Below are 54,750 nucleotides of genomic sequence, written 5' to 3'. Positions count from 1 at the left end.
CGATCGGCCAGTCGTTTCGCCCGGGATTGAAGCCATGAACGTCCCGTCGCTGCCCGCGTCCCCCTCCGAGCCGGTGCCCACCGAGGGCGTCGTCGCCGCCGGCGCCTATGTCGACGGCCGGCGCGTCGCCAATATCGCCATCAGCGAGGCCTCGAGCTGGCGGGCCAAGCCCGGCCACGTGGTCTGGATCGGTCTGCACGAGCCGGACATGACGCTGCTCGGCGCGGTCCAGAAGCAGTTCGACCTGCACGAGCTCGCGATCGAGGACGCCAACCACGCCCATCAGCGGCCCAAGATCGAGCAATATGGCGAGGCCCTGTTCATCGTGGCGCGCACCGCGCAATTGATCGAGGGCCGGATCGCCTTCGGCGAGACGCACATCTTCGTGGGCGAAGGCTATCTGGTCTCGGTGCGCCACGGCGCCTCGACGTCCTACACGCCGGTGCGCGAACGCTGCGAGAGCTGCCCGCGGGCGCTCGCCCGCGGCGAGGACTACATCCTCTACGCCATCCTCGATTTCATCGTCGACAATTACTCGCCCGTGCTCGAGAGCATTCACGAGGAGGTCGAGGGCATCGAGGACGACGTGCTCTCCAAGCCCCTCAGCAAGGCGCAGATCGAGCGGCTCTACATGCTGCGCCGCGACCTCTTGCGGCTCAGGACCGCGATCGGCCCGCTGGTGGAGGTCTGCCGCCGGCTCGAGCATGATGAGCTGTCGATGGTGCGGCAGGCCATGCAGCCGCTGTTTCGCGACGTCACCGACCACGTCCGCAACATCCAGGAGCGCATCGATTCCATGCGCGAGGTGCTGGCCTTCGCCTTCGAGGCCAGCCTGCTGGTCGGCCAGGCCCAGGAGACGGCGGTGTCCAAGAAGCTCGCCTCGTGGCTCGCGATCATCGCGATCCCGACCGCGCTCGCCGGCATCTACGGCATGAACTTCAAGCACATGCCGGAGCTGGAATGGGAGTACGGCTACTACATGCTGCTCGGGGTGATGCTGACGGCATGCGGCTCGCTGTACTGGCGTTTTCGCAGCGTCGGTTGGCTGTGAGCCATCCTGCTCACCCGAGCAGCTCGACCCGATAATTCTCGATCACGGTATTCGCCAGCAGCTTGTCGGCGGCCTCCTTCAGCGCGGCTTCCGCCTTGGCCTTGTCGGCGCCGGCGAGCTCGATGTCGAACACCTTGCCCTGGCGAACGCTGGCGACGCCGTCGACGCCAAGCGACTTCAGCGCGCCTTCGATGGCCTTGCCTTGCGGATCGAGGATGCCCGTCTTCAAGGTAACGGTGACACGTGCCTTCACGTCAAACCTCTCTCAGCTCTTCACCAGCACCGGGCCGGAGCCCTGCGGACGCTCGTTCTCCATGAGGATGCCGAGACGCTTTGCGACCTCGGTATAGGCCTCGAGCAGGCCGCCGAGATCCCTGCGGAAACGATCCTTGTCGAGCTTCTCGTTCGACTTGATGTCCCACAGACGGCAGCTATCCGGCGAGATCTCGTCGGCGACGATGATGCGCATCATCTCGTTCTCGAACAGGCGCCCGCACTCCATCTTGAAGTCGACGAGGCGGATGCCGATGCCGAGGAAGAGGCCGGTGAGGAAATCATTGACGCGGATGGCGAGCGCCATGATGTCGTCGATCTCCTGCGGCGTCGCCCAGCCGAAGGCGGTGATGTGCTCTTCCGACACCATGGGGTCGTTGAGCTGGTCGTTCTTGTAGTAGAACTCGATGATCGAGCGGGGCAGCTGCGTACCCTCCTCGATGCCGAGGCGCTGCGACAGCGAGCCGGCGGCGACGTTCCGCACCACCACCTCGAGCGGCACGATCTCGACCTCGCGAATCAGCTGCTCGCGCATGTTGAGCCGGCGGATGAAATGGGTCGGCACCCCGATGTCGTTGAGGTGCTGAAACAGGTACTCCGAGATCCGGTTGTTGAGGACACCCTTGCCCTCGATCACCTGATGCTTTTTCGCATTGAACGCAGTGGCGTCGTCCTTGAAGTGCTGGATCAGGGTACCGGGCTCGGGGCCTTCGTAAAGAACCTTTGCCTTGCCTTCATAAATGCGACGCCGACGGCTCATGGGGATGTACCGTGTTTTGTTGAAATCCATGAATTTGGTGTGCTCCGGTTGACTAGGATTACGACCCACAGCGGAGCTGCCGTGAACGGCTGGGAACCCATCCATAAACCCTTGGAAACAGAACGGGAACCAAGCCTTCAGGCAACCTATCCGATTGGCTGTCCGAGCACAATCGATCCGGCCGTCCGGCGCCAACTTATACCATCTTGCCTGCGGCTTAACGGCCCGTTGTTTTGCCGATTCGTGCTATCTATGTAGGCATGCAGCCGGGTCGCCGCAACGGAAGGCTCCCGCGCCATTCAGCAGGAGATTTGGAACAGGCATGAGCGAGTTCGACAAGCGCCAGGAAGGCTTCGAGAAGAAGTATGCCCTCGACGAGGAGCAGAAGTTCAAGGCGGAGGCCCGCCGCAACCGGCTGCTCGGCCTGTGGGCGGCCGAAAAGCTCGGCATTACCGGTGACGCCGCCACTGCTTATGCCAAGGAGGTGGTCGCGTCGGATTTCGAGGAGGCCGGCGATGCCGACGTCCTGCGCAAGCTGACGGCCGATTTCGCCGCCAAGAACGTCGCGGTCACCGAGCAGGCGATTCGCGCCAAGATGAGCGAACTGCTCGCGGTGGCGGCTGCCGAGGTGAAGGCGGGGAAATAAGCGCCCGCGCGTCTCCCCCACACACCGTCATTCCGGGGCGCGCGCCAGCGCGAACTCTGGTGCGCAATTGCGCACCTGAGAATCTCGAGATTCCGGATCGCCGCTGACGCGGCGTCCGGAATGACCCCAAACCTCACTCTTCCTTGAAGCCGTATTCCGGCACGTTGCCGCTGGCGCCGTAATATTTGTACGGCAGGAACTTGCCGCTCATGGTGATCTTGACGCGGTCGCCCTTCGGGTTCGGCAGGCGCTCCATCACCATGTCGAAATCGATCGCCGACATGATGCCGTCGCCGTACTCCTCCTCGATCAGCGCCTTCCATGCGGGGCCGTTGACCATCACCAGCTCGTAGAAGCGGTAGATCAAAGGGTCGGTCGGCGGCATCGGCATGCCGCGCATCGGCGTCTCGTTCAGCATCGCAACTTCCGCCTTGGACAGCCCGAACAGCTCGCCGGCATTGGCGGCCTGCGGCTTCGTCAGCTTCATCTGGCCGAGGATCGCGCCGACGATCAGCACTTCGGAATAGCCGCCGATCTGCTCGCAGATGTGCTTCCAGCTCCAGCCCTTCTCGCGCTTGATGTCGAGCAGTTTTTCGGTGAGGTCTTCGCGTTTCATCAGGGGTCTCCGTGTCAGGCAGTCAGTCCGGGACTGGTCCCGGAGGTCCAGGTCTGTCGTTGCTCTTCGCCGTTCGAGGCGATCGTCAATCCAGGCTTGCCGATCTGCACCATCGGAACGTTGCGAGGATCGTGATCGGGTGTCTCGGCGGCAAAGGTCTTGCTGCGCGTCACCAGGAAATCGATGATGTGGTTGCGCAAGGCGTAGTAGAGCGGATGGCGGTGCAGATCGGTGCGGCCGCGATCCCGCGGCAGCGGGTTCTCGACGACCTCGGCCAGCACCGCGCCGGGACCGTTGGTCATCAGGAAAATCTTGTCGGCGAGATAGATCGCCTCATCGACGTCATGGGTGATCATGAACGCAGTCTGCCCGGTCTCCAGGCAGATGCGCCGCACCTCGTCCTGAAGCGTGCCGCGCGTCAGCGCGTCCAGCGCCGAGAACGGCTCGTCCATCAGCATCATCTTCGGCGTGATCGACAGCGCCCGCGCGATGCCGACGCGCTGCTTCATGCCGCCCGACAGCTCCGACGGCCGCTTGTGCTCGGAGCCGGTGAGACCGACGAGATCGATGAAGGTCTGCGCATGCGCCCTCACCTTGGCGCGATCCCACCTCCGCCATTTCGAGCTGACGGCATAGGCGACGTTGCCGAGCACGGTGCGCCAGGGCAGAAGCGCGTGGCTCTGGAAGATCACGGCGCGGTCGAGGCTGGTGCCCGAGATCGCCTGGCCGTCGACGATGACGGCGCCCTCGCTCGGCGCATCGAGGCCGGCGAGGATGTTGAGCACGGTGGTCTTGCCGCAGCCGGAATGGCCGATCACGCAACAGAACTCGCCGCGCGCCATCGAGAGCCAGAGGTTCTCGAAGATGGTGGTGGTCGCGCCGCCCGCTCCGGGATAACGCTTGGCGATGCCTTCGATCGAGATGAACTTGTCGGTCACTTGCCCTACTCCGGAAACGTGACCATGCGCGTGAAGCGCGCGAGAATCTGGTCGAGCAGCATGCCGACGACCCCGATCAACAGGATCGCGATGATGACGTTGGTGATCGAGAGGTTATTCCACTCGTTCCAGACGAAGTAGCCGATGCCGGTGCCGCCGACGAGCATCTCGGCGGCAACGATCACGAGCCAGGCGATGCCGATCGAGATGCGCATGCCGGTCAGGATCGTCGGTGCCGCCGCGGGCAGGATCACCGTGAAGGCGCGCCTGACGGTCCCGACCTCCAGCGTCCGCGCGACGTTGATCCATTCCTTGCGCACGCTGGCAACGCCGAAGACGGTGTTGAGCAGCATCGGCCAGATCGAGCAGATGAAGATGACGAAGATCGCCGAGACCGAGGAATCCTTGATGGTGTAGAGCGCGAGCGGCATCCAGGCCAGCGGCGAGATCGGCTTCAGCACCTGGATGAAGGGATCGAGCGCCTTGCTGAGCAGCGGCGACATGCCGATCAGGAAGCCGAGCGGAATTGCGACCAGCACGGCCAGCAGATAGCCGGCGCCGACCCGCGCGATGGAATAGCCGAGCTGGATGCCGAGCCCCTTGTCGTTCGGCCCGTTGTCGTAGAACGGCCGCTTCATATGCTCCCAGAGCTTGGCACCGACGTCGAGCGGTCCGGGCATCGCCGATTTGCCCTGCGTCGCGGTCAGGCCCATCAGCTTGGCGTATTCGGGGCTCATCGTCGCCGTCGTGCCGGTCGAGCGCGTGGCGAGATGCCAGACGCCGAGAAAGGCGGCGAGCAGCACGATGGAGACGAGGCCGGCGCGGAGACGGAGGGAGGATGTTGTCATCTCCCTCTCCCCGCTTGCGGGGAGAGGGTCGGGGTGAGGGGGAGCCTCCGCAGGGACGGTGAGAGCGGTACTCGCGGAGAGCCCCCCTCACCCGATCGCTTCGCGATCGACCTCTCCCCGCAAGCGGGGCGAGGTGAAGAGAGAACGACGATCATCACGACTGCTTCCTGATCTTGAAGCTCGCCACATAATCCTCCGGCTTGGCCGGATCGAAGGTCTTGCCCATCACCGCGAAGGACTTGTACGCGCTTGCAGGCGGCGACAGCCCCATCTCGGTCATCAGCTTCTTGGTGTCGGTGGCGAGGTACACCTGCTCGGCGATCGCCTTGTAGTCGACGTCGCCCTTGATCTGGCCCCAGCGCTTCATCTGCGTCAGCATCCACACCGCGAAGGACTGCCAGGGAAACGGATCGAAATCGACCCGCTTGGGATCGGTCTTCACCCCGCCGAGGCCGTCGGCATAGGTGCCGGTCAAGACCTGCTCCAGCACCGTGACCGGCGCGTTGATGTAGTTCGCAGGCGCGATCGCCTCCGCGATCTGCTTGCGGTTCTCCGCCTTCGACGCATAGGCGGTGGCATCGACGATGGCCCGCGTCAGCGCCGCAAAGCTGTTCGGCGCCGTCGTGATGAATTCGCGGCTGGCGGCGAAGCTGCAGCAGGGATGACCGTCCCAGATCTCCTTGGACAGGATATGCATGAAGCCGACGCCGTCATAAATCGCGCGCTGGCAGATGTTGTCGGGCGCGAGGAAGCCGTCGATGTTGTCGGCGCGCAGGTTCGCCACCATTTCCGGCGGCGGCACCGAGCGCAACTGCACGTCGGTATCAGGGTCGAGCCCGTGCTCGGCGAGATAATAGCGCAGCAGATAATTGTGCATGGAATAGTCGAAGGGAATGGCGAACTTCATGCCCTTCCAGTCTTTCGGGTCGCGCTTGTCCTTGTGCTTCATCGCAAGCGTGATGCCCTGCCCGTTGATGTTCTCGATCGCAGGCACCGCGAACGGAATGGCATTGGCACCCAGGCCGAGCGAGATCGCGATCGGCATCGGAGCCAGCATATGCGCGGCGTCGTATTCCTTGTTGATGGTCTTGTCGCGAACCACGGCCCAGCCTGCCGTCTTCACCACTTCGACATTGAGGCCGTGCTTGGAATAGAAGCCGAGCGGAGCCGCCATGATGATCGGCGTTGCGCAGGTGATGGGAATGAAGCCGACCTTGAGGTCCTTCTTCTCGGGCGCGCCGGTTGCGGCGAAGGCCTCCGTCGCCGTCCTGAGCGGGAAGAATTGCGACAGCGCCGCGAGCGCGGTCGACGCACCGACAGATTTCAGGAAGGCGCGGCGCGCCACGTCCTGCGGAAACATCGCGCGCATCACGGCGGAGGCGACGACGCCCTCGTAGCGCTTCTCCTCGCTTTCGATGGGTTCGCAACGCAGCGCCGTGGCTGCCTGGTCATGCTCTGCCGCGGATCGGTGCTGGCCACAGGCACAGCCGGCCCGAAGGTTGCGGTCGGGATCAAACGGATTGTCGAACGTGGACATCAGCCCTCCTGCGCGTCGTTGCGAAGAAGTATTACGCAAGGAGCATGCCACGGCCTCCAGATCGGCCAGCGCCTTGACGACGCAGCACTTTCGATCGAGCTTGGTCACTACGAAAATTCGTGGTAAACGAGATTTCGTAGTTCAATTACGAGATTTCGCAATGGCAACGACGCCAATGCCCGCCCACGACGACGTGGCTCCCCCGATCGATCCGCGCGTCGCAGCGTTCGAATCCTCGGTCGAGGCGACACTGCTGGTCGATCCCTTCAGCGACCAGATCGTCGATGCCAATCCCGCCGCCTGCTCCCTGCTCGGCTATGACCGCGCGCTGCTGCGGCAGACCAGGCCCAGCACGCTCCACGCCGGCGAGCTTCCGGCCCTCACCGTCTTCACCCAGGCCGTGCTGCACAAGGGCGCCTACTGGACCACGGCGCTCACTCCCCGCCACGCGACGGGGCAAGATCTCCAGCTCGAATATGCAGGCTGCGTGCTGCCGCATGACGGCCGCACGCTGCTGCTGCTCACGCTGACCGATCTCGACGCGCGCCGTCGGCGCAATGTCGATGCCGCCGCCGAGGATCACATGCGCAGCGGCATATCGACCTGGCAGCGGGTCGAGCGCGTCTTTCAGGACATCGAGCGCGAGAACCAGTTGATCCTGCGCGCCGCCGGCGAAGGCATCTATGGCGTCAACGCGGAAGGAAAGACCACCTTCGTGAACCCCGCGGCGGAGCGGATGCTGGGCTGGACCGCCGAAGAGCTGGTCGGCAAGGAGATTCACCCGATCGTGCACCACACCCACCACGACGGCCGCCATTATCCCGATCACGACTGCCCGATCTATGCGGCGTTCCGTGACGGCGCCGTGCATCAGGTCGATGGCGAGGTGTTCTGGCGCAAGGACGGCTCGCCGGCCTGGGTCGAATACACCTCCACGCCCATCCGCGACCGCGGCGTCGTGGTCGGCGCGGTCGTCGTGTTTCGCGACGTCAGCCAGCGGCGCGAGGCCGACGAGAAGCTGCATGCGGCGCTCGCCGAAGTCGATCGCCTGCGCGAGCGGCTCGAATTGGAAAACGCCTATCTGCAGGAGGAGATCCGCATCGAGACCAATCCGCGCGGCATCATCGGTGGAAGCGAGGCGATCCAGAAGACGCTGCGCCAGGTCAAGCTGGTGGCGCCGACCACGGCTGCGGTGATGATCACCGGCGAATCCGGCACCGGCAAGGAGCTGATCGCGCGTGCCATCCACGAGGACTCGACCCGCAGCGACCGGCCGCTGATCCGGGTCAACTGCGCCGCGATCCCGCGCGAATTGTTCGAGAGCGAGTTCTTCGGCCATGTCCGCGGCGCCTTCACTGGTGCAATGCGCGATCGCATCGGCCGCTTCGAGCTCGCCGACGGCGGCACGCTGTTTCTCGACGAGGTCGGCGAAATCCCGCTGGAATTGCAGGGCAAGCTGCTGCGCGTGTTGCAGGAAGGCCATTTCGAGCGCGTGGGACAAGAACGCACGCGCGCGGTCGACGTCCGCGTCATCGCCGCGACCAATCGCGACCTCAAGCAGGAGGTCCAGCGCGGCCGTTTCCGCGAGGACCTGTATTTCCGCCTCAACGTGTTCCCGATCGAAACCGTCCCCTTGCGCGAGCGGCGCGAGGATATTCCGTTGCTCGCCCACCACTTCCTGACGCGCGAGGGCAAGGCGCTGAAGTCGAACCTGCGTCTGTCCGAGGGCGATGCGCGGCGACTGACCCGCTACGACTGGCCCGGCAATGTCCGCGAATTGCAGAATGTGATCGAGCGCGCCGCGATCCTATCCCAGAACGGCCGTCTGCGCATCGATCTGCCCGACGGCTCCGGCGCGCAGGTTCTGACCGGCGCCGCACGCCCAAAGGCCGATGCGCGCCCGGCGGTCATGACCTCATCCGAGATGCGCGAGCACGAGCGCGCCAATATCCTGGCTGCACTCGAGGCCTGCTCGGGAAAAGTCTTTGGCCCCGGCGGCGCGGCCGAAATGCTCGATATCAAGCCGACCACCTTGGCCTCGCGGATCAAGGCGCTGGGAATTGCGCCTCGTCCGCCGCATGCGGCCCATCCTTCGAGACGCCCGCCATAGGCGGGCTCTTCAGGATGAGGGCGGAGTGCGCGGCAACGGAAGCAACAGACACCGATGCCGCTTAGCCTCATCCTGGAGAGACCGCGAAGCGGTCGTCTCGAAGGACGAGGCGCGCGCTCAGGCCGCCTTGGTCGTCACGTCAGCTGCAATCGGCAATCCCTGCTCGATCGGCAGCGACGGATCGCGCGACCATTCGTTCCAGGAGCCGAAATACATCCGCACGTCCTTCACGCCGGCATTCTTCAGCGCCAGGAACGTGTTCGAGGCGCGCGCCCCCTTGAAGCAGTAGAGGTAGACCGGCGTGGTCTGCGAGATGCCGACGGTGGCGCATTCCGCCAGGATCTCGTCCTTGGACTTGAAGCGCGGCCCTTCGCCGGTTGGCTTCATCATGCGGTACCATTCCAGCCACACCGCGCCGGGAATGCGGCCCTTGCGCGGGCAGAAGTCCTTCCCATAAGGAGACGAGCTGTCGCCGATCCACTCGTCGACGTCGCGCACGTCGAGGATGGCGATGCCCGGCTTGCCGACGGCGGCGAGCATGGTCTTGGCGTCGATCAGGATCTCGCCGGCTTCAGGCACGATCGCGAACGAAGCCGCGGCCGGGGTCGGGACATCCTTGGTCACCGGGAAGCCCGCGGCCGACCAGGCATCGAAGCCGCCATGCAGCACCTTCACCTTGGGATAGCCGAGCATGGTGAGCAAGTAATAGCCGCGGCAGGACTGACCGAAGCCGGAATTCATCGACTGCTCGTAGATGACAGCCGTCTCCTTGCCGGAAAGTCCGGCGCCGCCGAACGCATCCGCGAACTTGGTCTTCAGCTCGGCCATGCCCTCGGGCGTGGAGGTTGCCAGGAACGTGAAAATCTCGTGCACGTTGACGGCGCCCGGCAGATGGCCGGCGGCGTAGGCGTCGGGATTGCGGGTGTCGATGACGACACACGGCTCAGTCTTCAAGAGATCGGCGAGTTCGACGGCAGTGATCAGGACGTCAGTCATGGCAGCCTCTCCGTTGAGGTTGGGGGTCTTCGGGTGGACTCGTAGAACTCAGGACTCAGCGAGCATCTTGCGCAGCTGCTTGGTGGCCGGCGTGACGATCGCGACGAAATAGGCCTCGCGCATGCGCCGCTGCGCGCGGTGGCTTTTGAGGTAGCCGCGCGCGCCACAATGCAGCATCGCCGCATGCGCCGCCGCGACGCTGGCCTCGCCGGCGCGAAGCCGCAGCGCGATCACCTTGCGCCAGTAGGTCTCCTCCTCGTTGTAGGGATCGCGCGCCAGCGCCATGGTCTCGGCCTCGAGTTCGGCGGCGAGATCGCGGAAATGCACCGGCTGCTGCGGCAGATAACGGTTGATATGGCCGAGGGGACTGTCGACCTCGTCCATGATGTTGATGCAATCCTTGATGAGGCCGAGCGCCATGCCGGCCTGGAGCAGGATGAAGCCGGCACGGATCTTCTTGACGAAGGGCCCGGCCGGATCGGCCAGGATCAGCTCGTCCGGCACGAACACGTCGCGGAACTGCACGCCATAAGTGCCGGTGCCGTCCATGGCAAGGAACGGCTTGCACGGCGTCAGCGTGATCGCGGGGTCCGAGCAGTCGGCCAGGAACATCACGGTGCCCGGCTCGCCACTTGCGGTGCCCTGGTCGTCCTCACGCTCGAAGATGGTGCCGAAATAATGGTCGGGACCGAGATTGGAGACCCAGGGCAGCGCGCCGCGCACGATATAGCCGCCCTCGACCTTGCGCCCCTTCAGCTTCAATTTCTCGATGCCGAAGAAGCTCTTCATGGGGTTGGAGAGCCCGGTGCCGCCGAGCACGCGCCCGGTCGAGAAGGCATCGCCGAAGCGTTTGGCGAGCTTGATGTTCGTCGAGTTCGCCGCGTACCAGACCAGGGTGTCCTGGCACCAGGCCATGAAGGCCGTGGCGCCGCAGACTTCCCCGATCGCGGCCATCGCCTGGATGGCGCAGCGTAGATCGGCGGGGCCTTCGTGCGGCACGTGACTGCCCCACGCTCCGACCGCGCCGAACTTGCGCAGCACCTCGGCCGGATAGACCGTACCGTCGTCGATACCAGCGACGAGCGGCGCGAGCTGCTCGCGCGCGATCCGCGCCACCTCGCCCGCAATGGACGGTGCGGGCTGATCCAGAACTGCGGCCCGCGATAAAGCCAGTGAACCCATGATCGTCTCCCGCACCTTGTCCTGATTGCCGCCTGCTAGATGCCGACCTCGAGATTGACCGGCCGGGTGAAGGTGTTGGCGACCGGCGACCATTTCTTCACATGGGCAACCAGCGCATTGATCTCGTCCTGCGAGACGCCCTCGCATTCCATGTCGACCTTGACGCGGACATCGGTGAATCCGACCGGCTTGTCGGAGGTGTCGCCGGTGCCCCAGACCGCGGTGATGTTGAGATCGCCTTCGAGCTCCAGCTCGAGCTTGTTGACGATCCAGCCGCGATGCACGGCATTGGCGTGCAGGCCGACCGCGAGGCAGGAGCCGAGCGCGGCGAGCGAGGCTTCGGACGGATTGGGCGCGGTGTCGTCGCCCAGCAGCCCCGGCGGCTCGTCGACGATGTAGGGCGGCAGGTTGCGGATGTAGTTGGCGTGGCGGAACTTGCCTTCCGCGACCGTCTTGCACTTCAAGGTCTTGATGACCTTCGGATTCGCCTTGCCGCTCGCGATCAGCTGCTCGAGCCCATTCTTGTCGATGGGCGCGAGGCACCCCGTCAGCACTGTCTTTTGAACGACGGCAGTCATCAGTCTTCTCCCTGGCAGAAGTGGAAATCGGTAGGATACCGAACGGTCTGTTTCCTTGCATGGAGCGTGCCAGAAGCAGCCAAAAGCGAAATGCGAAGCATTGGAGCCGCTTAAGCGTCGCTGCCTGCCGATTGGTCAGCCCCCTCCTGCTCAAAGCCGGAGCAGATGACTGAGCGGATGCGAATCTTTTCAGCGCCAACCAGATGCGGCTTGCTGATGTGATGCAGCTGCGATTAAGTTGCAGCCCATGGCAAAGACGTCATCGAAGAAGAATTCGAACTCGCCCCACGCCGGCGCAGGCGACGACGAATCCGCGCGCGGGCGCCTGCTCAGTGCCGCGACGCATCTGTTCTGCAAGAACGGCATCAACGCCACCGGCATCGATGCGATCATCGAGGAAGCCGGCACCGCGAAGACCACGCTCTACAAATTGTTCGGCTCCAAGACCAATCTCGTCAACGCCGTGCTGGAAAGCGAAGGCAAGCAGTGGCGCGAATGGTTCATCGGCGCCATGGAGCAAGGCGGCGGCGATGCACAGGCGAAGCTCACGCGCATCTTTCCCGCGCTGAAGAGCTGGTTCGCGGAGGAGCGCTTCTACGGTTGCCCCTTCATCAACGCGGTCGGCGAGCACGACAAGGACGCCAAGCAGTTTCGCAACATCGCGCTGAAGCACAAGAAGATCGTGCTCGGCCATATCGAGAAGCTCGCCGGCGAGCTCGGCTCGAACGAGCCTGCGGTGCTCGCGCATCAGCTTGGCCTGATCATCGATGGCGCGATCGTCGCAGCGATGATCTCGCGCGACCCGGGCGTGGCCGATACGGCGGCACTCACGGCAGGTCCCCTGCTCGGCCAATCCAAGCCGAAGAAGAAGCGGGCGGCGGAGCAACTCGAGGCGGTCTGAGTCCGTAAGGACGGCTAGGAAACGCAACCGATCCCGTCTCTTCAGCGTCACGCGGGTATTCGAATGATGGTGTCCGCGTCCAGTGGGTCAGCCAGGCTTACCGACTCCTCGACCTGCGCACTCGTCGTCGCCACGGAGGCGGGTGTCCGCAACCAGCAAGCTGCTCCGCGCGCATAGTGCGTGTGTTCCGGCGCGTTGCCACTCAGAAGACGACTTGCCGTGTCGGTTCCTTTGGGCGACACTGGCCATATTTCAGAGAACGTATTTTTCGAGAGGGCGTGATGCCCGAGATACTGGAAGTCATGCTGTGGTGTGCCGCGCTCGCGACGTGGCTGATGCTTCTCTTCGCGTTCCTGGGCGATGCCTTGAAGCCGCTCGCAAGGAGCATCCGTCGAGCGATCGAGGACGCATTCAAGCCCCACGTGAAGTGATGCCGTCTACGTTGCCCGGTCCAGGCTGAATCGGCCTGGCCCGGTGACGAAGATCAACATCGCGCCTCCCATGATCGAGATGTTCTTCAGGAAATTGTTGTATTGACCAATCTGCTGCGCCCCGGCGGGATATTCCCAGTAGCGGTGCGCGATCACTGTCGCCATCAGCACGAACACGAACATCAGAACTGCGCAGTAGCGCGTGCCGAGACCGAATATCAGACCAAGGGATATGAGGACCTCGACCGCTATGTTGATGATGGTGAACAGCTCAGGTGCTGGAAGGTTCAACGATCTGAAATAGCCCACCGAGCCGCCGAAATTGGATAGCGCTCCGTACGCGCTTCCGACGAATACCCACGCAAGCAGAATGCGGCCGATCAAGATCAGCACGCCCGCTCTCCTTGTGGCGAACTCGTCGAGCGCCCGCGACTCCAATTGGGATTTCACTGAAAGAATCCCCCTGCTGTCCACGACCGGCTGAACACGTCCACGGCGAGAGCCAGCCTAGCATGATTGGCGGATCGCACGAAGCGCTCAGACCGCGCGCAGGCCGAGCCGCCGCTCACGAGTGTCAGCGGAGTTGACGCATATTCGTGGGACGTAGCGGAGCGCCTGGAGCCTGCTGCTACGGAGCGCTCGATCCGTCGGCCATCATCGCCGCAAGCCGCACCAGCTCCGCCTCGATATCGCGCTCCACATCGGCTGCGCGGACGTCGAGCACCCGATAGTCCCGCGCCTCCAGCCAGGTCCGCCGGCCCGCGCGGTCGACCGCAATTGCCTCGCCCTCGCCCGGGTTGACCAGCTCGATCGCGATCCGATGCGGGAACGAGACGAAGTCCGGGATGTGGCGGCCGACCGGGGTCTGGCGCTTGAACTGGCCGGCGAAGCGACGGTCGCGCGTCAGCGCCTGCCACAGCAGGCGCTCGGCGTCGGTCGGGTTGCGGCGGAGCAGGCGAGCAAGGCCGCGCACGGTCGAGCCACTGTCGGGCACGCCGCCGCCCTGCCCGTGCTCGGCCAAGAGCGCGCGCAGGCGCGTGGCCTGCTCGCCGTCGAGCACGCCGCCCTTGGCCGGGCCCTTGCGTCCCTCCGCGATCGCCATCACCACCCCGTGCAGGGTGTGCATGTCCTGCTTGGTCGGCTCCATGCGGGTGAAGATGTTGCGCAGGTTCACCAGCATGGTGTCGCGCTTCTCGGCCGGGCGCAGGAATTCGACCTTGTCGAGCTCGCGCACGAGATTGTCGAAGAAGGCCTGCATCTGGTGCTGCGAGGCGCGCTCGGACCGTTCCGGCATGGCGTGCGGAAGCTCGCCCGACGTGGCCCGCTTGAACCATTCATAGCCGACCAGCAGCACGGCCTGGGCGAGATTGAGCGAGGCGAAGCCCGGATTGACCGGGAAGGTGATGATGCGGTTGGAGAGGCCGACCTCCTCGTTGGTCAGGCCCCAGCGCTCGCGGCCGAACAGGATGCCGCACCTGCCGCCGGTCGCGACGTGCCCGGCGATCTCGCTGGCTGCGGCTTCCGGCCCGACCACCGGCTTGGCCTGGTCGTGGGGGCGTGCCGTGGTGGCGAACAGGAGGTCGAGGTCGGCGACCGCCTGCTCCACCGTGTCGAACAATTCGACCTTCTCCAGAATATGGTCGGCGCCGGCCGCAGCGCGCTGGGCGGCGATGTTGGGCCAGCCGTCCCTGGGGTTGACGATGCGAAGCCGGCCGAGAGCAAAGTTGCCCATGGCGCGCGCGGCCATGCCGATGTTCTCGCCGAGCTGCGGCTCGACCAGGATGACGATGGGACCGTCGAGGGATAGACCCGCCTTGCTCTTGTCAGTCCCCGACATCTCGCTTCGCTTTCACACTGTCTCTCAAGGCCTTGGCCAGGCGCTCTCAGGAATTGATTCAAGCCGCGCCTTCCGGCCGGCCCTGCCCGCCTGTCGTTTGCCTGTCCTGACGAAATTCTCAAGGGAAATAACGGGTTGGATTCGACTTTTGAATCTCGCTGGGAACGCGAGCCCGGGCCCGACTGCGGCCCGGCCGGCCGCTCCCCATCTGCGGAAGCTTGATGAGCTAAAAGTGCATAATCCCTTGGCTTTCGCCCGCCGCGCGGCGATGCTAAGAGGCGGCGGATATTCCCGTGGCGCGCCAAAAGCGCCGTTCCCAAGAGGCTTCCCCGATCATGGCAAAAATCAAGGTATCCAATCCCGTCGTCGAACTCGATGGCGACGAGATGACCCGGATCATCTGGCAGTACATCAAGGACAAGCTGATCAACCCGTTCCTGGATGTCGAGCTGCTCTATTTCGACCTGGGGATGGAATACCGCGACCACACCAACGATCAGGTCACCATCGACGCCGCCGAGGCGATCAAGAAGGTCGGCGTCGGCGTCAAGTGCGCCACCATCACCCCGGACGAGGCCCGGGTGAAGGAGTTCAACCTCAAGCAGATGTGGAAGTCGCCGAACGGCACCATCCGCAACATCCTCGGCGGCGTGATCTTCCGCGAGCCGATCATCTGCAAGAACGTGCCGCGCCTGGTTCCCGGCTGGACCAAGCCGATCATCATCGGCCGCCACGCCTATGGTGACCAGTACCGCGCCACCGACATCAAGTTCCCGGGCAAGGGTACCCTCTCGCTGAAGTTCGTCGGCGAGGACGGCACCGTGATCGAGAAGGAAGTGTTCAAGGCCCCCGGCGCCGGCGTCGCCATGGAGATGTACAATCTCGACGACTCCATTATCGATTTCGCGCGCGCCTCCTTCAACTACGGCCTGCTCCGTAATTACCCGGTGTACCTGTCGACCAAGAACACGATCCTCAAGGTCTATGACGGCCGCTTCAAGGACATCTTCCAGGAGATCTTCGACAAGGAGTTCAAGAAGGACTTCGACGCCAAGGGCCTGACCTACGAGCACCGCCTGATCGACGACATGGTGGCCTCGGCGCTGAAATGGTCCGGCGGCTATGTCTGGGCCTGCAAGAACTACGACGGCGACGTGCAGTCCGACACCGTCGCGCAGGGCTACGGCTCGCTCGGCCTGATGACCTCGGTGCTGCTCACGCCCGACGGCAAGACCGTCGAAGCCGAAGCCGCCCACGGCACGGTGACCCGGCACTACCGCGAGCACCAGAAGGGCAAGGAGACCTCGACCAACTCGATCGCGTCGATCTTCGCCTGGACCCGTGGCCTCGCCCACCGCGCCAAGCTCGACAACAATGCCGAGCTGGCGAAGTTCGCGAGCACGCTGGAGAAGGTCTGCGTCGACACCGTCGAGGCCGGCTACATGACCAAGGACCTCGCGCTCCTGGTCGGCGCCGACCAGCGCTGGCTCTCGACCACGGGCTTCCTCGACAAGGTCGCGGAGAACCTGACGAAAGAGCTGGCGTAAGCTCAACTGTCATGCCCCGGCTCGACCGGGGCATCCAGTACGCCGCAGCCCATCGGCTGACTCACCGCCGCCTCTGGAATACTGGGTCGTCCGGTCAAGCCGGACGACGACAGCGGAGGCGGCGTTGGCCGCTCCCCATATCTTCGAAGGTACGAGCGTTGGCCTCAGCCCGCTCCGCCTTCCTCCCCCGCCTGCGCCAGCTCCGCCAGCGCGAGATCGCCGGTGTCGGCGAGCCGTGCCTTGGCGGTGGTGTGGACATGGTCGGCCAGCGTCGGCATGCGCTCGATCAGCGCGTGAAAATCCTGGGCGTCGAGCACGAGCAGCCGGGTCTTGCGGGTCGCCGTCACCGTGCCGCTGCGTTTTGTTTTGTGCAGCAGCGCGATCTCGCCGAAGAAGGTGCCGTCGCTAAGGCGCACATGCTGGCTCGGCAGCGCGATCTCGACCTCGCCGGCGGTGATGAAATACATCGACGAGGCGACATCGCCCCGCCGCACCAGGATCTCGCCCTGCTCGATGGTGCGCGCCCGCAATAGGCGCATGATGTCGGCGATCTCCGCCGCCGACAGATGCGAGAACAGCGGCACCCGCGCCAGCATGCCCCAGGTGACGACGAAATCGCGCCGCTTCACCTCTTCCGCGAATGCGGTCGAGATGATCGCGACCGGCAGCGCGATCATGGCGAAGCCGGCGACGATGGCGAAGGTGGAGACGAACTTGCCGAGCGGCGTCACCGGCACGACGTCGCCATAGCCGACGGTGCCGAGCGTGACGATCGCCCACCACATCGCCTGCGGAATGGTGCCGAGCTTGTCCGGCTGCACGTCGCGCTCGATGGCGTAGAGCAGCGAGGCGAAGGTCAGCACCGCGCCGATCAGGATGACGATGCAGCCGATCAGCGCGCGCCGCTCGGCATGCACGGCCGCAAGCAGCGAGCGCATCGCCGGCGAATAGCGGATCAGCTTGAAGAACGGCAGCACGCCGAGCGCGGCCAGCGTCGCATGCCCGCCGGTGGCGAGCACGATTGCGGCGGGCAGGAACGCCATGAGATCGATGATGCCGAGCGCGGAGAAGGCGTAGCCGAGCCGGTCGGCCAGCGCGGAGCCCTTGCGCTGGGTGTGCCCCGCCACCGTCCACAGCCGCGCCGCATATTCCAGCGCGAACACGATCACGGACAGGACGGTGATGGCTGCGAACAGCGTGCCGAACTGCGCATCGAGCTCCGGCACCGAGGCGAGGATCATCGCGGCCACATTGAGCACGATGATCCCGATGATCAGCTGGATGAAGCGCGACCCGACCGAATAGGCCAAGGGATCGTGCTCCAGCAGATCGTAGAGGCGATCCCGAAATTCGGGATCGCGAAGCCCACGTCCGCGCGGAACGGGGGCCATGGCGACTTAAGCGCCCGCCATCGCTTTTTCGATCGCGGTGAGCGCGGCGGCCGCCTTGGCGCCATCGGGGCCGCCGGCCTGGGCCATGTCGGGCCGGCCGCCGCCGCCCTTGCCGCCAAGCGCCTCGGAGGCGATGCGCACGAGGTTCACGGCGTTGAAGCGCGCGGTCAGGTCCTGCGTCACGCCGACCACCACACCGGCCTTGCCGTCCTCGGTGACGCCGACGATGGCGACGACGCCCGAGCCGATCTGCTTCTTGCCGTCGTCGGCGAGGCTCTTGAGATCCTTCATCTCGATGCCTTCCACGGCACGCGCCATCAGCTTGACGTCGCCGACCTCGCGCACGCCCGAGGCTGCGCCGTTGCCGGCAGATGCGCCGCCGCCCATTGCGAGCTTCTTGCGGGCGTCGGACAGCTCGCGCTCGAGCTTCTTGCGATCCTCCATCAGCGCGGCGATGCGCGCCGGCACGTCGTCGAGAGAGGTGCGCAGCTCGTTCGCCGCGGTCTTCGCCAGCGCCATGGTCTCGTTGGCGTGCCTGCGCGCGTAATTCCCGGTCAGCGCCTCGATGCGGCGCACGCCCGAGGCGACCGCGCTTTCGCCCGTCAGCGTGATCAGGCCGATATCGCCGGTGCGCTTCACGTGGGTGCCGCCGCAGAGCTCGACCGACCAGCCGAGCGCGTTGGCGCCGCGCTCGCGCGCAGTCCTGCCCATCGAGACGACGCGGACCTCGTCGCCGTATTTCTCGCCAAACAGCGCACGTGCACCGGCCTCGCGGGCCTCGTCCACGCCCATGATGCGGGTCGTGACCTCGTCGTTCTCCAGCACAACGTCGTTGGCGATGTCCTCGACGCGGGCGAGCTCCTCCGGCGTGATCGGCTTCGGATGCACGAAGTCGAAACGCAAGCGGTCGGGCGCGACCATCGAGCCGCGCTGGGCGATGTGATCGCCGAGCACCTGGCGCAGCGCCTCGTGAATGAGGTGGGTCGCCGAGTGATGCGCGCGGATCGAGGAGCGCCGCGAATGATCGACCTCGAGCTGCAGCGCGCTGCCGAGCCTGATTTCGCCGCTCTCGACCGTGCCGATGTGAACGAAGAAATCGCCGAGCTTCTTCTGCGTGTCGGTGACGCGGAACTTGACGCCGCCCTCACCCGTCAGCACGCCGGTGTCGCCGACCTGGCCGCCGGACTCCGCATAGAACGGCGTCTGGTTGAGCACGATCGCGCCCGTCTCGCCGGCCTTGAGGCTGGCGACTTCGTGGCCGTCCTTGACCAGCGCGGACACCACGCCTTCGGCGCTCTCGGTCTCGTAGCCCAGGAACTCGGTCGCACCCAGCTTCTCGCGCAGCGGGAACCAGACCGCCTCGGAAGCCGCCTCACCCGAGCCCTTCCAGGACTCGCGCGCCTTCACCTTCTGGCGCTCCATCGCATCCGTGAACGCCGCCTGGTCGACGCCGATGCCGCGCGACTTCAGCGCGTCCTGCGTCAGGTCCAGCGGGAAGCCGTAGGTGTCGTAGAGCGTGAAGGCGACGTCGCCGTCGAACATGTCGCCCTTCTTCAGGCCCGCGCTCTTCTCATCCAGAATGGCCAAGCCGCGCGAAAGAGTCTTGCGGAAGCGGGTTTCTTCCAGCCGCAGCGTTTCCTCGATCAGATTCTCCGCGCGCATCAGGTCGGGATAGGCCTGGCCCATCTCGCGCACCAGCGCCCAGACCAGCCGATGCATCAGCGGCTCTTTCGCACCCAGCAGCTGCGCATGGCGCATCGCGCGGCGCATGATCCGGCGCAGCACGTAGCCGCGGCCCTCGTTCGAAGGCAGCACGCCGTCGGCGACGAGGAACGCGGAGGAGCGCAGATGGTCGGCGATGACACGGAACGAGGCCACGGTCTGCTCGTTCGGCCCGGTGCCGAGCGCGGACGCCGTCGCATCGATCAGGTTCTTGAACAGGTCGGTCTCGAACACGCTCTCGACGCCCTGGAGGATGCAGGCCATGCGCTCCAGGCCCATGCCGGTGTCGATCGAGGGACGCGGCAGCGGCTGGCGCTCCTCCTTCGTCACCTGCTCGAACTGCATGAACACGAGATTCCAGAATTCGAGGAAGCGGTCGCCGTCCTCCTCCGGCGAGCCCGGGGGCCCGCCCCAGATGTGCTCGCCGCGGTCGATGAAGATCTCCGAGCACGGGCCGCACGGTCCGGTGTCGCCCATCGCCCAGAAATTGTCCGAGGTCGGGATGCGGATGATGCGGTCTTCGGAGAAGCCGGCGATCTTCTTCCACAGCCCCGCCGCCTCGTCGTCGGTGTGGTAGACCGTGACGAGCAGCTTGTCCTTCTTCAGCCCGAACTCGGTGGTGATCAGCTTCCAGGCGAGCTCGATCGCGCGCTCCTTGAAATAGTCGCCGAACGAGAAATTGCCGAGCATCTCGAAGAAGGTGAGATGGCGCGCGGTGTAGCCGACATTGTCGAGGTCGTTGTGCTTGCCGCCGGCGCGCACGCATTTTTGCGAGGTGGTGGCGCGCTGATAGGGCCGCTTCTCCACGCCCGTGAAGACGTTCTTGAACTGCACCATGCCGGCATTGGTGAACATCAACGTGGGGTCGTTGCGCGGCACCAATGGCGAGGACGGCACGATCTCGTGGCCGTTCTCGGCAAAGAAGTTCAGAAAGGTCGACCTGATCTCGTTGACGCCGCTCATGTTCATCCAATCGGGTGTGCTTGGACCCGCTTCCTGCCATCCAAACCAGAGGTTAGGGCTGATATCTGCGGGCCAGAGCGCTTTTAGACAAGGCCTGCTTCAGTGTCCAGAAACTGTGCAAGGAGATCAGAGGGTTGCCGCAGGCGCGCAATCCCGGTTGAAAAGGCGAAACCGCCGCGTTGACAGGCTTGGCCGGCCTGTGGTCTGTAACCATCTATATCGTACGGCCACGTCGGGAGAGACCGGCTTCACTGCCGGCGCCGAAGGAGCAACCGCCCCGGAAACTCTCAGGCAAAAGGACCGCGTGGCTTTGACAGCATCTGGAAAGAGGCGCCGACGGGCCTAACAACCCGGGTGGCACCCGCCGACGGGATAATACTCTCAGGCACAGCGACAGATGGGGCTTCGACAGGTTGGCCCGGGGAATCGTCCCCGGGGAACCGCCGAGGACCCCTGTGATGCCAGTACCCGACGACCAGAAATCGCTCCGACAGACGCCCCTCCACGCCCTGCATGTGTCCCTCGGCGGCAAGATGGTGCCGTTCGCCGGCTACGACATGCCCGTGCAGTATCCTGCCGGCGTGCTGAAGGAGCACCTCCATACGCGCGCCGCGGCCGGCCTGTTCGACGTCTCCCATATGGGCCAGCTCGCGCTCCGGCCGAAGTCCGGCAAGGTCGAGGACGCCGCCCGCGCGCTGGAACGGCTGGTGCCGCAGGACATCGTGGCGATTGCGCCGGGACGGCAGCGCTACGCTCAGTTCACCAATGCGGACGGCGGGATCCTCGACGATCTCATGGTCGCCAATTTCGGCGATCGCCTGTTCCTGGTCGTCAACGCCGCCTGCAAGGAGGCTGACGAGGCGCATCTGCGCGCGCACCTCGCGGACGACTGCGTCATCGATTCTCTTGCCGACCGCGCGCTGATCGCGCTGCAGGGCCCGAAGGCGGAAGCGGCGCTGGCGAAATTGTGTGCAGAGGCGCCGTCGATGACATTCATGGATGCCGGCCCGCATGAGGTCGCCGGCGTCAAATGCTTCGTCTCGCGCTCCGGCTATACCGGCGAGGACGGCTTCGAAATCTCCGTTCCCGCCGCGGACGCCGAGCGCCTGACCAGGACGCTGCTCGAAAATCCGGACGTGCTGCCGATCGGCCTCGGCGCCCGCGACAGCCTGCGGCTTGAAGCCGGGCTTTGCCTCTACGGTCACGACATCGACACGGCGACGACGCCGGTCGAGGCCGCGCTGGAATGGTCGGTGCAGAAGAGCCGCCGCAGCGGCGGGTTGCGCGCCGGCGGTTTTCCCGGCGCCGAGAAGATCCTTGCGCATTTCGATAGCGGCGCATCCCGCCGCCGTGTCGGCCTGCGCGCCGAAGGCCGCGCGCCGGTGCGCGAGGGCGCGCCGCTGTTTGCGGACGCGGCCGGCGGCGAGCCGATCGGCAAGGTCACCTCGGGCGGTTTCGGCCCGAGCCTGAATGCGCCGGTCGCGATGGGCTATGTGCCCACGAATCTGAGCGCGCTCGGCACAAAACTCTTCGCCGAGGTGCGCGGCCAGCGCCTGCCGCTCGCAGTCGCCGCCATGCCCTTCGTGAAAAACACTTACAAACGCTGAGGACAAGACAATGACCACGACGCTGTACACCTCCGACCACGAATGGCTCGCGATCGACGGCGATACCGCCACGGTCGGCATCACCGACTACGCCCAGCAGCAGCTCGGCGACGTCGTATTCGTCGAATTGCCCAAGGTCGGCCGGAGCTTGAAGAAGGCCGAAGCCGCCGCGGTCGTGGAATCGGTGAAAGCCGCCTCCGACGTCTACGCGCCTGTTACGGGCGAAGTGCTCGAGGCCAACGAGGCGCTCGCCGCCGAACCGGCGCTGGTGAACTCGGATGCGCAGGGCGCGGCCTGGTTCTTCAAGATCAAGATGGCAGACAAGAGCGAACTAGGCAGCCTCATGGATGAGGCTGCCTACAAGGCGCACACGGCGTGAGATGACGAGGACAGGCGCCTCATACTCAGTGTCATCACCCGCGAAGGCGGGTGATCCAGTACGCCGCGGCCTCTCGGTTCAATCCGCGCTGCTGGTGAGTGCTGGATGCCCCGCCTTCGCGGGGCATGACACCGACAGCCAAATCTAAAGCGAGGACCCATGATGACCGCGCACCGCAAATCCAACGGCGACACCGCCGCCTCTTTCGTCCGCCGCCACATCGGCCCCTCGGCGCGCGATGTCACCGCGATGCTTGAAACGGTCGGCGCCAAGAGCGTCGACGCGCTCATGGACGAGACGCTGCCGGCGTCGATCCGGCAGGCCGCTCCGCTCGATCTCGGCAAGCCCTTGAGCGAGACCGAGGCGATCGCGCATATGGGCGAGCTCGCAGCCCAGAACCAGGTCTTCACCTCGCTGATCGGTCAAGGCTATTCCGGCACGATCCTGCCCGCGGTGATCCAGCGCAACATCCTGGAGAATCCGGCCTGGTACACGGCCTATACGCCCTACCAGCCCGAGATCAGCCAGGGCCGGCTGGAAGCGCTGCTCAACTTCCAGACCATGATCTGCGACCTCACCGGGCTCGACGTCGCCAACGCCTCGCTGCTCGACGAGGCCACCGCCGCCGCCGAAGCCATGGCGCTCGCCGAGCGGCACTCGCAGGTCAAGGCGAAAGCGTTCTTCGTCGACAAGGACATCCATCCGCAGACGCTCGCGGTGATGCGCACCCGCGCCGAGCCGCTGGGCTGGACCCTGATTGTCGGCGATCCCCTCACCGATCTCGCCGAGAGCGACGTGCTCGGCGCGCTGCTGCAATATCCGGGAACGTCGGGCGCTTTGCGCGACCTCAGGCCCGCGATCGCGGCGCTGAAGGCCAAGGGCGCGCTTGCGATCATTGCCGCTGACCTGCTGGCATTGACGCTGCTGGCCTCGCCCGGCGAGCTGGGTGCCGACATCGCGATCGGCTCGGCGCAGCGCTTCGGCGTACCGATGGGCTATGGCGGGCCGCATGCGGCCTATATGGCGGTGCGCGATGCGCTGAAGCGCTCGCTGCCCGGCCGCATCGTCGGCCTCTCCGTCGACTCCCGCGGGATGCCGGCCTACCGCCTCGCGCTGCAGACGCGCGAGCAGCACATCCGCCGCGAGAAGGCAACCTCCAACATCTGCACCGCGCAGGTGCTGCTCGCCGTGATCGCCTCGATGTACGCGGTCTATCACGGCCCCGAGGGGCTCTCGCAGATCGCGCGCAACGTCCACCGCCGCACCGCCGTGCTCGCGAGCGGCCTGCGCAAGCTCGGCTTTGCGCCGCAGTCCGAAAACTTCTTCGACACGCTCAGCGTCGATGCCGGCGCCAGGCGCGCCGAGATCGTCGCGCGCGCCGTGGCCGAACAGATCAATCTCGGCATCGGTGATGCGGCTCTGCGCATCGCGCTCGACGAGACCACGACGCCTGCGACGGTGGAAGCGGTCTGGCGCGCCTTCGGCGGCACCTTCGCTTATGCCGAGATCGACGCCGGCACGCGCGAGGCGCTGCCGGAGACGCTGAAGCGCACCACCCCGTTCCTCACCCATCCGGTCTTCCACGCGCATCGCTCGGAGACCGAGATGCTGCGCTACATGCGCAAGCTCAGCGATCGCGATCTCGCGCTCGACCGCGCCATGATCCCGCTCGGCTCCTGCACCATGAAGCTGAACGCGACCACCGAGATGATGCCGCTGACCTGGCCGGAATTTGGCTCGCTGCATCCGTTCGTCCCGCGCGAGCAGGCGAGCGGCTATCACGCGCTGTTCGCGCGGCTGGAAAGATGGCTGTGCGACATCACCGGCTATGACGCGATCTCGCTGCAGCCGAATTCGGGCGCGCAGGGCGAGTATGCCGGGCTGCTCGCGATCCGCGGCTATCACGCCGCGCGCGGGGAGAGCCACCGCAAGATCTGCCTGATCCCCTCCTCTGCCCATGGCACCAACCCGGCCTCGGCCGCGATGGCCGGCATGGACGTGGTCGTGGTCGCCTGCGAGAAGAACGGCGACGTCGACGTTGGTGATCTCCGCGCCAAGGCGGAGAAGCATTCGAACGACCTCGCCGCGGTCATGATCACCTATCCCTCGACGCACGGCGTGTTCGAGGAGCATATCCGCGAGATCTGCGACATCGTCCACGCCCATGGCGGCCAGGTGTATCTCGACGGCGCCAACCTGAACGCGCAGGTCGGCTTGTCCCGGCCGGGCGACTACGGCGCCGACGTCAGCCATCTCAACCTGCACAAGACCTTCTGCATCCCGCATGGCGGCGGCGGCCCCGGCATGGGCCCGATCGGCGTCAAGGCGCATCTCGCGCCGTTCCTGCCCGGACATCCCGCAACAGACGACGAAGCACCGGTCGGCCCGGTCTCGGCCGCGCCGTTCGGCTCGGCGTCGATCCTGACCATCTCCTACATCTACATCCTGATGATGGGCGGCGAAGGACTGAAACGCGCGACCGAGATCGCGATCCTCAACGCCAACTACATCGCAGCGCGGCTCGATGCGCACTTCCCGGTGCTCTACAAGAACGAGAAGGGCCGCGTCGCGCATGAGTGCATCGTCGACCCGCGGCCGCTGAAGACGACCTCAGGCGTCACCGTCGACGACATCGCCAAGCGGCTGATCGACTACGGCTTCCACGCGCCCACCATGAGCTTCCCGGTGCCGGGCACGCTGATGATCGAGCCGACCGAGTCGGAATCGAAGGCGGAGCTGGATCGTTTTTGCGACGCCATGATTGCGATCCGGAAGGAGATCGCCGAGGTCGAGGCCGGCCGCTTCAAGATCGAAGCCTCCCCCTTGCGTCACGCCCCGCACACCGTGCACGACATCGCCGATGACGATTGGAATCGCGCCTACACCCGCAGCGAAGGCTGCTTCCCCAACGGCGTCTCGCGCACCGACAAGTATTGGTGCCCCGTGGGCCGCGTCGACAACGTCTACGGCGACCGCAACCTCGTCTGCTCCTGCCCGCCGGTGAGCGATTACGCGCAAGCCGCGGAGTAGGATTTGTAGGGTGGTTAGCGGGCGGTCGCGCGAAGCGCAGGCCGCCGACGTAACCCACCACTTCAGCTTCGCGGAGATAAACAGTGGTGGATTACGCCTTCGGCTAATCCACCCTACAACACCGAAATGCGCCGCTAAAGCATGATCCGGAAAAGTGCGCAGCGGTTTTCCGAAAAGATCATGCTTAAACAACAACCTAAAGCGCGATGACGATTCATCCTAATCGCATCGCGCTTTAGGGCGCGATCAACGACTGGCGCTCGCCATCCCAGCGCCAAAGCCGTTCACTGGTGAGAAGCGTGCCGCCCCACCAGCGTTTGATCGGGTTGGGACCGCGAAAATCTTCCCGGCCCGCCAGGACCGCCTCGCCAAACTCCGTCAGCGACAGCCGGCTCCGGCGAAAGGCAGCATTACGACTTCTCGCGTTGTCCGGATCGAGTGTCGCCAGCTTGCCGTCCAGACCCGCGATCGCCGGCGCCGGGCCAAATGCGAGCCCTTCGAGCAACGCGCCCAACTCCCACGGATCGAACACGCGTGTTGCCAGCGCGCCCGGCCGAAACAGCTCATCGGTGCGACTGTGTCCGCCTGCAATCCGCTCGAGAAGCCGCGTCTCCGTCGCGCCCAGTCCCGTCGCCGGCGACGGCAGTTCTGCGAGCAGGTCTTCCATCGCCGGCTTCAGGAAAGACAGCTTGCCGAGCGGCCTGTCGAGCAGCCCGGCGCAAAGCTCGGGCGTCGGCGCGCGGTAAGCTTCCCAGGCCATGCTGGCGATCCCAAGATCGCTTTCCACGATATCGACCTGCCGCACGTCACGGTGACGAAGCTCTGAGGGATCTGCTCCGCGCAGATCGAAATCGACGCGTCGCAATCTCAGCTTCTCCGTGATGGATGGTTCGGAACGCAAGTAATCGAGGAGCCAGATCAACTGCAATTGACTATTGGGTTCGGGATCGAACCACAGTTCGATGAGATCGACCCCGTAGGTTTCGCAGACCCAGAGCAACGCACCCGCCCGATCCTGGCGCCTGAGAAGGGGCGATTGACGGACGCCGACGCAATCCGACCAGTGCATCCCGTTAGACCACCACCTGGAGGCGAGATAGCTACTGAGGTGGTCAGCCGTGGGAAGTGGCCCGGAAGCGAAGCGATAGATGAAGGGGACGACCATGTCGGCGCGATCGGCGTGGGCAAGACCGACGCCGGACGAGCTGGTCAAGATCACACGCTTCATCTCGACGCGTCCTTCCTCACGCCAAACGAAACGGGCACCGATGACGTCGGCAACTCAACGTCCTCAGTGCCCGCTCCTCGCGAAAACTCGACTGCTTGAAACTTACTCGTCCGCCGGCTCCTCGCCGTCGGCGTCGCGCTCCGGCGTGCCGGCGAGAATCTGCTCGGCGATCAGGCCGGAGTTCTGGCGGATCGCGGTCTCGATCTTGGCGGTGATATCGGGATTGGCCTTCAGGAACGCTTTCGAGTTCTCGCGGCCCTGGCCGAGGCGCTGGCTGTCATAGGAGAACCAGGCACCGGACTTCTCGACGATGCCGGCCTTGACGCCGAGATCGAGGATCTCGCCCATCTTGGAGACGCCCTCGCCGTACATGATGTCGAACTCGACCTGCTTGAACGGCGGCGCCAGCTTGTTCTTCACCACCTTGACGCGGGTGGTGTTGCCGACGACTTCGTCGCGCTCCTTGATCGCGCCGATGCGGCGGATGTCGAGGCGGACGGAGGCGTAGAATTTCAGCGCATTGCCGCCGGTCGTCGTTTCCGGCGAGCCGTACATCACACCGATCTTCATGCGGATCTGGTTGATGAAGATCACCATGGTGTTGGACTTGTTGATGGAGGCCGTGAGCTTGCGCAGCGCCTGGCTCATCAGGCGGGCCTGCAGACCCGGCAGCGCATCGCCCATCTCGCCCTCAAGCTCGGCCTTCGGCACCAGCGCCGCGACCGAATCGATCACCATCACGTCGACCGCGCCCGAACGCACCAGCGTGTCGCAGATTTCCAGCGCCTGCTCGCCGGTGTCGGGCTGCGAGATCAGGAGCTCGTCGATGTTGACGCCGAGCTTGCGGGCATAGACCGGGTCGAGCGCGTGCTCGGCGTCGATGAAGGCGCAGATGCCGCCCTTCTTCTGCGCTTCCGCCACCGTATGCAGCGCCAGCGTGGTTTTGCCCGAGGATTCCGGCCCGTAGATCTCGACGATACGTCCCTTGGGCAGGCCGCCGATGCCGAGCGCGATGTCGAGCCCGAGCGAGCCGGAGGACACCGCCTCGATGTCCATGGACCGGTCGTTCTTGCCGAGCTTCATCACCGAGCCCTTGCCGAACTGGCGCTCGATCTGGGAGAGCGCGGCGGCCAGAGCTTTACTCTTGTCCATGGAAGATCCTTCGACGATACGCAGGGCAGTTGCGGACATTGGGTCGTGCTCCTTATGGCGAGGATTCGCGTGAGGGACAAACAATTGGCGAGGCAGCTCGGCGATAAAAGCAATGTACCCTATTTGTTCCTCGTTCGCAATATGTTCTTTTGCGGAAGATGGCGCTGGCCTGTTTCCGAGCACGGTGGCCTAGTTTGATTTTGGGAGTGGCCTGATTTGAAATCTGGCGGCCGCTCGCTACATACGAGGCAGCCCATATAGGTCGAGAGTACCAGACATCGAGAGCGTAGAGGCCGCCTCAGTTGGCGGCCTCTTTCATGCCACTACCAAAAATTCAGTTTTCGCATAAGACGCTGAAAGCGAAGGATAGCTTAAGGACCTAGGCTGGGCTCGATTCCGGCGCGCCCAATGCGCAAAAATATTTGCTAGGCATTTGACCAAACAGCAAAAATTCGTAGATTGTTGTCAGTCAACATAACGTTGACCAAAAGGAATGGGGCCGCCCCGGCCAAGGAAACGACCCCACCGCCCTTTTTTAAGAGAGCTTCCCTTCCGAAGGCTGGTCCGGTTTCCCGGGCTGGCCTTCGTGCTTTTCACGTGGCCTAGGACCACGCGAATCTGGAATCTACACAGGTTCGGCTATTCGTCTACCCTAAGCTGGGTCCTTGTCCTTGTAGATCAGCTGAAAACTCCCCTTCAGAAGTTCCAGCCAAAGATTGCGTTCCGCCTCCGCCCATACGCTCCCGGACGGGGGCAAGCGCACCAGAAGCCCTTGAATGATAGGATCAACGCCGGATGGCGGGAGCCCGCCGCCGTTTCCTCCACCACCTCCCTTGGGCTCCTCCGGCTCAGGAGCGGGAGCATCGCGGACTGTGGAAACAGCGGGCATAACTAGCCGGTTCTTTCCGTGCTCAAAGTAACCGGCCTGCTCCGCGGAGCGCTCGAAGGTCTGCCGGGCCCGGTCCTTGACCTTATCCGAGACTCCCATACCCACCATTTCGCGCTCAAGGGCGGCGGCTTGGCTTGGGAGGACGCCGCCTCGATACTTCTCAAAGATGCCTTTGTAGAGCGGCACATTTAGAAAGGCCAAAGCCTTGGCCTCACGCGCTTGATTGGGGTCAACAATCATGCGCCCCAGGTCGGTCAGCCTGTACCGGCCCGCAGCATCGCTGGTAATGAGGCCAAACTGGCGAGCAGAGCTGATTTGGACCCGGAAGCCGCTGCTTTTAGTGCTTTGCCCGCTCCAAGCCGCGAGCTGGTCGTCGTCACACTCCCCCAAGCCGACATTACCGTGGATCGCTTCCACAAGCTCCACAGCGTCCTTGAGAGGCATGTACGGGAAGCCGATGGTGGAGCGCTGGCGCGCGTCACCCGGCTTCGCCTTGGCTGCCTCTGCCGAGGCTACGTTCTCACCATTCATAAGGCAATCTCCGTTCACGAAACTGGATCGCGCCAAGCCTATTTACGCGAAGCGAATCTCTTCGTCAAGAAAATTGTTTGCGGATTTAGGATAGCGGCTTGACCTTATCCAAAATCCGCATTACGGTTTTCTGCATTGGCGCGGAGGTTAGCCATGCAGACAACAAGGAGAGCCCGTGCGTTTCGCCGAACGGCGTCGCGGGCTCGGAATAGCAGTAGGGCCCCTGCGCGGCTCCGGTGAGATGGAAGCGCAGGGGCCCTTAATCGGCTCTGGACTATCAGGGATCGTCTAAATGGTAGGACACCCGCCCCTACAAGTGTGGAGATGTCGGTCCGAATCCGGCTCCCTGAACCATCATCGAATTAGCGGGACCGCCGTGGTTGCAGCCTCAGCGATCCCTAGTCACCCACCCGAGATTGCGCCCCGGGCTAGCGACCAAACTAGAATATACGCTTTGCAGAGCGGGTTTTCTAGAGTCCCCGGGGACAATCCTAACGAGGATTGCGCCCTCATGAACGTGCTAGCCCGCGAAAAGCAGATTGAGGTCATCGCCGCCCTTTGCGAAGGCGTCGGCATCCGTACCGCCTCACGCCTTACCGGCGTCAACCGTGGCACCGTCGCCAGCCTGGCCCTCCGCGTGGGCATGGGCTGCATGGAGCTGCACGACCGCATCATGGTCGGCGTGCGCACCGAGCGCCTTGAGCTGGACGAGTTGTGGAGCTTCGTCGGCAAGAAGCAAAAGAACGTCCAGCGTCACGAAATCAACGCCAAGGGCGATCAGTACGTTTTCATCGGCATGGCCGGAACGCAGAAGGCAATCATTAGCTGGGGCGTCGGCAAGCGGAATGCCGAAAGCACGATGGACTTCCTGCACGATCTCCGTAGCCGGGTTATCGGCCAGCCTGAGATCAGCACGGATGGCTTCCATCCCTACCGCGTAGCGATCCGCGACGCCTTCGGTCCGAACGCCTCGCATGGCGTGATCGTAAAGACCTACAGCGTAACCCATCTAGTAAAGGAAGCGCAGGGCCGCTACTCCCCGGCCGCCGTAGTAGCTGTAAGCCGTGACGTAGTATCGGGCGATCCTGATCAGTATGTCTCAACTTCCTACGTTGAGCGCCAGAACCTATCGCTGCGCATGGCGTCGCGCCGGTTCACCCGGTTGACCAACGGCTTTAGCAAGAAGCTGGATAACCACGTTGCAGCCGTGGCGCTGTACGTCGCCCACTACAATCTCTGCCGCGTCCATGAAGCCCTGCGCACGACGCCAGCGAAGGCGCTGGGTGTGGCTAACAAGGCTTGGACCATTGCACAGCTTGTGGACGCCGCGCTTTCTGTGGCGCCCGCGCTGCCCACTGAGACCCCGCCGGATCGCCGCCGGAAGTTCACGGTAATTCAGGGCGAAAAGAAGTGACCAATAAGAAACACCCGCCAGGGATTTTGTGCAGACGGTGCCAGCCCCCGCAAAACGCGGGGGAATCATGATAGCCGAGAGTGGAAATATTTTCCGCCGCGACTGTTGTCCGCCCCTCGAACGTTATATCTTCTTAAGAAATGGCTGAGGTATCTTGGCCCTAAGAAGCGGGAGAATCACATGGCCGAACGCAAACCATCCCTCACAAGGGCCCCGGAGCGCCCGGAACTTGAGCGGCTTTTGAAGCTGAACAAGGAAAAGGGCGTTAGCGAGGCTACGATCCAAGAACAGCGCGCGAGTTTTGCCTACGGCAACGCGCCGAAGGGGTCCCGGATCACCAAGGACTCCGCGAGGACAGCGTCCAAGAGCGTGCGCCTGCACGCTTAACGAATAGTAACGAAGGATGAGCCCGGCTAAAACCGGGCTCTTTTTTTGACATGCTAGTTTTAGAGCAAGACGATCAAGAACTGTACGATCGCGTTCAGGAAAAGAACCTGATCCGCCAGTACGATCTATTGACCAACTGCATCGAACTAGGACTTCAATACGACCATACTGCTTTCGACAAATACATGATTTGGGCACTCAATCACGTTGCCGTTGCCCATATCTCTCAATTTGGTGGGCGCTTCCGGGAGGAGCCGATTTATGTCGGGAAGCACATCCCCCCGCACTTCGAGCAAGTTCCGGAGTTGATGGACCGGTTCATCTCGTTTGTTCATGAGAATTGGTACATCTACAGTCCAACCGAACTTGCGGCCTACGCTTTATGGCGGATGAATTGGATCCACCCCTTCATTGAAGGCAACGGGCGTACAGCCCGCGCCGTTGCCTATTACCTCTTCTGTGTTCGAGATGGAGCCTTATTGGGCGGCTCGAAGATTATGCCGGAACGGATCAAGGAAGACCGAGACGGCTACGAAGCGGCCTTAGAGGCGGCTGACCGAGCATGGGACCAGGGCCAGTTGGATTTCTCCAAAATGGAAGAATACCTCGCGGCCATCGTTCAGGCTCAGCTTAGCGATGACGGCATGCCAAACCCTGGGCCTGTTGGCTCAAATTAATCCCACTGGCCTGTTTTGATTTTCAGAGTGGCTCATTTCGGCCAGTACCCGGAAGATGGCGCTGGCCTGTTTCCGGCCGCAGTGGCCTGGTTTGATTTTGGGAGCGGGCCAGTTTGGACTTTTGGTGCTGGGAGGGCGGGAGAAACCCGTCTGCGCATTTTACGGCGCCCCAGCTGATCGCCTCGCCAAGTCAAACTCTACCGGCTTGGCTTAGGCCGCCCGCGTTCTAATGCCAGCTGGATCGAAGTTCAAACTGGCAGAGTAAGGCCACCTCAGTTGGCGGCCTCTTCGTTTTTTCGTCTTTGTTCAAAAGGGACCTCCATCGCGTTTACTGTCCCGAGCGCCTCGTCCTGATCGACGAGACCTGTCATCGCCCGGTCGCAGTCATGGAGCTTCGCAGTCATGGAGCTGCGGTCGTTATGCTCGCCGGAGAGACCAGCCCCTCGCATCCATGAGCGCACGGTCTCACACTCTCCTGCGTCACGCAGTCGGGAACACGCTATCGTGGCGATGATTCGGATGGCTGATCCGCGCGTGAAGAGGGGTTGGGGTTTATGCTTAAGGGGCGAGCCCGGGGGCATCGCATGATGTCACGGGCGGGGCGCGCGGGCTTTGTGCTCGGCGCGATGGTGTCGTGCGGCCTGGCTGGACAGGATGCGGTCGCGGCCGAGAATGGGGCGGGTTTCTATCTGCTCGGCGGACGCGGGCCGATGGCGGGCTATCTGGCCTCGCCTGGGGTCTATTTCGAGAGCGACACCTATGTCTACGACGCGTCACTCGATGCGAAGAAATTGCTGCCGGCGGGCGGTCGGATCGTCGCGGATGTCCGCAGTCAGGTGCGGGCCGATTTCCTGAGTGGGACCTGGGTGACGCCCTGGCAGTTTCTCGGCGGCCATCTCGCCGTCGGCGCCACCATGCCTGTCGGCTATGTCCGCGTCTCGGCAGGCGTCGAATACGACGCGCCCGCGACGAGACAGATCATCAACCAGGCGCTGCGCGACAGTGCGACGATCGTCGGCGACCCCGTGGTCTCTGCGATGCTCGGCTGGCATTCGGGCAAATTCCACTGGACCACGGGCGTCATGGTCAACATGCCGGTCGGAGACTATCGCGACGGGGAGCTCGCCAATCTGGCCTTCCACCGCTGGGCGAGCGATCTGTCCGGCGCCCTGACCTGGTTTGATCCCGACACCGGGATCGATCTGTCCACCGCCGTCGGCATGACCTTCAACGGCACCAACAACGCGACCGACTACCGGACCGGCACCGAATTCCACGTCGAGTGGGCAGCCTCGAAGGCGCTGACCAGCGCGCTCTCGGCCGGCGTCATCGGCTATCACTACCAGCAGCTCACGGGCGACAGTGGCGCCGGCGCCACGCTTGGCGCCTTCAAGGGGCGCGTGACGGCGCTCGGCGGCACGATCGCTTACAATTTCGAGGCGGGGACGACGCCTGTCACGGCGCGGATCAAGGTGCTGCGCGAGTTCGAGGCCGAGAACCGCGCCTGCGGGACCGTGGGTTTGCTCACCGTGGCGCTGCCACTCACTGCGGTACGCTAAAGCATGATCCGGAAAAGTGCGAAGCGGTTTTCCGGAAAGATCATGCGTAGACAACAACCTGAAGCGCGATGACGATTCATCCAAATCTCATCGCGCTTTAGCCATGAAAAGGGGCCGCGCCGTCGCGCGGCCCTCGCTGTTCGGGACGAACGGCCGTCGTCCTCAGGACTTGTTGAACTGGAGCGGCGGCGGCGTCAGGTTGAGCTTGAAGGGTGCGACCTGAAGGCCCTTGGCGTCGAGGTCGAAGCTCGTCAGATCGACGGTCCGGAGCACCTGATCCCTGTAGCCCTTGATGTAGTACTTCTTCGCACGCAGATCGGCGATCGAGGTCCATTGCGTGTATTCGAGCTCGCCGCCCTTCGCCGCGGAGTCGATGAAGCCGATCGGGATGTCGAAATTGTTCATGATGTGCTCGACGAGGCGCACCGTCTGCGGGCCGTCGGCAACCTGCTTGGCCGAGGCGGCGTAGCCCAGCGCCCGGATGAAGCGCGAGGGCGGCGTTGGATCGCCGGGAATGCCGAGCAGGCCCGAGCCCTGGCCGAAGGGTTCGAAGCTCTTGCTTCCGATCTTGAGCGGGGCAGCGCCGACCGGCGAGATCCTGACGTAGTTGCGGACATTGGTGAGATGCCAGTCGAAGGTCGGAGAGTTGGTGAGGACACCGAGCGGGTTGTCATAGACCTTGAACTTGCCGTCGATCGGCTCGATCACGATCGAGGCGCCGGTGGCGTCATGGATCGGGAAATGAAAAGGCAGGGTGAAATTCACCATCGGCGCGGGCAGGTCGACGATCACCGCCTTGTCGAGCGCCGCCTTGACCTCCGCGACCGTCGCGAAGTTCGAGAGGATCCAGGTCAGGAACTCCCAGGGCGCGAGCGCCGTGCTCGGATCGGCCTTGTCGACAGGTGTGTAGCCGGCAAAGCCGGGGAAATAGAGCGCGCCGCCGGCGAGGCCCTTCTCATTCATGCCGTCCGAGACGAAGGGCTGGCCGAAGCTCATGACGCCGACGAAGCCGTAGCGGCTGCTCCATTTCGGGGCCGCCATCTTGGCCGGACGCGTGCCGATGAATTCATGGTTGCGCGGTACGACGACGACGTCGGACTGGGTCTCCAGCGCGTACTCCAGGGTGCGGCCATAAACGGGCGTGCCGTCGGCCGCCAGCACCAGAATGTTGGTGCAGGCCTGCGCCGGCGCTGCCGCCGCCATCGCGCCCGCCAAGACAGCGGCAATGCCCCGCCCGACAAATCCCCGGCCCCACTTGATCATGCCTCTGTCTCCTTGTTGAAGCGGCTGTCTTGATAGGTGGATGGAACCGCAACAATCGTGAACATGCGCGGCCTCTCATCGCGTTCTGCGCCGAAAAGGAGCGCTGCGGTGAATCGGAGCTTAATTGTCCGACTCGGCAGCTCTCCTGGTTTGGGATCATCTCCTGGAGCCCATCGGAAACATTCCGCCGGCCGAAGCCGAGAAACGCTACTACGCCATGCAACCGGCCATGGCGGCATAACTAAAACCAAACAGCCTCCGGCAATCCCGGGGCGGTTCACCTCTAGCTACTTGCGTGGTTGTCCCCTGAAGCGGAACCACAAATGACCGATCAGTGATAGGACTATGGCGGCCAGAATTATCGGGAGCCAGATCGACGTGGTTATGATGAACGAGGATATGATGACCACACGTCCAAAGACCGATTCGCTGACCGGATGCTTAAGACGAGCGAAATAGGCGTAGATAACAAAGATGGTGGCTGGCGCCATCCACGCGGCGACAAGCACCAGCAATAGGTCAATGAGTTGGCCCGCATGATGGGGTATGAGCGCACCTCCTGACAGCGTCGGCGCGAATTGATGCTACCGCTTCGAGAGACGCGGCAATTGCCGAAGAGAATTGGTCTTCGCGCGCGTTCGCGTACATCTATACGCTCGGCGCCGCTGTCCCTGGGCGGTACCCAAGGTCATCCGAGACCGCACAGCGTGCGAATCGCTGTTCCAGAGCTTTTCAACGCGCACTCGCTGAGATGGCTCGGGCAAGGGCTCGTCCAATGCAATCATAACCATCGGCGGTGTTGTGCAATCCGTCCCACGTTACAAGCGCGCTTTGCGCAACTCCGGCATGGATCGAGTTTCGCATCAGCGCAAAACGAGAGAACAGCCCGACCCGTTCCTGCTTCGCGACATCGGCGATGATGCCCTCCATCGTTGAGTAGCTAGCGGAAGCGAGCACCTGTGGCGCATATTGCAGATCCATCAGCACGACATCGGCAGACCCCGCCTTAAGTGCCCTTACCCCTTCAAGAACGCTTCTTTTGAGCCCTTGGTCCGGCCGGCCACCCCAGGCGACGTCATTGGTACCTAATTGCCAGATAACGAGATCAGGCGTGTGCGCGAAAACGTCACGCTCGAACCGCGCGATGTTGTTCGGAATCGTATCGCCGACTCGACCGCTGTTGATGACCTCGATCGTTGCGTTGGATCTAAGCCTCGAGAGTTCTCGGCGCATCACCTGCGGGTACGTGGCCGCGGACCGAAGTACCCAGAGCCCCACCGTCGACGATGATCCGATCGCGACAATCCTTAGCGGCTCACCAGATCTCAAACGCGCCGCCGTGCGGGGCAATTGTGCGCCCAGCGAAACATCCAAATTTGCAGCAAGGCATCTCTCGCCAGATGATGCCTCGTCCTGCGCTTGAGAGGGCGCCGTGCTGGACAAACCGACAATCACGGCAGCACCGATCGACGCTATTGTTCGAGCGGTTCGGCTTATGCATGGCAGAACAAATCGACCCATGTTCCCCAATAACTGGTCGATTCTCTCTTGACAACCCTTGGCTTCAAACGTCTGTTTTTGATTGCAGGTCGATTGACGCGTGGGGAGCGAGCAGCACGCATGAGTCCGGGGATAAGACAATGTCCGGCAAGCCTGTAGCGAAACGGTTGGTATTCCATATCGGCGGCTATGATCCAATCGCGTCGCATGCCAGCGCGCAACGACGCTTTGTGCGCGAAATTGCGAGGTTCCAACGTACCTGGTCAGTGAAAGCGGCCGTTGACGGTTTGCATGATACCGCCGACCAGATACGATGGAATGTGACGACAGCTGGCCCCGATTGGCTCGTCGAAACCGATTACCGTCTGGTCCGATGGCACGACGTAATTGAGGCCTTCGGGCGTCGAAGCATTGGCTCACGCATTTCCGTCGGCATTCTTGCGTTTCTGGATTTCGTTTTGACCGGCACTCTTTGGCGGTACTTGCTGACCAACTGGCGCTACGCACTGTTCTTTCTCTATCCATTGGTCATGTTCGGGCTGTTGATCGCGGCCGCCTGTTTGATTGCCCTGGTTGCATTCAAGATCACCGGATCCATTCCTACGGCTACCGGTGTCGGTTTCTTCGGGATCGCAGCCGTTTTGGCCGGCCCGTGGCGCTGGCTCCACCTGAGCGCCTTGTTCGATGATTGGATTTTCTCTCGCGAGTATATTCGATGCGGGAATTCGGAAATTGAGCAGAGGCTGGACAGGTTGGCCGCCGAGCTCGTGGTTGCGGCGACCAACTCTGCCGCAGACGAAATTTTGGTCGTGGGGCATAGCCTTGGCGCCGTGCTAGCGGTTGATCTACTTGATCGCGCCTTGAAGCTGGACCCTGCGCTCGGTCGGAAAAAGATTCCCGTCACATTCTTGAGCGTTGGATCATCCATACTCAAGATCGGCCTGCACCCGAAGGCAGTACGCTTTCGCAGGGCGGTGGAACGCGTCGCCAATTCCCGCGCGATCTTCTGGGGCGACTATCAAGCCCTCACCGACGTGTTGAATTTTTACAAATGCCGACCAATGGCCGAAATGGGCTTGTCGACAGAAAACGAGGCGACCGTCAGGGTCGTGAAGATTAGTCGAATGCTCAACGACGACATGTATCAACGCATCCGCTTCAATTTCTTCCGCGTGCACTGCCAATTCGTCAGTGGAAATGACAGGCGAACATCGTACGACTACTTCATGCTCACATGCGGACCTATTTCAGCCAAATCCCAGACGCTCGCCCCGGATGGCGCTGTGTCGATGATCGCTGACGACGGAGGCCTTATTGCGGGCGCGCCGGCGTCGGAAAGCGAGCTGCTGGGAAATCCGGGCGCGGCAGCCTGATTCAAATGACGCCCACCATTTCAAAAGTCATCTTCGTTGCGTTGGTGATCGGCTGGTACGTCATACGCTATAAGTACGCGCGCCGTTCCCGCCGTGCGAGGGTTGTGCGGAGCGCTCGAGGCCCCCTGGAAACTGCGCTCCTGCTCATATCACTTTCGGGACTCGGACTTGTTCCGCTTGTCTACGTAGCGACAGGAATGCCTCGTTTCGCAGCTCACAGCTTTTATCCCGCGTTGGCTTGGCTGGGCTCTTTCTTTGCGATTGCGGCTTTGGGCGTGTTTCACCTGACTCACCGTGCACTCGGCCGGAATTGGTCGATAAGTCTCGACGTGCGAGAGAATCATGAGCTCGTGACGGAAGGGATTTACCGGAGAGTCCGACACCCGATGTATTCGGCATTTTGGCTGTGGGCTATCGCCCAGGCATTGCTGCTGCCGAATTGGATTGCCGGTTTCGCGGGCCTGGCGGGCTTCGGGATCTTGTTCTTTGGCCGCGTCGCAAGGGAAGAGCGAATGATGTTGCAGACGTTTGGCGACAGCTATCGCGATTATATGGCGCGGACCGGCCGGGTCTTCCCGTGGATACTCTAGTTAGGTCCCGGCATGTCTCGACCTGTGGTACGCACGAGACTGATTTGGAACCAGACGCCTCAATTTGCGTGCCATTTCCGCAACATACGGCAGAAAAAGCGGTCGGAACCGCGGGCTCCCCCGGTCTATTCGTTGGTGCCGTGGCGAGTGTCGGGTTATTCCTATGCGGGTCAGGTGAATCCAATCGTCCCGAACAATGGTGAGAAACGATGTTGAAATTCGCTGTCCTTGGAATCGCTTCGTTGGCCTTCGTGGGAACCGCAGCTGCTGCCGACCTGCCGCGGCCTCAGCCGGTTGCCGCCGCCGCGCCGGTTGGCAAAGCTCCGATCGGCAAATATCCCGTGGGTAAGAGCCCCGTGGGCAAATACCCGGTCGCTGCCCCGGCTCCATTGGTGACCAAGGGTTGATCTGACTATCCATTCGTACGCCAGCGGCGTTCGTTTGGGGGTAGCGGACTACCTGTGGCATCGGATCTTGGATCCAAGAGGATTCGAAGATGGTGGGAGTGATTCGGAAATATCCGGGTCTAGAGCTTCTTGCAAAGGCCGCCATGCTGGCGGCCTTTGTAGGCTTGGGGGCCGGGATCAGTAGCGCGCAACCACTCGTGGCGCGTGCAGACCAGCAGCAACGGGACACTGTCCCCAGTTTGGCGACGAAGCATGCGGCGAGCATGGCTGCTGCTACGCCGGCGATATCCGATGTAAAGCCAGCTCGAAGAGCTGCCGCCACGGGTCCCTACTACGTTGATTTTCGGGCCCGCACGGCGGCAACGTACGGTCATGCATTCGTCTGGTACGGAAAGACGGGCGAAAAGCAGGTCGAGGTCGCTGGTCTGGCTCCGGCCGGCGATGAGGTGCCCTATATCCTGGGACACATCATGTTTGTCCCTTCTGAGACGGGTGCGACCTACGGTGATCTCGACGAGCAATATCTGACGGCCAGCTATCGCGTCTATTTGTCTGAGGCGGACGCCAAGAAGGTCTTTGCTTATATCAAGCGCCAGCAGGACACTTCGCCGCTGTGGAATGCAGCAACGACCAACTGCACCGCTTTCATCGGACGCATAGCGACTTTCATGGGCCTCAACGCTCCGTTTCATCTGCTAAAGCCTGAGGAATACGTCAACAAACTCAGAGAGCTGAACGGGGGGCGAAAAACGGTGCAGCTTGAATCCGGTCGAAGCTAGAATCCTCGGATTGAGTTCATCCAGTTTTCCGCGCGTGAAGATGGGTGTGAGGTCTTCAAGAAATTCAAGCGAGCTTGTTCTTTGAGGATGCGGTTCGATACGACCAACATTCGTGCGCTGCCTCGCTTGGTTGATTAATAGGCCGGGAGACCATGAGAACGTCCGAGGCGCTGCGCAGCCAGGCAGTTCCACCTCCGCATGGCCATGACTAAGCTTTTGTTGGAAACCGTTCTGAGGATGAAGTCCTCCTTGGCGTAGTTGAGGAAGGTCGCAGAACCTGTCGTCGCAGGCGAAGCTCACCGCTTAGGCAATGGTTCTGCGTCGAGGCCGAGCATCAACATCAATCGACCTGTGCACGTCGCGTACACGGCCGGATAATAGACGCTCTCCGCGTCGGATCGGGACCTGTACCATCAGCACGCTTGTTGATTTGCGATCATGATCGGCGGTCACCGCGCGTAAAGCTGCGTGCTGTCAAGTCGACAACCGCTCTTTCGGCTTTGTGGAAATGGAAGAGCTGAGTTCACGTCGCTCGTATTGAGCGCGGTGGATCAGATGGCTTTTTTGAGCTAAGCCGTCTGAGCCGCCTGGAACGGCGCGGGCGGCCACTCTATTGCGGCATACTGAATGCAGTAAGCTATCGCGCCGCTGTTCGGGGGACGCGGATGCGGGTTCATGTTATTGTTGCCGGCCTAATCCTAGCGGTCATCGGGAAGGCCAGCGCCACGGTTGTCGATAAAGCAACCGACGCGCAAAAGTCTTGCGAACTGCTTGTTCAGAACTCGTTCCGCAATCAGGACGAAGCTCGATCCGCCGGCGTATGTGAGGGAATGATCGAGACTGCGATGCTCTTTTCACCAAATCTGCCAGCCAACGTGCGTGCATGCCCCCCCGCGCAAGGCAGCCCCTTGCAAAGTGCCAAGGTTTTTCTGGGGTATCTTGATAACAATCCGGATCGAGCGAGTGAGCCGGGGATCACCGTCGCCATCGAAGCATTCAGAGATGCCTGGCCCTGCCATGGGGACGATGCCGGGTCGTCCGCCGGAAATGGACCGAAGAAGCGTGCCCCCAAAAAAACCAAATAGAACGCGTATCTGCGGCCAGTGATGCTAGCCTTACGGTCCGCGGCGTTCACGTCAGGCAATGCACACCGTTGAGGTGCGCGAACTGAACCGCAGTGCACACCTCCACAACCAGCACTCAACGCCTTATCAGCAAGCGAAGCGCGCCTGGAGCCACATGGTTGGCCGCCGCTAACGAAGTCGTTCTGGTCGCAAGGTACGCGGGGTGCAAAAGCAGCCGATCGAGGAAGAAGACAAGCTTGGCCGAGATTGCACTCGCGTTCGTCGAAGGCAGGGCTGAAACATGCCGTGCGCGCCGACCGGCAAAGGCGATTGATGGATTCATTCGCCCCTGGTTCGGACGATTGGGTGCAGGCCGAAAGGCTCCTCGTCAATTTCGAATCGCCTGCCCAGTTCATCGAGAGCTTCTGTCACCGGATGCGCCGCAGAGTGAATGATCATCCCCTTCGAGAGCGGTCTGAGCCGCATTGACGGAGTTCCGAGATTCATTTCGGCTTCCCATTCGCCTTGTGCGCACAACTGAACAGACGCGGATCCGTTTATGGATCCTAATGGATCATCACCGCGCGGATCCCGGGCACTATCGGTGACGAGGACGCCGATCGCGCTCCCGCCTTCCTCGCATGGATATGAGAACGCCATGTTCAAGCGGCGACGTTTCAAGCAACAGCTGACCCTCCAGGACCGGCTTTCCGCATGGGTGAAGCAGGTCCAGCAGCAGGCCTCCAGGCTTCCACCGGGTGCCGAGCGAGACGCCCTCCTCAAGAAGGCCCGCCAGGCCGACGTCGCCAATCATCTGCACGACTGGGTCAAATCGCCCGGGCTTCAGCCACCGAAATAGCCGGCAATCGGTGTTGCCTTCGGGAGCGGAGGCCGCCGCGCATCAAGGGCGCGGCCGGTGCGCCGTCATGTTTCCGCAATCTTGGCGCACCGAACCTTTTCGCGGTCTCCGGCCTTCTGTGGGGATGGGACCGCAACTCCGGGGAGCTCGGCCATGACGGACAACGACACGCAGCACGATGCGATCAGACGCAGTCCCCTGCTGGAGGCAGCGCAGAAGGAGATGGTGAAGTTCGAGCGCAAGGAAAACGAGTTCCGCAGGAAGGACCGTGAAGAGCGCGCCGCCGAGCTCCGCCTGCCCTTGAACGAGATCAGGATCCACTAAGGCCCGCCAGAACGGGCGGGGGGCCGAGGACCGTACTCCATGCGGGCAGCAGGCGCCGGTCCGGCGGCCGGCGACCGCCTCCCGATCCGGCATCGCGCGTCGCGGATGCGTGGCCTGTAAAGGCACCACGTGCAGGCTAAAGGTATCTAAATACTACCGATAAGCTATTGGCGTGTCGATGAAATTTCCAGGCACCCTACTGTGCATGGGGTTGTTTTCCAGTTTTTGAAAGTCGAGGCGTGCCTGGTGCCACCCACCGGACGGGCACGGCCGCCCCGTCACCCGGCCCGCAAACCCGTCTACAGCAGCGCCAGCAGCACCAGCCCAATCACCAGCACGATGAAGCCAGCCGCCGTCGCGGCGGCAAATGACCGCTCTACGTTATCCATGATGCCACCCCGTTGTCGGCGGGCCACGTTTCCCCCATGGCCGCGCCGAACGGATAAAATCTTGCCGACGGGTGTGTCGGCAGTGGTGCGAACGGATGTCGAAATTGGGACGGGTGCGCGGTCAGTCTGCGGCCGTTCGAGTGCGGCCTTCACATGCCGAGCGCTACGGGGCTTTTTCAAGCCGGCCGGCCGGCTCACGGTCCCTCTCCTCCCGGGTCAGGCGCAGCGAGAAGGCGCGGATCGCAGGCGCAGCCAGCAGGACGACAGGCAGCATGGCGGCCCAGGCGATCAGCCACGACACCATCCAGTGCCGAACGAACATCATCGGGCCGCCTGCGGGCAGGCTGGCGATGCCCGTTGCGACCAGCGAGGTCAGTCCGGACTGGATGATGCCGAAGACAAAATGGGAATAGCGGCGGGGAATGCCGAGCATGAGGTATCCATGGGTGCTTGGCTCATCAGGCAAGCAAGGCACATGCCGTCACCCGGTCGGGATACGGAAGCCTCACCGGGAACCAGCGTGCAGCCACACCTTGATCCGTCGCCCGGATGCACCCTGAACGGAGTTCAGGAACTCTGTTCAGGGTCGGAGAACCACGGAGGCGAGCGCCCATCTGCGCTCCGCGGCCTGCCAACGGTCCCGTGCAGTCCGTAGCCGCCCGGGATTGATCCGACGATGGTTTGGGATTGGACTGCGCGCGCTCAGGGCCTTGGGGGGCGAGGCTCATGCGCGCGATTGGTGCCTGCCATGCCGCTCTATTTCTTTCGAATCCGCAACGGCCGCTATTCCGGCTGCGCCGACCAGGCGACGGAATTTGCCAATCGCGATGCGGCCTGGAAGGAGATGACCAGCGTCTGCGCCGACATGACCGCCGGCATTGCCCGCAAGCTCCAGGAAAATTCCGAATGGCAGATGGAGCTGCTGGACGAGGCCAAGGAGCCGGTGTTCCGGATCCGCATCGTTGCCGAAACCCTCGACTAGCAAGGACCTCGGATCTGGCCGCGTCAGTCCGCGCTGGGCGGCCGCCGCATGGTGAACTCGATGTCGCCGCCGGGCAGTTCGCGCCAAGTCTCGACCGCACTCATATAGCCGGCCTTGGGGTAGCGGGCGAAGAAGGCCTGCGCCCTTTCCCGCGCCGCCGCGCGCGGCAGCGTGAAGGTCTCGCGCAGATAACCGTCGCCGGCCGCATGGCCCGGCTTACCGGCCATCTTGCGCCGGCGCGCCATCCGCTCGGCGAGATCCCGCGGACGATCGGCCATGTCCTGTCCTCCTCTACGCGCTCCGCTCTTAGCCAAATGTAGGGCGCGGGCCGGATCAAGAGGAGTCCTGTCCGAAGGCGTCGTGTCGCCACCCGAACGGGGCTGCGGTCAGTTGGCGGCGGTGCCGCTCTTGGTCTTCTTCGGCGTACCGGTTACGGCCGATGCCTTCGGTCCCGCCGGCTGCTTCGGCGGATCGGAGCGCATGCCGCCCCAGGGATCGTTGGACGCCTTGGAATCCGGAATCTTCTTCAGCGTTTCCTTGTAGGCCTTGTCGCGCTCGGCTTCGGCGGCCTTCTCCTCCGGGGTCTTGCTCGGGGCATCCTGCAGCAAATTGAGATTGGGCATTTGCGCGTAGGCAGGTCCCGCCAGCACGGCCAGCACCGCGGCCAAACGGAAAAGCTTCATCATCTACTCCTTGATCATCCAGGCGCGTGGATCGCCCGCGCCGTGTCATCCTCGTCTCAGCCCGGTCGCAACCTGAGGCCGCTCAAGGCCGCGTGGGCCCGCTAGAGCCGATCCGATCTGCACGATTTGGGGGCATGCAGCCAGTCTTCCCAGATCGGGCCGCATTTGGTGCACCCGCTCAGCGCGAGACCGAGCGCGACCATGCCAACGACGCGGACATACCGACGCAACATCATCCACCCGTACCCAAGCGAAGCATCATACCGGGCCAAGTCAGGCAATTTCAAGCCGACGGGACCGGCGCAAGACCGGGTGACTTTGCCGCGCCGATGCGCGCACAATGCGGCGAAACATCCGGCAACACAGGAGAGCGCGACAGCAATGCAAATGCAGCCAGAAGCCGAGTTCGGCCTCGCCGACGCCCGCCGCATCCTGGGCGAGGTCTTTGCGCCCTGGGTCCAGGATCTCAACCTCGCGGTCGAGCGCATCGAGCACGCGCAGCCGGCAGACGTGCCGGACTGGCAGCCGGGCGCGCTGCTGCGCATGCCGTTTTCGGAGCGGCTGTGCCGGAACGGCGGCGTGGTCTGCGGCCAGGCCCTGATGGCGCTTGCCGACACCGCCATGGTGATCGCGATCCTCGCGGCCAACCGCGGCTACCGCCCCATGACCACGGTCGACCAGACCACGCATTTCATGCGCGCGGTCTCCTCAATGGACGTGCTGGCGGACGCGCGCGTGGTGCGGCTCGGGCGCACCATGAGCTTTGGCCGCGTCACGCTGCTCTCCGCCGCCGACAGCAAGCCGGTCGCGATGGTGTCGAGCGCGTTCGCGATGCTGCCGGGATGAACGCGCTCCGCTTCAACGTCGTAAACAAAGTCTGAAGCGCTACGCAAGTAGCGCCAGTATTGAGTTTAGTTCAATGTAATTTCTATGCACTAATTCACAATCATCAGCAGGACCTGACGCGGATGATCGAGAAGCGCGCATCGCAACGTCACCGTGTTTTCAAAGGTGGAACGATCACCTTCGAAAACGGCGGCATCGCTTGCACGGTGCGAAACATGTCGGCAGGCGGCGCGGCGATCGACCTGGACGCCCCCGTCATGCTGCCGCAATCGTTCGAGCTCTCGATCGCGCGCGACCGTTTCGCACGGCATTGTCGCACGGTCTGGCGCAGCGACAAGCGCGTCGGCCTCGCCTTCGTGTAGTCGTGCAGACGGTGTGAAAGACCATTCGCATCGCACGCGCGATGCCGCAAGAAGTCGTCCGCCGGGACGATCGATCATGCGCTACCACACCAACGGCGCCTCGCGCGCTTGGCTGCGCTGCAAACAATGGGAGTGCGCGCGCGGCCGAAATCAAACCGGCAGGTCCGCAAGGCTCACTTCATTTCGGCTTCTTGGCAGGTTCGCTCGGGCGGGCGCCGCCCCACGGATCGTACTTGTCCTTGGGCTCGGGAATGCGCTCGAGCGCGGCCTTGTAGGCCTTCTCGTCGACCTTGGGCGTGTTGTCCGCCGGCTTGGCCCCGTCGTTAGGCTGGCGCCGGCCCTGCGCCTGCGCGGAGGCAGCCGTCAGTGCCAAGACCGCCGCCGCTATGACCAAAATCCTCATCGGTGCAATCCCCCTCATGTGGGGTACAAACTAGCCGGCAATCGCGGAATAGCAAACGCCCACGGCTCCGCCCCTTCAGCAAGTTTTGATTGGCGCGGACTTCGTCGGATCGCATTCGTGCCTATTTGTCGGTCCGCAGGGGACCTTCACGGATGTTGCGGATTATTTCTCATGCAGCGCTGCTCGGTGCCGCGCTTGGTCTCGGTGCTTGCGGCTTTGCCGACAGCCGTGCACCGGTACCGGAATTCATGCGCATGAAGGAGACGGAGCAGCCACCGCCCGAAGCGCCTCCCGACGTCAAGCGCTTGGTGCGCGAGCAGATCGACGTCGTCTTTCTCGCAACGTCCTATCCGCGCGAGGTGCACGTCACCCCGCCCCGTCGCGAGGTGCGAGGACCGGGCTGGACGGCGTGCGTCCGCGCGCAGCTCACCTCCCCGACCGGCACGCCGCTCGGTGCCCAGACCTACATCGTGACGATATCAGGCGGACGCGTCGTCGACCGCCGACGCGCGGAGGAGGACGACATCTGCCGGACCGAGGCATACGAGCCGATCTAGTCTAGGCGCGCCCTGGACGATGTACGTCCGCCCCGGTCGTTTTCGGACACGGTCATCGCATCGGACTCGCACTCCTAGAATGTAGACGCTATAGCGGGCGCCATGCTCGACTTCGACGCCCACTACGCTGCCCTCCGCCGCCGTGACGCAACGTTGGACGGCGCGATATTCGTCGCGGTGAGAACAACGGGCATCTATTGTCGCCCCGTGTGCCCGGCGCGCACGCCACTTGCCTGCAACGTAATCTTCTATCGTAGCGCGGCCGCGGCTGAGCAGGCCGGCTTCCGTCCTTGCCTCAGATGCCGCCCGGAAACGGCGCCATTCTGTCCTGCATGGAAAGGCTCCAGAACAACGGTCGAACGCGCAGTGGCGCTCATCGAGAAGGGAGAGCTCGATCGCGGCGGCGTGGAGAGGCTGGCTGAACGGTTGGGAGTCGGGGCGCGCCACCTGACGCGCCTGTTCGCCCGACATCTCGATGCGTCTCCGCTGCAAGTGGCGCTGTCGATCCGTGTACGGCGCGCCAAGCGGCTGCTTGACGCCAGCGATCTTCCGATGGCCGCCGTCGCGGAACGCGCAGGCTTTTCGAGCACGCGGCGCATGAGCACCGCTTTCACACGACTCTACGGCCGCCCGCCATCGACCTTCCGGAGAAAGGCCGAAGCTTCGCGAGTCCAACACAGGTGAGCGCGATGAGGAGATTTAGATGACTGCGAAGAGCTATGGAACAGTCGACGTCGAACGACAGAAGCAGATGAGTGGGCTTGAGTTCGTCAAAGGCCTTGCCGACGGAACCCTGCCCCTCAACACGATCGCCCAAACACTGGGTTATGATGTGGTGGAGGCTGAGCGAGGCCGCGTCGTCGTCGCGATCGTCCCCACCGGCGCTCACCTCAACCCGGCAGGCACTGTGCACGGTGGTCTCACGGCCACCTTGCTCGACAGTTGCATGGGGTTGGCGATCCAATCGGCCCTCGACAAGGGCACCGGCCAGACCACGCTTGAGTTCAAGGTTTCGCTGCTGCGACCGATTACGCCAGAGACCGGCCTGATCACGGCCGAGGGCAAGGTTCTGAATTGCGGTCGCCGCATCGGAGCGGCCGACGGACGCGTCACGGATGCCAAGGGGCGATTGCTCGCTCACGGCACGACCACGTGCCTCGTCTTCCCGACTTGAGACCAGGGGAACAAAGCCGCCGACAAGTGCCAGTTCCGGGAAAAACCAGCATCGCGGCGGGGAACGATCACAGCCTCCCCTTCTTGTTACCGCCGAGGGCAGTCTCGGAGGAGGACATGATGAGGACGTTTACGATGGCCCTGGTGGCCGGCGTCGGTGCTTTGGCAGCCGCGTCGGGTGCGAAGGCTTCCGATATCTACACGACCAGCGAATACACCAATCCGGATCTCGTCCAGCAGGTACGGCTCGTCTGCGACGACGACGGCCGCTGCTATCGCACGCGCGGCGGTTCACGCGTGATCGTACGCGATTCCTACAACTACATGCCGCGCGACCGCTATTACGAGCGCCGGACCTATCATCGCCATTGGGACGACAGCCCGCGCGCCGGAGTCGGCATTCGTGCGCCCGGCGTGAGCGTCGGGGTCGGTGTCGACCGCTGGTAATCGATCAACGATGGGCGGGACCGGACGAGATGAACCGCCTGGTCCCGTTCGCATAATCGTGTCGGGCGACCGGCGACTATACGGCGGCCGATTGCTGCTGGAACTGCTCGTAGGCCGCGATCGCATCCGCGGCGTACATCAACGACGGCCCGCCTCCCATGTAGACGGCCATGCCGAGCGTCTCCTCGATCTCCTGGCGCGTCGCACCGAGCCTGACCAGCGCCTCGGTGTGAAAGCCGATGCAGCCGTCGCAATGCGCGGCCACGCCGAGCGCCAGCGCGATCAGCTCCTTGGTCTTCTTGTCCAGCGCGCCGTCGCGGGTGGCGGCCTGAGCAAGTAAGGCAAATCCCTTCATCGTGTCGGGAATGTCGCTCCGCAGTTTCTTCAGGTTGGCCGAGATGTTCCTCGTGATGTCGACGTAGTTCTTGTCCATCGATTCCTCGCTAGCTGGATTTCGCGGCGGTTGGGACCTCGCGTGGCGCACGCAAGGCGATGTAGATGGCAGGTATCACCAGCACGGTGAGCAGCGTCGACGACGCAAGCCCGAACAGGAGCGAGATCGCCAATCCCTGGAAGATCGGATCGAGCAGGATGGTTGCCGCGCCAATCATGGCCGCAAGCGCGGTGAGCAGGATCGGCTTGAAGCGGACGGCGCCGGCTTCCAGCACCACGTCGCGCAGCGACTTGCCCTCGGCGCCGCTGTGCCGGATGAAGTCGACCAGCAGGATCGAATTGCGCACGATGATGCCGGCCAGCGCGATGAAGCCGATCATCGAGGTCGCGGTGAACGGCGCACCCAGCAGCCAGTGCCCGATCAGGATGCCGATCAGCGTCAGCGGGATCGGCGTCAGGATCACGAGCGGCAGACGGAAGCTCCTGAACTGGGCGACGACCAGCACGTAGATGCCGAGGATGGCTGCGCCGAAGGCCGCCCCCATGTCGCGGAAGGTCACCCAGGTGATTTCCCATTCGCCGTCCCACAACAGCGTCGGACGCGACTCGTCCGACGGCTGGCCGTGCAGGCTGATCGCAGGCTTCGGCAGCTTGCCCCAGTCATGGGCATCGACGCGATCGGCGACCGCGAGCATGCCGTAGAGCGGCGCCTCGAAGCGCCCGGCGAGCTCGGCCATCACCATGTCGGCAAAGCGCCCGTCGCGGCGGAAGATGGTCGGCGAGCCCTCCTCCATGGTTGCCTTCACGACCTGGCCGAGCTCGACCACGGTCTTGCTGCCGGGCAATGTATTGGCTGGCACCGGCGTGGAGGCCAAAGCCTCGTCCCAGACCAGGTCGCGCTTTCCGAGATGCACCGCGATCTCGATCGGGTTGCGGTCCTCGCCGCGATGCGAATAGCCGATCGAGGTGCCGCCGAACAGCGCCTGAATGGTGTCGTAGACGTCGCGCTGCTCGACGCCGAAGAATTCGAGGCGGTCCTGGTCGATCGAAAGCCGCAGCCGTGGTCGCTTCTCGCCGATGGAATCGTCGATGTCGACGATGAAAGGCACGTCCGCGAAGATCTTCCTGAGCTCGGCCGTGACCGCCCGGCGCGTGGTCGCATCGGGACCGTAGACCTCGGCGAGCAGCGTCGACAGCACCGGCGGGCCGGGCGGCACTTCGACCACCTTGATGCTGGTGCCCGCGGGCGGTCCGAGCGCTTTCAGCTTCTCGCGCAGCTCGAGCGCGATCTCATGGCTCGCGCGCTTGCGCTCACCGCGCGCAGTCAGGTTGATCTGCACTTCGCCGAACTCGGGCCTCTCCCGCAAGTAATAGTGCCGTACCAGGCCGTTGAAGTTGAAGGGAGCCGGCGTGCCGGCATAGGATTGCAGAGAAGTGACCTCCGGCAATTGCCGCGCAATCTCGGCCGCGCCGAACAGCGTGCGCTCGGTCGCCTCCAGGCTCGCCCCTTCCGGCAGGTCGACGAGAACGGCGATCTCGGACTTGTTGTCGAACGGCAGAAGCTTGACGGTCACCGACTTGGTCGCAAACAGCGTCATCGACAGCAGCGTCGCGACGCCGACGGCGAGCAGGAATATCCAGGCCGACCGCTTGCTCCGCACGATCGGCGTGGCGAAGCGCCGGTAGAGCCGGCCGAGCCGGCCTTCGTCGTGGGCCGCATGTGTCGGGGCAATGTCGCCCTTCGGCGCGAGCTTGAGCATCAGCCAGGGCGCCACCACCATCGCCACGAAGAACGAGAACAGCATGGCAGCCGACGCATTGGCCGGGATCGGCGCCATATAGGGGCCCATCAGGCCCGACACGAACAGCATCGGCAACAGCGCCGCGACCACGGTCAACGTCGCTACGATGGTGGGGTTGCCGACCTCCGCCACCGCCTCGATGGTCGCCTGCAGGCGCGGCCGGCCATCGCGCATGGCCCAGTGCCGCGCGATGTTCTCCACCACGACGATGGCGTCGTCGACGAGAATGCCGATCGAGAAGATCAGCGCGAACAGGCTGACGCGGTTGATGGTGTAGCCCATCAGATTGGCCGCGAACATCGTGAGCAGGATCGTCGTGGGAATCACGACGAAGGTCACCAGCGCCTCGCGCCAGCCGATCGCGATCGCGATCAGCACGACGATCGAGATCGTTGCGAGCCCGAGATGGAACAGCAGCTCGTTGGCCTTCTCGTTGGCCGTCTCGCCGTAGTCGCGCGTCACCGTCACCAGGACGTCTTCGGGAATCAGGCGCGACTTCAGTCCTTCGAGGCGTTCGGCGATGCTCTCGGACACGACGACCGCATTGGCGCCGGCCCGCTTGGCCAGCGCCAGGCTGACGGCGGGCGTGCGCGTCCACTGTCCGGCGCTGTCACGCGATTCGGTCCAGACGCGGTGCTCGACGGTGCTCGGGCCGACGATGACGGAGGCGACGTCCTTGACGTAGACCGGCCGGCCGTCGCGGCTCGTGATGAGCAATAGTCCTATATCGGGAATGCCGGACAGCGTCTGGCCCGCCGCGACGCTCCGCACGATGCCGGCATCGCGGACCTGGCCCGCCAGGAACGAGCGGTTGGCGTCCTTGACCTTGGCCACGAGCTGCTGCAGCGTGATGCCGAACAGCGACAGCTTCTCCGGATCTGGCTCGACCCGGATCTGTTGCGCCGCGCCGCCGGATATGTAGGTCAGGCCGATATCGTCGACCTTCATCAGTTCCGCACGCAACTTGTCTGCGAGCTCGTAGAGGTCCTTGTCGGTCCAGCGGCTGGCAGCTTCCGGCTTCGGCGACAGCGTCAATACCGTAACCGCGACGTCATTGATGCCCCGGCCGACGATCAGCGGCTCGGGAATGCCGACGGGAATGCGGTCGAGATTGGCGCGGATCTTCTCGTGCACCCGCAGGATGGCGTCCTCGGACTTGGTGCCGACCAGGAAACGCGCGGTGACCATCACGCGGTCGTCCTCGGTCTGGCTATAGACGTGCTCGACGCCGTCGATGCCCTTGACGATCGACTCCAGCGGCTTGCTCACCAGCTCCACCGCGTCCGGCCCGCGCAGGCCGTCGGCATTGACACGGATGTCCACCATGGGAACGCTGATCTGCGGCTCCTCCTCGCGCGGGATCACCACGACGGCGATCAGCCCCACGACGAGCGCCGCAAGCAGGAACAGCGGCGTCAGCGGCGACGCGATGGTCGACTTGGTCAACCGTCCCGAGAGCCCGAGATTCACGGCCGCACCAATTGGTCGCCGGCTGAAATGCCGGACAGGACCTCGAGCCCGTCGGGGTGCGCCGGCGTCGGCAATTCGCGGCCACGCTGCACCGGCACGTCTATCATGCCGCTGTCCTTCTGCAGCCGAACATAGTCGATGCCGAACCGGCTCGTCACATAACTCGAGGGGATGACGAAGGCCGATCGCATGCCGCCGGAGATCCAGACCCGCAAGCGGTCACCGACGAAATATTCGCCGAGGCCCTCGACGGTCGCATCCGCGATGACGCGCCCCTCCTCGATCTGAGGATAGACGAGGTCGATGACGCCCGACTTGGCGGCTTCTCCGACGAACTCCGCGCCGTCGACGCGAATCCTGTCGCCCGCCTTGAGCAAGCGCGCATGCCGCTCCGGCACGCGAAGCCGCAGCTTGAAGTTCTGTTGGGCGACGGTGACGATCGGATCGCCCGCGAGCACGACGGATCCTATCGTGATCAACCGCTTCAGCACGCGACCATCCGCCGGCGCGAGCACCTGACCCTGGTTGAGCTGCTCGTTGATCACCGCACGTTCGGCCGTCTTGGCGCGCAGGCCGTTCTCGGCGACGTTCAGCGCGGTGCGCTGCTCGTCGAGCTTGATCCGGGGCAGGATACCGCGCTCGACCAGCCCTTCGGTCCGGCTGAAGTCGAGCTGCGCCTGGTTCGCCTGCGCCTGCAGCGCCTCGATCTGCGCGTCGAGCGACTTCATCTGCAGCACGAGCTTTTCGTCGCCGATGGTCGCGATTGCCTGGCCGGCGGCGACGCGATCCCCTTCCCTGACCTTGAGCTGAACCACCGTGCCGCCGATACGTCCGCGCGCCGGCACCACGCTGGTGCTTTCGACCGTGGCGAAGACGGCCTTTTCATCGGCGATCGATTGCCGCGCGACCACGAGCGTTTCGGCCGCCATCGCCGGCGCTCCAGACAAGCCTATCGCCACGAAAGCAGCCAGCAGGCCAAAATAACTCGCCATACATCGCATGGGACTCTTCCGTGTCATGACCAAAGCATCACCACGCCGCTGCGCAGCTCATTTCATCTGCATCGGAAAGGGGCGTGTTGATCCTGGTCAAGGCGCCCTCCTCCGAACTCTCCTAGGTTTCATCTGGTCCTTGCGGACCTCGGCGCGCAGAATGCTTGGTAGAGCGTCTTCAGCACCTCGCGCGCCGGCTCGCTCGCGATCGAATAGAAGATCGTCTGCGCCTCGCGCCGGGCAGACACCAGACCATCCTTGCGAAGGAGCGCAAGATGCTGGGACACCGTGGAGTCCCGCAGGCTCAGGAATTCGGCGAGCTCGCCCACCGACCGCTCGCCGTCGATCAACTGGCAGATGATCAGCAGACGATGCCGGTTGGCCAGCGCCTTCAGCAGCTCGCTCGCCTGATCCGCCGCGCGTTCCATGACTTCAACGTTCATCTTCATATTTGCGTATATACGCAATTACGAATATATCGTCAAGCGCTGCACGACAGTCGGAACTGAACCGGCGGAGCGTCTTGGTCCAACGGAGGTAACCCATGGCGGAAGTTGTCGTAATCGGAGCTGGTCTGAGCGGAACACTGATGGCCTATGAATTGCTGCCGCAGTTGAGAAAGGAGGACCGCCTCAGCGTCGTCTCGCAAGGCGCCGTCTATCATTTCGTCCCATCCAATCCTTGGGTCGCAGTCGGCTGGCGCAAGCGCGAAGAGATCGAGATTGATCTGGCGGACGTCATGAAGCGCAAAGGCGTGCGGCTGCTGACGCAGGGCGCAAGGCGCGTCCATCCGACCGAGAACCGTGTCGAGCTCGGCGACGGCACGTCGATCGACTACGATTACCTGGTTGTCGCGACCGGTCCCGAACTGGCGTTCGACGAGATTCCGGGTCTCGGGCCCCAAGGCCATACCCAGTCGATCTGCCACGTCGATCATGCCACGCATGCGCGCGAGGCCTTCGATAAGCTCGCGGCGAACCCCGGCCCGGTCGTCATCGGCGCGGTGCAGGGCGCCTCCTGTTTCGGGCCGGCCTACGAATTCCTCTTCATCCTGGAGACGGAGTTGCGCCGACGAAAGCTGCGCGACCGGGTGCCGATGACGTTCGTCACCTCGGAGCCGTATATCGGTCATCTCGGCCTCGACGGCGTCGGAGACACCAAGGGTCTCCTGGAAAGCGAGATGCGGGAGAAGCACATCAAGTGGATCACCAACGCCCGCGTCGACAACGTCGCCCCCGGTCTGATGTCGGTGGAGGAGTTTGCCGACGACGGCACGTCTCGCAAGGCCCACGAGCTGCCCTTCGCCTATTCGATGATGTTGCCCGCCTTCCGCGGCGTCGAGGCGGTGCGCGGCATCGAGAAGCTGACCAACCCACGTGGCTTCGTCATCGTCGACAAGCACCAGCAGAACCCCGCCTTTCCCAATGTCTTCGCGGTCGGTGTCTGCGTCGCGATCGCGCCGGTCGGCGCGACACCGGTGCCGGTCGGCGTCCCCAAGACCGGATTCATGATCGAATCCATGGTGACGGCGACGGCGATGAATATCGGCGCCCTGCTTCGCGGCAAGGCGCCCATGGCAGAGCCGACCTGGAACGCGATCTGCCTCGCCGACTTCGGCGACTCCGGCGTCGCCTTCCTTGCGCAGCCGCAGATCCCGCCGCGAAACGTCAATTGGTCCTCCAAGGGCGAATGGGTGCATCTCGCCAAGGTCGCCTTCGAGAAATACTTCCTGCGCAAGATGCGGCGCGGCGAGAGCGAGCCGTTCTACGAGCGCTTCGTTCTCGACAAGCTGAACATCGCCAAGCTCAAGGAGGTCCGAACCGGCACATGAGCACGACACGCCAGATCGTCTGCGGCAGTTGCGGACGCATCAACCGCCTGCCAGCCGAACGCGCAGCGCAAAGTGCGCGTTGCGGCGCCTGTCACCAGCCGATGTTCACCGCTCATCCGATCGAGGTGGACGAGGAGGCCTTCAGCCGCCATGTCGCGAGCAGCGACATTCCCGTGCTGGTCGACGTCTGGGCACCGTGGTGCGGCCCGTGCCGCACCATGGCACCGATGTTCGAGCGCGCCGCGCAGCAGCTGGAGCCGAACGTCCGGCTGTTGAAGCTCAACTCGGACAACGCACCTGCACTGTCGTCGCGCCTCAACATCAGCGGCATCCCGACCCTGCTGTTGATGCGCGGCGGCCGCGAGATCGCCCGCCATTCCGGGACGATGGATGCGCGCAGCATCGTCGCCTGGACTGAATCCAACCTGACCCGTTCGTAAGTCGCCAGATGAAAAGGAGCCTGCCATGAATGTCGATAAAGCCGTCCTCGCCTTTGCGGGATTCGTCGTCCTGCTCGGTCTCGTACTGGGCACCTATGTGAATGCGTATTGGTACCTGCTGACGGCGTTTGCCGGGCTGAACATGTTGCAGGCCTCGTTCACCGGCTTCTGCCCGGCGGCGATCGTGTTCAGGAAGCTGGGCCTGAGCAGCGGTTGCGCGTTCTCCTGAACGCGCAATCCGGCCTGTGATGCGGGGGAATTTGCCATGACGGACGACACCTTCATCGAGGGACCTCTCTACGAGAAGCGGAGGAAGGTCTATCCGCAGTCGGTCCACGGTCCTTTCCGCCGCATCAAATGGGCGATCCTCTGCGCCACGCTCGGGACCTACTATCTGTTGCCGTTCGTGCGCTGGAATCGCGGACCTGGTCTGCCCGACCAGGCCGTTCTGATCGACTTCCCGCATCGGCGCTTCTATTTCTTCTTCATCGAGCTGTGGCCGCAGGAGGTCTACTACTTCACCGGCCTGCTGATCATCGCGGCCATGACGCTGTTCCTGATGAACGCGGTCGCCGGCCGGCTATGGTGCGGCTACATGTGTCCGCAGACGGTGTGGACCGACCTGTTCTATGCGGTCGAGC

Annotated in this window: 58 protein-coding genes and 1 riboswitch (1 of these 59 running past the window's edge); of the genes, 31 read left to right on the top strand and 27 right to left on the bottom strand. The window is 63.6% G+C overall.

Translation table 11 applies throughout. The annotated features are described in order from the left end of the window. Positions 1-34: 34 nt before the first annotated feature. Positions 35-1,051 carry a magnesium and cobalt transport protein CorA gene (locus H1B27_RS20770; RefSeq protein ID WP_028178834.1) on the top strand — a complete coding sequence of 339 codons (1,017 nt, stop codon included), beginning with the start codon at positions 35-37 and terminating at the stop codon, positions 1,049-1,051. A 10-nt stretch (positions 1,052-1,061) separates the two neighbouring features. Here H1B27_RS20770 and purS read toward each other — a convergent pair whose 3' ends face one another. Both purS and purC read right to left on the bottom strand, forming a co-directional pair. Then, complete coding sequence (gene purS, locus H1B27_RS20765; RefSeq protein WP_025037302.1) at positions 1,062-1,304, bottom strand: phosphoribosylformylglycinamidine synthase subunit PurS; 243 nt, start codon at positions 1,302-1,304, stop codon at positions 1,062-1,064. Between the two features lie 12 nt (positions 1,305-1,316). Further along, on the bottom strand, positions 1,317-2,084 hold the full coding sequence (gene purC / locus H1B27_RS20760; protein ID WP_173015815.1) for a phosphoribosylaminoimidazolesuccinocarboxamide synthase: 768 nt from the start codon (positions 2,082-2,084) through the stop codon (positions 1,317-1,319). Positions 2,085-2,406: 322 nt separating this feature from the next. On the opposite strand from purC, the gene H1B27_RS20755 reads away from it, so the two are divergent. Continuing rightward, positions 2,407-2,730 (top strand): DUF1476 domain-containing protein, encoded by a 324-nt coding sequence (locus H1B27_RS20755; protein ID WP_061882963.1) that lies wholly within the window; start codon positions 2,407-2,409, stop codon positions 2,728-2,730. Between the two features lie 133 nt (positions 2,731-2,863). Here the strand turns inward: H1B27_RS20755 and cynS are convergent, their stop codons facing one another. From cynS to H1B27_RS20735, 4 genes are all read right to left on the bottom strand, one after another. Continuing rightward, positions 2,864-3,346, bottom strand: a complete 483-nt coding sequence (cynS, locus tag H1B27_RS20750) for a cyanase (protein ID WP_061882964.1) — start codon at positions 3,344-3,346, stop codon at positions 2,864-2,866. Between the two features lie 14 nt (positions 3,347-3,360). Next, positions 3,361-4,284, bottom strand: coding sequence for an ABC transporter ATP-binding protein (locus tag H1B27_RS20745; RefSeq protein WP_197967336.1), 924 nt, complete (start codon positions 4,282-4,284; stop codon positions 3,361-3,363). Between the two features lie 5 nt (positions 4,285-4,289). Continuing rightward, complete coding sequence (ntrB, locus tag H1B27_RS20740) at positions 4,290-5,132, bottom strand: nitrate ABC transporter permease (RefSeq protein WP_197967335.1); 843 nt, start codon at positions 5,130-5,132, stop codon at positions 4,290-4,292. A gap of 154 nt (positions 5,133-5,286) precedes the next feature. Further along, the gene (locus tag H1B27_RS20735) at positions 5,287-6,669 is read right to left on the bottom strand and encodes a CmpA/NrtA family ABC transporter substrate-binding protein (RefSeq protein ID WP_197967334.1); all 1,383 of its coding nucleotides are present in this window, start codon (positions 6,667-6,669) and stop codon (positions 5,287-5,289) included. 160 nt (positions 6,670-6,829) lie between these two features. Between H1B27_RS20735 and H1B27_RS20730 the strand changes: the two genes are divergently transcribed. Beyond that, positions 6,830-8,779: a sigma 54-interacting transcriptional regulator gene (locus H1B27_RS20730; RefSeq protein ID WP_197967333.1), complete on the top strand. Its 1,950-nt coding sequence runs from the start codon at positions 6,830-6,832 to the stop codon at positions 8,777-8,779. Between the two features lie 117 nt (positions 8,780-8,896). Here the strand turns inward: H1B27_RS20730 and H1B27_RS20725 are convergent, their stop codons facing one another. The 3 genes from H1B27_RS20725 to H1B27_RS20715 are packed head-to-tail and all read right to left on the bottom strand — an operon-like array spanning position 8,897 to position 11,535. Continuing rightward, entirely contained in the window at positions 8,897-9,775 is an 879-nt protein-coding gene (locus H1B27_RS20725; protein ID WP_061882968.1) for a sulfurtransferase, read from the bottom strand. 48 nt (positions 9,776-9,823) lie between these two features. Then, positions 9,824-10,957, bottom strand: a complete 1,134-nt coding sequence (locus H1B27_RS20720; protein WP_197967332.1) for an acyl-CoA dehydrogenase family protein — start codon at positions 10,955-10,957, stop codon at positions 9,824-9,826. Between the two features lie 35 nt (positions 10,958-10,992). Further along, a complete protein-coding gene (locus H1B27_RS20715) occupies positions 10,993-11,535 on the bottom strand; it encodes an OsmC family protein (RefSeq protein WP_061882970.1) in 543 nt (180 codons plus the stop codon). A gap of 247 nt (positions 11,536-11,782) precedes the next feature. On the opposite strand from H1B27_RS20715, the gene H1B27_RS20710 reads away from it, so the two are divergent. Together H1B27_RS20710 and H1B27_RS20705 are read left to right on the top strand one after the other, a co-directional pair. After that, the gene (locus H1B27_RS20710; RefSeq protein ID WP_061882971.1) at positions 11,783-12,436 is read left to right on the top strand and encodes a TetR/AcrR family transcriptional regulator; all 654 of its coding nucleotides are present in this window, start codon (positions 11,783-11,785) and stop codon (positions 12,434-12,436) included. A gap of 281 nt (positions 12,437-12,717) precedes the next feature. Next, a complete protein-coding gene (locus tag H1B27_RS20705; RefSeq protein WP_197488810.1) occupies positions 12,718-12,867 on the top strand; it encodes a hypothetical protein in 150 nt (49 codons plus the stop codon). Between the two features lie 6 nt (positions 12,868-12,873). Here the strand turns inward: H1B27_RS20705 and H1B27_RS20700 are convergent, their stop codons facing one another. After that, the gene (locus tag H1B27_RS20700; RefSeq protein ID WP_311976964.1) at positions 12,874-13,260 is read right to left on the bottom strand and encodes a DoxX family protein; all 387 of its coding nucleotides are present in this window, start codon (positions 13,258-13,260) and stop codon (positions 12,874-12,876) included. 235 nt (positions 13,261-13,495) lie between these two features. Then, on the bottom strand, positions 13,496-14,704 hold the full coding sequence (locus tag H1B27_RS20695) for a TrmJ/YjtD family RNA methyltransferase (RefSeq protein WP_197967331.1): 1,209 nt from the start codon (positions 14,702-14,704) through the stop codon (positions 13,496-13,498). A 335-nt stretch (positions 14,705-15,039) separates the two neighbouring features. On the opposite strand from H1B27_RS20695, the gene H1B27_RS20690 reads away from it, so the two are divergent. Then, positions 15,040-16,251 (top strand): NADP-dependent isocitrate dehydrogenase, encoded by a 1,212-nt coding sequence (locus H1B27_RS20690; RefSeq protein WP_061882974.1) that lies wholly within the window; start codon positions 15,040-15,042, stop codon positions 16,249-16,251. A 164-nt stretch (positions 16,252-16,415) separates the two neighbouring features. On the opposite strand, the gene H1B27_RS20685 is transcribed toward H1B27_RS20690, so the two are convergent. Further along, positions 16,416-17,642: a cyclic nucleotide-gated ion channel gene (locus H1B27_RS20685; protein ID WP_197967330.1), complete on the bottom strand. Its 1,227-nt coding sequence runs from the start codon at positions 17,640-17,642 to the stop codon at positions 16,416-16,418. A 6-nt stretch (positions 17,643-17,648) separates the two neighbouring features. Then, positions 17,649-20,327: an alanine--tRNA ligase gene (alaS, locus tag H1B27_RS20680; RefSeq protein WP_197967329.1), complete on the bottom strand. Its 2,679-nt coding sequence runs from the start codon at positions 20,325-20,327 to the stop codon at positions 17,649-17,651. A 223-nt stretch (positions 20,328-20,550) separates the two neighbouring features. After that, positions 20,551-20,639, top strand: a riboswitch (glycine riboswitch). 146 nt (positions 20,640-20,785) lie between these two features. Here alaS and gcvT point away from each other — a divergent pair. The 3 genes from gcvT (at position 20,786) to gcvP (ending at position 25,343) form a co-directional block, all read left to right on the top strand. Beyond that, positions 20,786-21,934, top strand: a complete 1,149-nt coding sequence (gene gcvT, locus H1B27_RS20675) for a glycine cleavage system aminomethyltransferase GcvT (RefSeq protein WP_197967328.1) — start codon at positions 20,786-20,788, stop codon at positions 21,932-21,934. 10 nt (positions 21,935-21,944) lie between these two features. Then, a complete protein-coding gene (gene gcvH / locus H1B27_RS20670; protein ID WP_197967327.1) occupies positions 21,945-22,313 on the top strand; it encodes a glycine cleavage system protein GcvH in 369 nt (122 codons plus the stop codon). A gap of 162 nt (positions 22,314-22,475) precedes the next feature. Beyond that, a complete protein-coding gene (gene gcvP, locus H1B27_RS20665) occupies positions 22,476-25,343 on the top strand; it encodes an aminomethyl-transferring glycine dehydrogenase (RefSeq protein WP_197967357.1) in 2,868 nt (955 codons plus the stop codon). 235 nt (positions 25,344-25,578) lie between these two features. On the opposite strand, the gene H1B27_RS20660 is transcribed toward gcvP, so the two are convergent. From H1B27_RS20660 to H1B27_RS20650, 3 genes are all read right to left on the bottom strand, one after another. After that, entirely contained in the window at positions 25,579-26,571 is a 993-nt protein-coding gene (locus tag H1B27_RS20660; RefSeq protein ID WP_197967326.1) for a hypothetical protein, read from the bottom strand. A 102-nt stretch (positions 26,572-26,673) separates the two neighbouring features. Continuing rightward, positions 26,674-27,762 (bottom strand): recombinase RecA, encoded by a 1,089-nt coding sequence (recA, locus tag H1B27_RS20655; protein ID WP_061882979.1) that lies wholly within the window; start codon positions 27,760-27,762, stop codon positions 26,674-26,676. A 613-nt stretch (positions 27,763-28,375) separates the two neighbouring features. Next, positions 28,376-29,143: a hypothetical protein gene (locus H1B27_RS20650; RefSeq protein WP_197967325.1), complete on the bottom strand. Its 768-nt coding sequence runs from the start codon at positions 29,141-29,143 to the stop codon at positions 28,376-28,378. A 511-nt stretch (positions 29,144-29,654) separates the two neighbouring features. Between H1B27_RS20650 and H1B27_RS20645 the strand changes: the two genes are divergently transcribed. The 3 genes from H1B27_RS20645 (at position 29,655) to H1B27_RS20635 (ending at position 31,621) form a co-directional block, all read left to right on the top strand. Then, positions 29,655-30,557: a transposase gene (locus H1B27_RS20645; RefSeq protein ID WP_197967324.1), complete on the top strand. Its 903-nt coding sequence runs from the start codon at positions 29,655-29,657 to the stop codon at positions 30,555-30,557. Between the two features lie 180 nt (positions 30,558-30,737). Further along, positions 30,738-30,944: a hypothetical protein gene (locus tag H1B27_RS20640; protein WP_197967323.1), complete on the top strand. Its 207-nt coding sequence runs from the start codon at positions 30,738-30,740 to the stop codon at positions 30,942-30,944. Positions 30,945-30,994: 50 nt separating this feature from the next. Next, on the top strand, positions 30,995-31,621 hold the full coding sequence (locus H1B27_RS20635; protein WP_197967322.1) for a Fic family protein: 627 nt from the start codon (positions 30,995-30,997) through the stop codon (positions 31,619-31,621). Between the two features lie 272 nt (positions 31,622-31,893). Here the strand turns inward: H1B27_RS20635 and H1B27_RS40850 are convergent, their stop codons facing one another. Next, positions 31,894-32,025: a hypothetical protein gene (locus tag H1B27_RS40850; protein WP_283817023.1), complete on the bottom strand. Its 132-nt coding sequence runs from the start codon at positions 32,023-32,025 to the stop codon at positions 31,894-31,896. A gap of 180 nt (positions 32,026-32,205) precedes the next feature. Here H1B27_RS40850 and H1B27_RS20630 point away from each other — a divergent pair, with 180 nt between their 5' ends. Further along, positions 32,206-33,180: a SphA family protein gene (locus tag H1B27_RS20630; protein ID WP_246515564.1), complete on the top strand. Its 975-nt coding sequence runs from the start codon at positions 32,206-32,208 to the stop codon at positions 33,178-33,180. 162 nt (positions 33,181-33,342) lie between these two features. Here H1B27_RS20630 and H1B27_RS20625 read toward each other — a convergent pair whose 3' ends face one another. Then, complete coding sequence (locus tag H1B27_RS20625; RefSeq protein ID WP_061882981.1) at positions 33,343-34,443, bottom strand: linear amide C-N hydrolase; 1,101 nt, start codon at positions 34,441-34,443, stop codon at positions 33,343-33,345. A 732-nt stretch (positions 34,444-35,175) separates the two neighbouring features. Continuing rightward, positions 35,176-35,898, bottom strand: coding sequence for an SGNH/GDSL hydrolase family protein (locus H1B27_RS20620; RefSeq protein WP_245312230.1), 723 nt, complete (start codon positions 35,896-35,898; stop codon positions 35,176-35,178). Between the two features lie 185 nt (positions 35,899-36,083). On the opposite strand from H1B27_RS20620, the gene H1B27_RS20615 reads away from it, so the two are divergent. From H1B27_RS20615 to H1B27_RS20590, 7 genes are all read left to right on the top strand, one after another. Beyond that, positions 36,084-37,316 (top strand): hypothetical protein, encoded by a 1,233-nt coding sequence (locus H1B27_RS20615; RefSeq protein WP_197967321.1) that lies wholly within the window; start codon positions 36,084-36,086, stop codon positions 37,314-37,316. Between the two features lie 5 nt (positions 37,317-37,321). Next, the gene (locus H1B27_RS20610; RefSeq protein WP_061882984.1) at positions 37,322-37,906 is read left to right on the top strand and encodes a protein-S-isoprenylcysteine O-methyltransferase; all 585 of its coding nucleotides are present in this window, start codon (positions 37,322-37,324) and stop codon (positions 37,904-37,906) included. A 209-nt stretch (positions 37,907-38,115) separates the two neighbouring features. Further along, entirely contained in the window at positions 38,116-38,313 is a 198-nt protein-coding gene (locus H1B27_RS40245; RefSeq protein ID WP_082822273.1) for a hypothetical protein, read from the top strand. 89 nt (positions 38,314-38,402) lie between these two features. Next, positions 38,403-39,092: a hypothetical protein gene (locus tag H1B27_RS20605; protein ID WP_061882985.1), complete on the top strand. Its 690-nt coding sequence runs from the start codon at positions 38,403-38,405 to the stop codon at positions 39,090-39,092. 665 nt (positions 39,093-39,757) lie between these two features. Continuing rightward, complete coding sequence (locus tag H1B27_RS20600; RefSeq protein ID WP_156505486.1) at positions 39,758-40,177, top strand: Rap1a/Tai family immunity protein; 420 nt, start codon at positions 39,758-39,760, stop codon at positions 40,175-40,177. Positions 40,178-40,814: 637 nt separating this feature from the next. After that, a complete protein-coding gene (locus tag H1B27_RS20595; RefSeq protein ID WP_061882986.1) occupies positions 40,815-41,015 on the top strand; it encodes a hypothetical protein in 201 nt (66 codons plus the stop codon). 153 nt (positions 41,016-41,168) lie between these two features. Then, a complete protein-coding gene (locus tag H1B27_RS20590; protein WP_197967320.1) occupies positions 41,169-41,339 on the top strand; it encodes a hypothetical protein in 171 nt (56 codons plus the stop codon). Between the two features lie 552 nt (positions 41,340-41,891). Here the strand turns inward: H1B27_RS20590 and H1B27_RS20585 are convergent. Then, positions 41,892-42,161: a DUF2798 domain-containing protein gene (locus H1B27_RS20585; protein ID WP_061882988.1), complete on the bottom strand. Its 270-nt coding sequence runs from the start codon at positions 42,159-42,161 to the stop codon at positions 41,892-41,894. Positions 42,162-42,476: 315 nt separating this feature from the next. On the opposite strand from H1B27_RS20585, the gene H1B27_RS20580 reads away from it, so the two are divergent. Continuing rightward, positions 42,477-42,710 (top strand): DUF6894 family protein, encoded by a 234-nt coding sequence (locus H1B27_RS20580; RefSeq protein WP_061882989.1) that lies wholly within the window; start codon positions 42,477-42,479, stop codon positions 42,708-42,710. A 23-nt stretch (positions 42,711-42,733) separates the two neighbouring features. Here H1B27_RS20580 and H1B27_RS20575 read toward each other — a convergent pair whose 3' ends face one another. Together H1B27_RS20575 and H1B27_RS20570 are read right to left on the bottom strand one after the other, a co-directional pair. Then, a complete protein-coding gene (locus H1B27_RS20575; RefSeq protein WP_197967319.1) occupies positions 42,734-42,988 on the bottom strand; it encodes a hypothetical protein in 255 nt (84 codons plus the stop codon). A 108-nt stretch (positions 42,989-43,096) separates the two neighbouring features. Beyond that, positions 43,097-43,393, bottom strand: coding sequence for a hypothetical protein (locus H1B27_RS20570; protein WP_061883069.1), 297 nt, complete (start codon positions 43,391-43,393; stop codon positions 43,097-43,099). Positions 43,394-43,774: 381 nt separating this feature from the next. Between H1B27_RS20570 and H1B27_RS20565 the strand changes: the two genes are divergently transcribed. Continuing rightward, entirely contained in the window at positions 43,775-44,239 is a 465-nt protein-coding gene (locus tag H1B27_RS20565) for a PaaI family thioesterase (protein ID WP_028181100.1), read from the top strand. Positions 44,240-44,361: 122 nt separating this feature from the next. Then, on the top strand, positions 44,362-44,601 hold the full coding sequence (locus H1B27_RS20560) for a PilZ domain-containing protein (protein WP_061882991.1): 240 nt from the start codon (positions 44,362-44,364) through the stop codon (positions 44,599-44,601). 178 nt (positions 44,602-44,779) lie between these two features. On the opposite strand, the gene H1B27_RS20555 is transcribed toward H1B27_RS20560, so the two are convergent. Continuing rightward, positions 44,780-45,004 (bottom strand): hypothetical protein, encoded by a 225-nt coding sequence (locus H1B27_RS20555; RefSeq protein WP_028181098.1) that lies wholly within the window; start codon positions 45,002-45,004, stop codon positions 44,780-44,782. Positions 45,005-45,156: 152 nt separating this feature from the next. On the opposite strand from H1B27_RS20555, the gene H1B27_RS20550 reads away from it, so the two are divergent. The 4 genes from H1B27_RS20550 to H1B27_RS20535 all read left to right on the top strand — a co-directional run bounded on the left by H1B27_RS20550 (position 45,157) and on the right by H1B27_RS20535 (position 47,181). Continuing rightward, entirely contained in the window at positions 45,157-45,561 is a 405-nt protein-coding gene (locus H1B27_RS20550) for a hypothetical protein (protein ID WP_197967318.1), read from the top strand. A gap of 102 nt (positions 45,562-45,663) precedes the next feature. Next, a complete protein-coding gene (locus H1B27_RS20545; RefSeq protein WP_197967317.1) occupies positions 45,664-46,245 on the top strand; it encodes a bifunctional transcriptional activator/DNA repair enzyme AdaA in 582 nt (193 codons plus the stop codon). A gap of 19 nt (positions 46,246-46,264) precedes the next feature. After that, a complete protein-coding gene (locus H1B27_RS20540; protein ID WP_197967316.1) occupies positions 46,265-46,735 on the top strand; it encodes a PaaI family thioesterase in 471 nt (156 codons plus the stop codon). 116 nt (positions 46,736-46,851) lie between these two features. Next, positions 46,852-47,181: a hypothetical protein gene (locus H1B27_RS20535; RefSeq protein WP_061882995.1), complete on the top strand. Its 330-nt coding sequence runs from the start codon at positions 46,852-46,854 to the stop codon at positions 47,179-47,181. A gap of 76 nt (positions 47,182-47,257) precedes the next feature. On the opposite strand, the gene H1B27_RS20530 is transcribed toward H1B27_RS20535, so the two are convergent. From H1B27_RS20530 to H1B27_RS20515, 4 genes are all read right to left on the bottom strand, one after another. Then, a complete protein-coding gene (locus H1B27_RS20530) occupies positions 47,258-47,614 on the bottom strand; it encodes a carboxymuconolactone decarboxylase family protein (protein WP_131871340.1) in 357 nt (118 codons plus the stop codon). Between the two features lie 10 nt (positions 47,615-47,624). After that, a complete protein-coding gene (locus H1B27_RS20525; protein WP_197967315.1) occupies positions 47,625-50,846 on the bottom strand; it encodes an efflux RND transporter permease subunit in 3,222 nt (1,073 codons plus the stop codon). After that, positions 50,843-51,847 carry an efflux RND transporter periplasmic adaptor subunit gene (locus H1B27_RS20520; protein ID WP_197967314.1) on the bottom strand — a complete coding sequence of 335 codons (1,005 nt, stop codon included), beginning with the start codon at positions 51,845-51,847 and terminating at the stop codon, positions 50,843-50,845. The genes H1B27_RS20525 and H1B27_RS20520 overlap by 4 nt, the downstream gene beginning before the upstream one ends. Before the next feature lie 119 nt (positions 51,848-51,966). Next, complete coding sequence (locus tag H1B27_RS20515; protein WP_376708992.1) at positions 51,967-52,266, bottom strand: ArsR/SmtB family transcription factor; 300 nt, start codon at positions 52,264-52,266, stop codon at positions 51,967-51,969. 116 nt (positions 52,267-52,382) lie between these two features. On the opposite strand from H1B27_RS20515, the gene H1B27_RS20510 reads away from it, so the two are divergent. The 4 genes in view from H1B27_RS20510 to ccoG are tightly spaced (at most 36 nt apart) and all read left to right on the top strand, a layout consistent with a single transcriptional unit that may run on beyond the window. Then, a complete protein-coding gene (locus tag H1B27_RS20510) occupies positions 52,383-53,669 on the top strand; it encodes an NAD(P)/FAD-dependent oxidoreductase (protein ID WP_197967312.1) in 1,287 nt (428 codons plus the stop codon). Then, the gene (trxC, locus tag H1B27_RS20505) at positions 53,666-54,109 is read left to right on the top strand and encodes a thioredoxin TrxC (protein ID WP_197967311.1); all 444 of its coding nucleotides are present in this window, start codon (positions 53,666-53,668) and stop codon (positions 54,107-54,109) included. Before H1B27_RS20510 ends, trxC begins: the two co-directional genes overlap by 4 nt. Positions 54,110-54,134: 25 nt before the next feature. After that, positions 54,135-54,338, top strand: a complete 204-nt coding sequence (locus tag H1B27_RS20500; RefSeq protein WP_061883001.1) for a YgaP family membrane protein — start codon at positions 54,135-54,137, stop codon at positions 54,336-54,338. 36 nt (positions 54,339-54,374) lie between these two features. Continuing rightward, positions 54,375-54,750, top strand: partial view of a cytochrome c oxidase accessory protein CcoG gene (gene ccoG / locus H1B27_RS20495; RefSeq protein WP_197967310.1) — the beginning only. 1,064 nt of this gene lie beyond the right edge of the window; only the first 376 of its 1,440 coding nucleotides appear in the window; it begins with the start codon at positions 54,375-54,377; its stop codon lies beyond the right edge, outside the window.

The organism is Bradyrhizobium diversitatis (genome assembly GCF_016031635.1).
In the GTDB taxonomy this organism is placed as follows: domain Bacteria; phylum Pseudomonadota; class Alphaproteobacteria; order Rhizobiales; family Xanthobacteraceae; genus Bradyrhizobium; species Bradyrhizobium diversitatis.
This window is presented reverse-complemented; position numbering and strand designations above follow the sequence as displayed.

Coding starts and splice junctions, on each gene's coding strand:
- H1B27_RS20770 (WP_028178834.1), top strand. CDS start 35: ATGAACGTCCCGTCGCTGCCCGCGTCCCCCTCCGAGCCGGTGCCCACC.
- purC (WP_173015815.1), bottom strand. CDS start 2,084: ATGAGCCGTCGGCGTCGCATTTATGAAGGCAAGGCAAAGGTTCTTTAC.
- H1B27_RS20755 (WP_061882963.1), top strand. CDS start 2,407: ATGAGCGAGTTCGACAAGCGCCAGGAAGGCTTCGAGAAGAAGTATGCC.
- cynS (WP_061882964.1), bottom strand. CDS start 3,346: ATGAAACGCGAAGACCTCACCGAAAAACTGCTCGACATCAAGCGCGAG.
- ntrB (WP_197967335.1), bottom strand. CDS start 5,132: ATGACAACATCCTCCCTCCGTCTCCGCGCCGGCCTCGTCTCCATCGTG.
- H1B27_RS20735 (WP_197967334.1), bottom strand. CDS start 6,669: ATGTCCACGTTCGACAATCCGTTTGATCCCGACCGCAACCTTCGGGCC.
- H1B27_RS20730 (WP_197967333.1), top strand. CDS start 6,830: ATGGCAACGACGCCAATGCCCGCCCACGACGACGTGGCTCCCCCGATC.
- H1B27_RS20725 (WP_061882968.1), bottom strand. CDS start 9,775: ATGACTGACGTCCTGATCACTGCCGTCGAACTCGCCGATCTCTTGAAG.
- H1B27_RS20720 (WP_197967332.1), bottom strand. CDS start 10,957: ATGGGTTCACTGGCTTTATCGCGGGCCGCAGTTCTGGATCAGCCCGCA.
- H1B27_RS20715 (WP_061882970.1), bottom strand. CDS start 11,535: ATGACTGCCGTCGTTCAAAAGACAGTGCTGACGGGGTGCCTCGCGCCC.
- H1B27_RS20710 (WP_061882971.1), top strand. CDS start 11,783: ATGGCAAAGACGTCATCGAAGAAGAATTCGAACTCGCCCCACGCCGGC.
- H1B27_RS20705 (WP_197488810.1), top strand. CDS start 12,718: ATGCCCGAGATACTGGAAGTCATGCTGTGGTGTGCCGCGCTCGCGACG.
- H1B27_RS20695 (WP_197967331.1), bottom strand. CDS start 14,704: ATGTCGGGGACTGACAAGAGCAAGGCGGGTCTATCCCTCGACGGTCCC.
- H1B27_RS20690 (WP_061882974.1), top strand. CDS start 15,040: ATGGCAAAAATCAAGGTATCCAATCCCGTCGTCGAACTCGATGGCGAC.
- H1B27_RS20685 (WP_197967330.1), bottom strand. CDS start 17,642: ATGGCCCCCGTTCCGCGCGGACGTGGGCTTCGCGATCCCGAATTTCGG.
- alaS (WP_197967329.1), bottom strand. CDS start 20,327: ATGAGCGGCGTCAACGAGATCAGGTCGACCTTTCTGAACTTCTTTGCC.
- gcvT (WP_197967328.1), top strand. CDS start 20,786: ATGCCAGTACCCGACGACCAGAAATCGCTCCGACAGACGCCCCTCCAC.
- gcvH (WP_197967327.1), top strand. CDS start 21,945: ATGACCACGACGCTGTACACCTCCGACCACGAATGGCTCGCGATCGAC.
- gcvP (WP_197967357.1), top strand. CDS start 22,476: ATGACCGCGCACCGCAAATCCAACGGCGACACCGCCGCCTCTTTCGTC.
- H1B27_RS20660 (WP_197967326.1), bottom strand. CDS start 26,571: ATGAAGCGTGTGATCTTGACCAGCTCGTCCGGCGTCGGTCTTGCCCAC.
- recA (WP_061882979.1), bottom strand. CDS start 27,762: ATGTCCGCAACTGCCCTGCGTATCGTCGAAGGATCTTCCATGGACAAG.
- H1B27_RS20650 (WP_197967325.1), bottom strand. CDS start 29,143: ATGAATGGTGAGAACGTAGCCTCGGCAGAGGCAGCCAAGGCGAAGCCG.
- H1B27_RS20645 (WP_197967324.1), top strand. CDS start 29,655: ATGAACGTGCTAGCCCGCGAAAAGCAGATTGAGGTCATCGCCGCCCTT.
- H1B27_RS20640 (WP_197967323.1), top strand. CDS start 30,738: ATGGCCGAACGCAAACCATCCCTCACAAGGGCCCCGGAGCGCCCGGAA.
- H1B27_RS20635 (WP_197967322.1), top strand. CDS start 30,995: ATGCTAGTTTTAGAGCAAGACGATCAAGAACTGTACGATCGCGTTCAG.
- H1B27_RS40850 (WP_283817023.1), bottom strand. CDS start 32,025: ATGACTGCGAAGCTCCATGACTGCGACCGGGCGATGACAGGTCTCGTC.
- H1B27_RS20630 (WP_246515564.1), top strand. CDS start 32,206: ATGATGTCACGGGCGGGGCGCGCGGGCTTTGTGCTCGGCGCGATGGTG.
- H1B27_RS20625 (WP_061882981.1), bottom strand. CDS start 34,443: ATGATCAAGTGGGGCCGGGGATTTGTCGGGCGGGGCATTGCCGCTGTC.
- H1B27_RS20615 (WP_197967321.1), top strand. CDS start 36,084: ATGTCCGGCAAGCCTGTAGCGAAACGGTTGGTATTCCATATCGGCGGC.
- H1B27_RS20610 (WP_061882984.1), top strand. CDS start 37,322: ATGACGCCCACCATTTCAAAAGTCATCTTCGTTGCGTTGGTGATCGGC.
- H1B27_RS40245 (WP_082822273.1), top strand. CDS start 38,116: ATGTTGAAATTCGCTGTCCTTGGAATCGCTTCGTTGGCCTTCGTGGGA.
- H1B27_RS20605 (WP_061882985.1), top strand. CDS start 38,403: ATGGTGGGAGTGATTCGGAAATATCCGGGTCTAGAGCTTCTTGCAAAG.
- H1B27_RS20600 (WP_156505486.1), top strand. CDS start 39,758: ATGCGGGTTCATGTTATTGTTGCCGGCCTAATCCTAGCGGTCATCGGG.
- H1B27_RS20595 (WP_061882986.1), top strand. CDS start 40,815: ATGTTCAAGCGGCGACGTTTCAAGCAACAGCTGACCCTCCAGGACCGG.
- H1B27_RS20590 (WP_197967320.1), top strand. CDS start 41,169: ATGACGGACAACGACACGCAGCACGATGCGATCAGACGCAGTCCCCTG.
- H1B27_RS20585 (WP_061882988.1), bottom strand. CDS start 42,161: ATGCTCGGCATTCCCCGCCGCTATTCCCATTTTGTCTTCGGCATCATC.
- H1B27_RS20580 (WP_061882989.1), top strand. CDS start 42,477: ATGCCGCTCTATTTCTTTCGAATCCGCAACGGCCGCTATTCCGGCTGC.
- H1B27_RS20575 (WP_197967319.1), bottom strand. CDS start 42,988: ATGGCCGATCGTCCGCGGGATCTCGCCGAGCGGATGGCGCGCCGGCGC.
- H1B27_RS20570 (WP_061883069.1), bottom strand. CDS start 43,393: ATGAAGCTTTTCCGTTTGGCCGCGGTGCTGGCCGTGCTGGCGGGACCT.
- H1B27_RS20565 (WP_028181100.1), top strand. CDS start 43,775: ATGCAAATGCAGCCAGAAGCCGAGTTCGGCCTCGCCGACGCCCGCCGC.
- H1B27_RS20560 (WP_061882991.1), top strand. CDS start 44,362: ATGATCGAGAAGCGCGCATCGCAACGTCACCGTGTTTTCAAAGGTGGA.
- H1B27_RS20555 (WP_028181098.1), bottom strand. CDS start 45,004: ATGAGGATTTTGGTCATAGCGGCGGCGGTCTTGGCACTGACGGCTGCC.
- H1B27_RS20550 (WP_197967318.1), top strand. CDS start 45,157: ATGTTGCGGATTATTTCTCATGCAGCGCTGCTCGGTGCCGCGCTTGGT.
- H1B27_RS20545 (WP_197967317.1), top strand. CDS start 45,664: ATGCTCGACTTCGACGCCCACTACGCTGCCCTCCGCCGCCGTGACGCA.
- H1B27_RS20540 (WP_197967316.1), top strand. CDS start 46,265: ATGACTGCGAAGAGCTATGGAACAGTCGACGTCGAACGACAGAAGCAG.
- H1B27_RS20535 (WP_061882995.1), top strand. CDS start 46,852: ATGATGAGGACGTTTACGATGGCCCTGGTGGCCGGCGTCGGTGCTTTG.
- H1B27_RS20530 (WP_131871340.1), bottom strand. CDS start 47,614: ATGGACAAGAACTACGTCGACATCACGAGGAACATCTCGGCCAACCTG.
- H1B27_RS20520 (WP_197967314.1), bottom strand. CDS start 51,847: ATGCGATGTATGGCGAGTTATTTTGGCCTGCTGGCTGCTTTCGTGGCG.
- H1B27_RS20515 (WP_376708992.1), bottom strand. CDS start 52,266: ATGGAACGCGCGGCGGATCAGGCGAGCGAGCTGCTGAAGGCGCTGGCC.
- H1B27_RS20510 (WP_197967312.1), top strand. CDS start 52,383: ATGGCGGAAGTTGTCGTAATCGGAGCTGGTCTGAGCGGAACACTGATG.
- trxC (WP_197967311.1), top strand. CDS start 53,666: ATGAGCACGACACGCCAGATCGTCTGCGGCAGTTGCGGACGCATCAAC.
- H1B27_RS20500 (WP_061883001.1), top strand. CDS start 54,135: ATGAATGTCGATAAAGCCGTCCTCGCCTTTGCGGGATTCGTCGTCCTG.